Raw genomic sequence first — 57671 nt, 5'->3', positions numbered from 1 at the left:
GTCTGTCCGTAATACTTGCTGATGCCACGCGCTTCAATCAGATAATCCTGGGACTGCTGCGCACTCGCCGAAGCGTTTCGATTCATCTTGTCTCCTGACAGGCAAGCCTGCGCCCGCCCAATAAAACCTGTCGTTTTGCGCGGCACAGGCGCAACCGGGCAGGAGCCTCGGTTCGCCGCCATGCGCCTAGCGCACCAAAAAACGGCTCATGCGCAGCTCGGCCCAGCGGCCCAGGCGCTCGGTGACTCCGATAAGCAACAAATAACACACACATAGAATCAATGTCGTCTCGACATAGGAAAATTGCTCGGTACCGATTTGCGTCAGAACCGCGGTGAGCTCCGGTACCGTCACCACCGAGAGCACCGCGGTTTCCTTGCTGAGGATAATGATCAGATTGACCAGGGCCGGCGTGATGATGACCAGCATCTGCGGCAACTGCACGCGCCAGACTATGGCCAGCCTGGACATGCCCAGGCACTGCGCGGCCTCGATATGGCCGCGCGGCACAGACATGAAACCCGAGCGGAACGACTCGGCGAAATAGGCGCTGCCGTATATCGCCAGCCCGACAACGCCGGCCGCTATGGCCGACAGTTCGATCCCTATCGAAGGGCCGCCATAATAAAGAATGAACAGCTGGATCAGGAACGGCGTAGTGCGCAGCACTTCAATGTACACGCGCAGAATCGCCCGTACCCAGCGCCCGCCGAACAGCTGCAGCACGGCAATGACAAAGCCCAGTGCAATGCCCAGCAATACCGCCCCAATCCAGGTACCGAGCGTGACCAGAAATCCATTGATGATGTTCGGCCAATAATGGCTGATCAGAGTCATGTTGAATGTCATTGCGTCAGGACCTTCCGAAACGGCGCTCGGCCGCGTGACCGGCCAGCGACAAGGCGCCGTTGATCACCATGTAGACACAGCCGGCAGCCACATACGTCTCGAGGGGCAGGAAGGTGCTTGCCGCGATGTTTTGCGCGGTGCGCGTGATTTCCGCTACGCCCACGATGGAAATCAGCGACGATGCCTTCACCAGCATGATCATCTCGTTGATGAGCGAAGGCATGGTGAGCTTGAGCGCCTGCGGGATTTCAATTCTGAGAAGTGTGTCGAAACGCGAAAAACCCAGCAGTTGCGTCGCTTCGAGCTGCCCTCTGGGAATACCCAGAAAACCGCCGCGCAGTATCTCGCCCAGATAGGCGCCTTCGCACAGGGAAATGGCCAGGGCCGAGGCCACAATGGGTGAGACGTTGATCCCCACGAACGGCAAAAAATAGTATGCCATCATGAGCTGCACGATCAGCGGCACCCCCCGAAACACAAACACATAAACCGCCCCCGCGCGTTGCAGGGCGCGGCGCGGCGACAGACGCGCGCTGGAGACGCCGATGGCCAGCACATAGCCGGCGCACAAGCCAAGCACAGAGATGAATATCGTCATTTCCGCCGCCTTGATCAACAAGGGAAAGGAATCGATAATCGCGTGAAAATCAAACATGGGCGTATTGAATCGGTGCCGTATTGCGTATTGAAAAGGCCCCGAAACCTTTGTGTGCCGGGGCCCGGGAAGAAAATACTACACGTTGGGCACGAAAGGCCCCGTAGGCACATCCATTTCCACGCCAAACCATTTCTTCTGCAAGGCGGCCAGACGGCCGTCTTTATGCATGGCCAGGATGACTTTGTCGATGGCGTCGAGCAGGGGCTTGCTATCGGCGCCTTTCAGGCCCATGTAGGCGAAATACACTTTCTTGCCAAACGCCGGCTTGACCACCGTGAACATTTTGGGCCGCTGCTGCGCCACATAGGCGATATTGGTCAGCGAGTTGCCTACCGCCACGATACGCCCGGCGGCCAGGTCGGCATAGGCCTGATTGTTATCGATGTATTCCTTGATCTGCGGCTTGGGATTCAAGGTATCGGCAAACTCCTTCAACTGTTCGAGCTGCGCCGAGCCTTTGCCGCCGCCCACCGCTTTGCCAGCGATGTCCGCGGGCTTTTGCAATGCCTTGTCGCTGGTGCGCTTGAGCAGGGCCACGGTGCCGTCGGCAATCGGCAGGGTGAATGTGTAGCGTTCCATGCGCGCCTTGGTCACGTTCAAAGGCCCCGCCACCATGTCGAATTTCTTGGCGTCAAGGCCGGGCAGCACGCTGGGCCAGGGCAAGTCGATAAAACGGATTTTCACACCCAGCCCTTTTCCCACTTCGGCAAAGAGCTCTTTGTTGAAACCCTCTTGCTTGCCGTCCTTCAGGAAGTCGAAGGGCGCAAACTGCATTTCCGTGCCCAGAACCAGTTCGCCGGCCTTCTTGACCCTGGCCAACTGGTCGTCGGCGTGAGCCGGCATGGCGGCAACCGCCAGACACGCCGTGGCCAGACATAATTTCAAAGTTGAGAACACACGCATTTCCTTGCACTCCTCGCTATAGATGAAAAGCCTTTGTATCACACACAGGGATACTTTTTGCCGGCTTGCCGATCACTGGTTATTTTGCTTGCGCAGGGCTTTTATCACGCCCAATGAAAAGTATATACATAAGCTTTTGGGTGTCAACCGATTTCCGGCGGCATCCTGCCGAAGAGCCCGAAATTAGGGGTAAACACGCAGAAAAGGGCGGGCGGGAAATACCCGGCATCAGGTCCTTCTGGAGCGTTCCGGCGGCGCGGATACCGCCAGGCGCAGGGCTGGGCCTCGCAGCCGCGCCCACGGGCATTACGGCATTCGCGCGGAGGCAATGCACGCGGCATGCCTGTCCCTAATCTGTAATGATGCGATGCAATAATTCTCGCCGCACACACCACGCATCCATACAGGTCTTTGCATGAAAAAATGGTTCACTCTAAAAAACAGTTTCATCGGTATTCTGGCCGTCCTGCTGCTGTTTTCCCTATTGGCCTTCGGCGCCCTTGAAAACCTGACGCGGGCTATACAGCATTTAAAGCACATCGAAGATCAACGCTACCACGCCACCCATCTCGCGACTGAATTCAAGCTATATGCGCAGAACCAGACCCGCGACGCGATGGCTTTCGTGGCCAGCGGACAGCCTGAATTCGAAGAAAGCTACCGGCATCGTCTCGCCGTCATGGAAGGCTCAGCGCCCGATGCGCAAGGAAAGAAAACATCGCTCAGGGAAGAACTGGATCGTGCCGGCTTCTCTCCGGAAGAAACCGCCAAAATCGATTCCGCCTTCGCCCAATCGGCCAAGCTCGCCCAAACCCAGATCGAAGCCATCAGCACCGCCAGCGGACAATTCGACGACGGCCAAGGCGGCATCAAAGTCAAATTGCCCGATCCCATGCTGGCCAAGGTCATGGTATTCGGACAGCAGTACGCCAATGCCGCAAACGATATTTCAAAAACCATCGATGATTTCGATCGGCAGCAAGCCAACCGCTTTGCCACCGATGTCCTGGCCGCCGACCTGGCCAGCCGGACAGCCTATCGCATTGCGTCGTTCGCGCTGACTGCCCTGCTCCTGAGCAGCGCGCTGGCCCTGTTCTGTTTATATAGAGCCATCAAGCGGCCTCTGGACCAGGGGGTACGGGTCGCCCAGCGGATTGCCGCCGGCGATCTTACCGCCCAGGCCGAAGTTGAGCGCCGCGACGAGCTCGGCAGCCTGCTGCGCGCGCTCAATGGCATAGGCCAAAGCCTGCAGCATGTGGTCCGGGACGTACGCGACCGCAGCGTACAAATTGCCACGGCCTCGCGCCGCCTCTCCAGCGGCAATGTCGACCTGTCGCACCGCACCGCCGCTCAGGCCGCCAGCCTGCAGGAAACCGCTGCCTCCATGGAAGAATTGAGCGTCACGGTCAAGCAAAACGCCGACCACGCCCTGCAGGCCAACATGCTTGTCCAAACCGCCAGAACAAATGCCCTGCGCGGCAGTCAGGCCGTTCAAAAAGCGGTGACCACCATGCACGCCGTACGGGAAAGCTCGCGTCAAATCGTCACCATTATCGATGTCATCAACCGCATCGCCTTCCAGACCAATATCCTGTCGCTCAATGCCGCGGTCGAGGCCGCGCGTGCCGGCGAACAGGGCAAGGGATTTGCCGTCGTCGCATCCGAAGTTCGGAGCCTGGCCCAGCGCTCGGCCAGCGCAGCCAAGGAAATCGCATCCCTGATCGATCACTCGGTGACTCAAATCGACGCGGGCGGCAGCCTGGTCGACAGCGCCGGCGCCACGATGGAAGAGATCCTGCGGTCGGTACAGCAGGTCAGCGACATCATGAGCGAAATCACCGCCGCATCGGACGAGCAAGCCAGCGGTATCCATCAAGTTGCGTTGGCCGTAAGCCAGATGGACGGCATCACCCAGCACAATGCCAGCCTGGTGCAGGACTCGGCCCAAGCCACCCTGGCCCAACAGGAACAGGCAGATGGACTGGAGGCTGCGGTGTATCAGTTCAGGCTGGAGGAGCCTATTCAACATGCCGACATTGATGGCCCCGCCAACGCCGCCCCGGCCCCATCCGAGCGAAGCAAGCACCCCATCGCACTCGGCGCCGCGAACGCGGCCCTTGTGGGCGCACGCTGTTGACGCATAAAGTCAGGCATGGGCCATTTGTACATCGGCGACTATGGCCAGGAAATGTTCAAGATCGGGCGTCGCGGCGTCCGGTATCTTGGCCTTGTCATCCCAGCGCCTCAGGCGCAAGGCGTCCTGGGCAAAAGGACGCTGCAGGAAATTCTCGGCGTCCGCCGCATTGAAGACGCCGCCCTGCAACCGCAGACTCTGAACGGAAGCGGGCGACAGAGTCGAGTAATAGCCATTGTCAATGGCGCACAGGCAGCGCTTGGCGTCGACATGAAGCTTGATGGGATCGAGCACGGCGTCGGGCAATGTCGACTGCAGAAACGGCAGGGCATAAAACTGATGCAGATCGTCCGTTCCCAGCTTGGGCTGGGCGCTCGCAGCCTGCAGCAGGCACAAGATATGGCCCAGGTCATGCAACAACGATGCCGCTATCAAGGCCTTCGACGCGCCTTCTCGTTCAGCCAGGGACGCCGTCTGAAGCGCATGCTCCAATTGCGTCACCGCTTCGCCGCTATACAGCGAAGAACCATACTCCTGAAACAAGGAACGAATGTCGGCGAGGCTGAGGGCCATGGGGAGTCCTTATTTTTGTGGAACCCAAGAATATCGCCCCGATGTGACAGCACAGTGAAAAGGACCGCAGGAATATCGGAGCGCTGAGCCGCGATGCGCAAATAGGCTCGATTTGCCCGAGGACGCAACGAAAACTCGAGGCAGCGGCGCCGCTGCCCAGTCATTTCTTCAATGGAGGTCCCGAATCGCCGCGCGGCCAGCCAGGTAGCCCAGCCCCAGCGCAGCCAGCAAACCATTGCCGGACATATATCCAGCACCCCCACGAACGCCGCTGATCCCGCAGGCGGCACCCCCACCTGCGTACAAACCCGCAATGGGACATCCGTCGGGACGCAGAACGCGGGCATCGTCATCAACGCGCAGGCCTCCCTGTGTGTGGAACAAGGCCGGCCCAATGCGTGTCGCGGTGTAAGGCGCGCGCAGCGGACCCAAACCCCAATCCAGGCGGCCATGCGGGTCAGCCATCCGGCCTTGCGCCGCGCCAGCCGCCGCGTCCAGCGTACCAGCGAAAACCTGTTCGTCCATGCCCAGGCGCCGGGCAAGGGCTGCGGCGCTATCGGATACCAGCACGCCGTTATGACCGACGAGTCCGGCATACTCGCTTTGCCCCGCGGCAGTGGCGTCCCGTACCCGCGTATCGGCAATGACATAGAAAGGCCCATCGCGCCCCAATTCGAGCGCGGCGAAAGCCGAATAACCCATGCTCTCATCGCCAAGCCGGCGGCCATCGCGATCGACGACGACACCGCCTTTTTCAATCACGGTCCAGGTTACCAGCGACCCGTGCGGATCGGCCAGGCTTGCATGGGCTTGATACGCGGCCATATTGGCCAGCCCGGCCCCGAGTTCCTCGCCCCAGCGTATGGCTTCGCCTTCGCTGCCCATGGAGCCACCGTAGGGCGCCTGTGCAAGCTCCGGGCAATAGCGTGCCAGCAATGCCCGATTGTTGCCAAAGCCATTGGTCGCGAGTATTACGGCGCGAGCGCCCAGAACGGTACCGCTGCCGTCCTTGCCCCGGGTTATCGCGCCGCACACCGCTCCCTGGCCGGATAGGACAAGGTCGACGACACGATTGCCCATGGCCACGGGTATGCGGCGCGCCTCTGCGGTGCGCGCCAGGTCGTTGAGCAGATCTTCTCCGCGGCGCGATGGTGGCGAATGCAAGCGGTGTCGACGGTGGCCGATATGCTTGTACGTTTCCACGAGCGTCAGGCTGACGCCGGCATCATCGACCAGCCATTCCACCAGCTCGGCGGACACCCCGGCAAGCCGGCGCGCCAAAGCGTGCGCCTGATGGGGGCCCGCCACGCGCTCCAGATCATCCAGGAAATCCTGCGCGGTGTCGTGGACGCCGGCCAGGGCCTGGAACCGCGTGCCCGCCGCTGGAATCGAGCCACTGGAGAGCAATGTATTTCCCTGCAGGCGATCGGCTTTCTCCAGCACCGCGATGGAGGCATTCGGGTCGGCGCTGCTTGCGGCAAGCGCCGCGGTCAGGCCGCAACCGCCCGCCCCAACGACCAGTACATCCACCTCGGCGTCGAATTCGACTTCAGCCCTGCGCGCGACCATGAACGGCTTCCTTAATTGATCGATGCCCCGGAAATCTCCACGGCTTTCTTCCATTGCTCGATCTGCTTGGCCTGGAAATCGGCGGTTTGCTTGGGCGTTGTCGGCATCGGCTTGAGGCCCAGCTTGGCCATTCTTTCTTTCATATCGGCCTGATTCAAGACATCGGCCATGTCGGCGGAGATCTTTGCAACAATAGCGGGAGGCGTATTTTTTGGAGCAAAAATTCCCGAGAAAGGAGCGATGTCGTATTTCGGAAAACCCTGGCCGGCAATAGTGGGATAGTGATTACCGCTGTAGTCTTGCGCCGTGGTGAGGCCTATGACTTTGAGCCGCCCCCCCTGGATCATGGGTTGGGCCGAAGGCAGCCCGGTAATGCCCAATGGGATCGTGCCGCCCATCACGTCATTGAGCATGGGCGCACTGCCCTTGTAGGGCACATGGACCAGTTTGAATTTGCCTTGTTCCTTCAGCAGTTCCATGGACAAATGGCTGGCAGTGCCGTTACCGTCCGATCCATAGCTGTACTTGTTGGGATTTTTCTTCGCCAGGGCAATCAGCTCTTGCAGATTGTTGGCGGGAAAATTGGGGTTGGCGACGATGACATTGGAATAGATCACCGCCAGGCTGACCGGTTCGAAGTCTTTCTGCGGATCATAGGGGAGCGACTTGTAGAGCCATTTGTTGATCGCATGCGAGCCCGTCACACCCAGGATCAAGGTATAGCCGTCGGGCTGAGCGCGAGCAACCATGGTCGAGCCGATATTGCCACCCGCGCCGGGCCGATTCTCGACGATCACGGATTGCCCCCATTTCTTGGATAGCGCCGCGCCCAGCGACCGGCCTACGATATCGGTCGGGCCTCCCGGCGGGAACGGCACCACAATGGTGACCGGCCGCGAGGGAAAGCTGGCCGCGGACTCGGCCGAAGCCTGCGCCGTCATGCCAAGACCCAACAGCGTCGCCGACAGCCAGCATGCCTTGATAAATCCCCGGCGCATCCGGGAACCCATTATCGAATTATCTTGCCTGGTAGAACTTTTCATCGTTTTGTCTCCGATTTATGGAAAATAAAAAAAATGGAACACCGATACATATCGGCTTATGGCCTAGAGCGTAGCGATCTCGAGTGACGCGCCGCCGCAGATATACAAGGTTTGCCCGGTAATCGCCCCGGCATCGGGACCCAACAGGAATGCAATGGTCGCGGCAACCTCGTCGGGTCGGATCAGCCGGCCCAACGCCAGCGCCACTCGCGCCGGAGCCCCTCGGTCCGGGCCTGACAACATGGGCGTATCGACCGCCCCGGGAGCCACCGTATTCACGGTGATGCCACGAACTATCAATTCAGCCGCCCAACTGCGCGCCATGCCGATCTGCGCCGCCTTACTGGCCGCATAGGCGGCCCGCCCCGCACGCCCCAGCACGGCACGGCTCGACACCAGGACAACCCGGCCGTGAAGGTCGGGCAACTCATCAGCCAGGGCATGCATCAGCGTCATGGGTGCCGCGACATGGATCCTCCAAAGAAGATCGGCGGCCGCGCTATCGGTATCGCTTACGCCACCGGTGCGCATGATTCCCGCGCAATGCACGAACGCCGTAATGCCGCGTCCTCGCAAGGCCGCGGCGAATTCCCGGCATGCCGCCATATCGGCCAGGTCTACCTGGTGCCCGGTATAGCAGGGGTTTGCGCCGGAAGGGCCCGCCACGCGGTCCACCCCATCGACCTGCCAGCCTGCGGCCAGAAGCTTGTCGACCAGCGCCAGTCCTATACCGGATGCGGATCCCGTAACGAGGCAATGGTTCATGGCTGCAGCCTTGCTTTGCAAAGTCGCGCTCAAACGCCCAAAGGCTCAGGATCTAGGGTAGTAAGGCGCTTCTCAAGCTCGCGCATTTCCTCGTAGCCCATGAGCTTCATGATGTCTTCGATTCCCACCAGCAAATCGGGGCGGTCGATCGGCTGTCCGGTCCTGATTACTTCCTGCATGAGCCTCAGGGCCTGGGTCATGCCATGGATCGCGGCGGCCGGCAGCATGCGCGGCAAGCTGATGCGCTTGACTCCAATGGCTTTCAGCCGCGGAATGGGAATGATCGGTGTCGTGGGGCGGGAGCGGATGCCAAACCCCATGTTGACGCTGAGCGGGATCCCCGCGGCATCGACCAGACGCTTGATATCGTCTTCGGTGCGCACCGCATCGGGGAACAGCATATCGGCACCCGCGGCGGCATAGGCCTTGGCACGCTTGACGGCCCCGTCTATGCCTTCGACCGCGATGGAATCCGTGCGGGCGATAATGACGAAGTCATCGTCGCGCCTGGCCAGGCAGGCGGCTTCTATCTTCTTGACCATTTCGGCCAGGCTGACGACATCTTTGCCGGGCATGTGGCCGCAACGCTTGGGACTGACCTGGTCTTCCAGATTGATACCTGCGACGCCCGCTTCTTCGAATTGCCGCACAGTATGGAATACGTTCACCGGATTGCCATAGCCCGTGTCGGCATCGGCGGTCAGAGGAATGGATACCGAACGCGCAAGGTTGCGGCAGTGATTCACGTTTTCGGTCAAGCCCATGACACCAATATCGGCCACACCCAACATGGAATTGGATAAGGCGGCTCCACTGGTGGCGGCGGTTTTAAAGCCGGCGGCCTCGACCAGGCGAATGCTGTAGCCGTCATAGACGCCCGGCGAAACAATAAAGGCCTCGTTTTTCAGAAGCTCTCGAAATTTGCGGGGGTTAGTGCTCATGGACTGGTTCCTGAAGTGTAACTGGGGCTCATTCTGATATAAGAAAAAGAATGGGAATTCTGTTGAATCTGTTGAAAGCGCCCTGCTGTCGGCAGGGCTCCGGGGCGTGGCCTATTCGGCGCGCGCCCCGCTGGACTTGACCGCGCTCGTCCAGACCTGGCGTTCGTGCGCAAAGAATGCGTCGGCCTTTTCAGGCGGCAGCAAGGCCGGCAAAGTAGCCTGGTTCCTCAAGGCGGTCTGGTAGGCGGGCGTGGCCGCGGCCGCGGCGAATGCCTTGCGCAATTTGGCCAATACGGGCCCGGGCGTGCCTGGAGTTGCCATCAGCGCCCACCACGATGGGGCATCGAGCATGGGAAAGCCCGACTCCACCAAGGTAGGGGTATCTTTAAGCTGATCGATGCGTTGAGCCGTCGTGACGGCAAGCGCCAGCAGGGCACCTGTGTTGGCCAGCGACACGGCAAGAGTCGAGCCCGTGAAACAGAAGGCAATGCGGCCCGCACGCAAATCCGTCGCCATGGGCGCCGCGCCGCGATAAGGCACATGCAGGAACTTGACTCCCGCCGCGGCGGCAAAGACCTCGGCGGTCAAGTGCGACAAGGAGCCTATGCCGTTGGATCCGAAGGGAATCTTGCCGGGCTGAGCCTTGGCCAGGGCGATCAGTTCCGCCACATTGCGCGCGGGCAGGACCTTGGGATTGGACAGCAGGACATTGGCATTGTTGCCCAGCATGCCCACATAGGCAAAGGCTTGCGGATCGTACGAAATCTTGCTGTACAAGGCCTTGTTGATGGCCATGATGGCCTGCCCCGCAACCAGCAACGTATAGCCGTCGGCCGGACTGCGCGCCAGGTAGTCGGCGGCAATATTGCCTCCCGCCCCGCCGCGATTTTCGACAACGACGGACTGAGCCAATTGCGAGGACAAGGCGGCTGCGCCGATTCGGCTCAACGCGTCGGACGAACCGCCTGCGGGAAAGGGCACGATCATGTGCAGAGGACGCGACGGAAAATCGTCGGCGAAGGCGGTGCGGGAAGCCAGCGCCGCCACCGGCGCAGCCAATGCCGCGCGCATCAGGGAACGCCGCGATATGCCGTGGGCCGAAGCAGCCGTGGTCGACTCGGCTGAATCTGCCTCATTGGGCAGGCCCGGGAACTCATGCGGATTATTCATTTCCATCACTCCTAAAGGATCTTGCATACCCCGTCGCCGGAAACTCAGGCCCTTCGACCCGAAGCGAAATTCGATTCGACCAGATGTTCCGACAGGTGCTGCGCCGCGCGCCCGATATGCGAGCGCATCAGCGATTCAGCCAGGTCGGCATCACGCACCTTGATCGCCCTGAGAATCTGCCAATGTTCTGCGTAGGCATCGTGCTTGCGCTCGAGCACGGTGCCCGAATGCCGTCGATAGATGCGCAATAAATGGTACAAATCGCCGCACAGGGCATTGATGATCCGTTGATTGCCGCTGGCATGAACAATGCGCTCATGAAAATCGAACACTCGCCGCATATTGGTTTGCTTGCCTTGTTCGTCCAGTTGAAGCTGCCGGTCTCGTTCAAGCTCCGACGACAAGGACGCAATTTCGGCATCGCTCATGCGCCGGGTCGCAAGATTGCAGGCAACCCCTTCGAGCGCCATGCGCATCTGAAAGAGCTCGAGCGCCGATTGCCCCGACAAAGAAACCACCCGTGCTTTGACATAGGGCTCGCGTGTTACCAGTTGAATACCCTGCAGCCGGCGAACCGCTTCGCGCACCGGCCCGCGGCTGACACCGAACTCCTGCGCCAGCGTCACTTCATTGATGATGCTGCCCGGTAGCAGCCGGCCCTGATATATGGCATCCAGCATTTGCCCGAACACCCGCTCGGAAAGCGGTTCCTGGGAGTCGCCAGTGCGCAACAGAGTAGTTTGAGATTGAGTCATAGTGTTAACAGATTATCAGCCACGCCCGAATTCTGTCAACTTTTTAGACAAAATGGAAGCCAAAGAAAAAACCGATCCTCTAAGCAGCCCCATTCCTGCTTAAGGGAAAATACTTATACTTTATATGGCTATTTCGATGTTTCTATCACATATACTCATATTTATTCCACAAAAAACAAGCCAAAATCCTGCTGAAACAGCATCAGTATTTTAAACAGTTTTATTAAAGTGTTGACATTATTATGATGCGTCGCCAATAATCAAATCCAGGTATCCCATAAAGATCGAGTCTTCACTGTTTCCTGTCATCGAGTAGCCCGCCATGATTGCCACGCTTCCCATCCGCGATCGCACTCTGCGCTATGCCAGCATTGCCTCCGAGGCAGAAGCGGCAGGCCTGGACATCGCCGCCTTTCCTTATGTAATTCGAATACTGCTGGAAAATCTGTGCAGACACCGCGCATGGGGCGACCCTGTCGCCGACAGCGAAATCCAGGCCTTGCTGAATTGGCGCGGCAACACGGGGGTGGACCTGCCTTTGTATGTCACCCGCGTGATTCTGCCCGACTCCAGCGGCCTGCCCGTCTTGCAAGACCTTGCCGCCTTGCGCGATGCGGTCGCGGAACACCATGGCGACATAAAGGCCGTCGATACCCGCATCCCCGTGGATCTGATCGTCGACCATTCTTTGCAAGTCGACAATTGGGCAGGCCCCGATGCCGTGGCGCGCAACCTGCATCGTGAATTCGAACGCAACGAAGAACGCTACCGCTTCCTGAAATGGGCGCAGCAGGCTTTCAACGGAGTGCGCGTATTTCCTCCCGGCACGGGCATCATCCACCAAGTCAATCTCGAACATATCGCCCCGGTAATTTCGTGCACGGACCGCGCCGACGGCACGTGGGCCTATCCCGATTTCGTCATAGGCGGCGACTCCCACACTCCCATGATCAACGCCCTGGGCGTGCTGGGCTGGGGTGTCGGCGGCATTGACGCCGAGGCGGCTGTACTGGGCCACGCCTACACCTTTCCCATTCCGGAGGTAATAGGCGTCAGGCTCACGGGAGCAATACGCGCCCCAGCCCTGACCACCGATGCCGCCCTGCTGGTTACGCAAATGCTGCGCAAAGCAGGTGTGGCCGGCAATATGGTGGAATTTTTCGGCCCGGCCGTAGCCGATCTGAGTGTGCCGGAACGTGCCACGATCGCCAATATGGCGCCGGAATACGGCGCCACTTGCGGCTTTTTCCCGGTCGACGAACAAACCATCGATTATCTGCGCACGACCGGCCGCACAGCCGAACATATCGAATCGGTCCAGGCCTATTGCCGCGCCAATCACCTGTTTCGCCAAGCCGGCTCGGAACACGCCCATTACTCGCGCCTCGTCGAGATCGATCTGAGCCAGGCCGTGCCCAGCCTGGCGGGCCCCAGCAGGCCCCAGGATCGCCTGGCCATCGGCGACATACCGGCCGATTTCCGATCCAGGCTGCATGCCCCGCAGGGACAGGGCGGCTTCGCCGCCAAAGCGACAGCCTCCGCGCCGGCACTGCCGGAAACCTCATTGCGCCATGGTGCTGTCGTGCTGGCGGCGATCACATCGTGCACGAATACCTCCAACCCTTCCGTCATGCTGGCCGCCGGGCTGCTGGCGCAAAAAGCCCTGGCACGCGGACTAAAAGCGGCGCCGTGGGTCAAGACCTCGCTGGCACCCGGTTCGCGCGCCGTCACCCGCTATCTGGATCAGGCAGGATTGACACCGGCGCTGGAAGCCCTGGGCTTTCATACCATCGGCTATGGCTGTACGACTTGCGGCGGCAAATCCGGGCCCCTGGCCCCGGATGTCGCCCAGGAAATCGAAACGCAAAAACTGGTGGTCGCCGCCGTCTTGTCGGGCAACCGCAACTTCGAAGGCCGCATCCATAAGCTGATCCGCGCCAATTACATCGGCTCGCCGCCGCTGGTGGTCGCCTATGCCTTGGCGGGACGGATCGATATCGACTTCGAAAACGAAGCGCTCGCCCGCGACGCCAATGGCGATCCGGTCTATCTGCGCGACCTGTGGCCGTCGTCGTCCGAAATCGCCGCACTGCTGCCCTTCGCCCAGCAGCAGCAACTGTTCACCGCCACTTACGATCCCGCCAATTTCGACGCCGCGATGTGGCACGAGCTGCACGCGCCGACCGGCCAGCGCTTCCCATGGGATCCGTCCTCCCACTATCTGGTGGAGCCGCCGTTCTTTCAAGGCACGCCCGACGACAATGCGCTTGAGCGGCTTGCCGACGATCTGTGTGAAACCCGTGTACTGGCCGCGTTCGGCGATTCGCTCACCACCGATCATATTTCACCGGGGGGCGAAATTCCCAGCGAGACGCCAGCCGGGCTATATCTGCTGGCCGCCGGCATCCAGCCACGCGACTTCAACAGCTATGTGGGACGGCGCTGCAATTTCGAAGTCATGGCCCGCGCCACGTTCGCCAATATCCGCATCAAGAATGCCTTGATGCCCGAGACCGAAGGCGGCCTGACGCGCCATTTCCCCGATGATGTAGAAATGACCATATTCGATGCGGCCCAGGCCTATCGCCGCGAGGGCCGCGGCGTCATCGTGCTGGCAGGCAAGGAATACGGCACGGGCAGCAGCCGCGACTGGGCCGCGAAAGGATCGGCGCTGCTGGGCGTGCGGGCGGTCATTGCGGAATCGTTCGAACGGATCCACAGGGCGAATCTGGTCGGCATGGGTGTCCTGCCGCTGGCCTTTCTTCCAGGCCAGGGATGGCGCCAATTAGGGCTGACAGGAACTGAACGGTTCAGCTTCGAACATGTGGCGGAAGCCGTAAAGACCGGCAGGCCCGTGGAAGTGACCGCGCACAACGAATCGGGCGATGTGATCCGCTTCCAGGCTACAGCACAGGTCCTGACGACCGCCGAGCGCGGCTTGATGGCGGCCGGCGGCATACCCAAAAGCGTCCTGCGCTCCTTCATTCCCGCCGAGACTTCCCGCTCCGGCATTTCCACCACCCCCACAACATCCCATTGAGATATCGGCATGGCTCTAGACACTCTTATCACCAACGCCCGGTTGCTGCTCCCTCATAAAGGACTGACCGACGGCGTGCTTGGCATCAAGGACGGCCGCATCGCCGTCATCGCCGAACACGGAGCCGATCTGGCCGCGCGCGAAACCATCGACTGCCAGGGCCTGTGGCTGCTGCCCGGCATCATCGACCCCCATGTGCATTTCGGATTCGGCTCGCCCGAAACCGACTTCGAAACCGAGTCGCGCACCGCGGCACTGGGCGGCACGACATCCGCCCTGTCGTTTCACCGCTCCAAAGACATACGCGACTCTTTCGAAGCGGCGCGAACCTTGGCCGAACGGCAAAGCTGCATCGACATCGGCTTTCATTTCGGCATCACCAGCCATCTGCATGTTCAAACCCTGGAAGAAATCTCGACTCGCTTCGGCGTGTCCTCGTACAAGCTCTACATGATGTACAAGGGCGCGGCAGGCTTGGCGCAAGGCTTCACCGATATCGACGACGGCCTGCTCTATTCCGCATTGCGCGAGACAGCCCGGATCCCCGGGGCTGTGCTGGGCGTGCATTGCGAAAACGTGGAAGTCATCCCGGTGCTGCGAGACCCGCTGCGCGCCGCGGGAAGGGACGACCTGAAGGCCTGGAACGAACAGAGCCCGGATTTCCTTGAAGCCGAGAATGTCCACAGGGTTTGCTACTTCGCCTCCAGGACCCATACGCCCGTCAATATCGTGCACCTGAGCAGCCGTGAAGCGCTTGACGAGGTGCGCCGCCACCGCCAGCGCCGCAACGGCCCGCCTATCTACGTAGAAAGCTGCCCGCATTATCTTTTTTTGAATGACGAATCGCCCGCCGGCCCTTATGCGAAGGTCAATCCTCCGGTACGCGGCCAGGGCGATGTAGAGGCCATGTGGGAGGGAGTCCTGGATGGGTCGATCACAACTATCGGATCGGATCACGTTCCGCGCAAACGCGTCACGAAAGACAAGAATATCTGGGCGGCGAGCAATGGCTTCCCCGGTACCGGCATGATCCTGCCCATCATGCTGCACGAAGGGTATCACCGCCGCCATATTCCCCTTCCCAGGATCATCGAGCTCTGCTCGGCCAACTCGGCGCATATCTACAACATGCCAAGCAAAGGCAGCATCGAGATCGGCAAAGACGCGGACCTGCTGATAGTCGACCCCGACCTGGAAAAAATGGTCGATCCCGCAACGCTGGAATCCCACGCCGACTATTCACCCTACGAAGGCATGGCCATCAAGGGCTGGCCTGTGCGCACGCTGGTGCGCGGGCGCACCATCATGCAGGACGGGCGCATTACGGACGAAGCGCGTGCCCACCCCGGCGGCCGTTTCCTGCGCCGCCTCTGAGCCAATATTTATTCATTCAAACGGAAAAATCATGAGCGATACAAAACGAATCTGGGATGATTTCCTTACCGAACGCGACCAGGAAGTACTGAAAGTGGCTGGCTATGGAAAACGCGGCGGCTTTGGCAAGCGCCCGGCGCTGTTCATCATCGATGTTCAATACAATTTTTGCGGCGATACCCCACAGGAAATTCTCGACGGCCTCAAGCAATACCGCACGCACTGCGGCAAAGAAGCCTGGGATGCCGTCGCGCATATGGTGCCGCTCTTGAAGCTGGCGCGCGACAAGAACATTCCCGTGTTCTACACGGAAAGCGGCCGGCGCCCCGACCTGATGGACAGCGGCGTACAGGTGGGCAAGAATCATCGCGGCGGCGAAAAAACGGTCATCGCCCATACCCATGCCACCGAGACGGTGGAACCCTTGGCGCCGCGTCCGCAGGACATTCGCATCAGCAAGCAGAAACCCTCGTGCTTCTTCGGCACGATTTTCATGAGCCATCTGAACTTTCTTGACGTGGACACCCTGATCCTGGTGGGCTGCACTTCGTCCGGGTGCCTGCGCGCAACAGCTGTCGATGCCTACTCGTACAACTTCAAGGTCATCATTCCCGAAGAAGCCGCTTTCGACCGCTTCCAGGCCAGCCATGCGATCAATCTGTTCGACCTGAACTGCAAATACGCCGACGTCATTCCCTCGCGTGAAGTGGAGGAATACCTTGAAAACCTGCCCCTGCGGGAAGCCAGCTGACCCCTGGGCCTGTTTACCCTGAAAGATCCATCAATGTCGACAAACGATACGGCCGAAAAGCTGCCCGTCTATCTATTGACGGGATTTCTCGGCAGCGGCAAAACCACGCTGCTTGCGCAGTGGATACACCAGCCCTCCTTTGCCGATACCGCCGTCATAGTCAACGAATTCGGCGAGGTTGGCCTGGATCACGCGCTTCTGGAAAAATCCGACGACAGCGATATCATGCTGCTGGACTCCGGCTGCCTGTGCTGTGCGATGAACAACCCGCTGCAGGACTGCCTGGAAGACCTGTATTACAGGCGCCTGCGAACAGAGATTGCGCCGTTCGGACGCGTCGTCGTGGAAACCTCGGGCCTGGCCGACCCGGGCCCGCTCGTCAACACTTTGATGGCCGATCCGTCCGTTGCGGCCCACTATCGATTTGGCGGCGTGATTACCTGCGTGGATGCCGTTCACGGCCTGCATGCGCTGGCCTCGTTTCGCGAAGCCGCCACCCAGTTGGCCCTGGCCGACCGCATCATTCTCACCAAAATCGACCTGGCGCCACAAGCGGAGCTGGAAGCCATTCTCGCTGCCATTGCACGGCACAACCCCTTTGCAAGCCTTATACAGTCGCCGATGCCCGATACGCATGCGACCCAGGAAGTTCTGACGAATCTCCAGGCACACGATATCCGGCTCGAGTCCGATGATCAAGGCAATGGCAAGAGTGCGACTCAAAGTCCGGCCGGCCGGTTTTCCCATCTGTTCCGGTACGGGATATCGAGCCATGTGCTCCGTGTCGACGCGGCCGTGACCTGGCCACGCTATGCCGCCTGGGTAACCGCGATGCAGCGTGAACTGGGCGAGAAATTGCTGCGCGTAAAAGGAATCCTCTCCTTCGACGACGGGCATATATACGCCATCCATGGCGTGCACCATCTTTTCAGCCCGCCCCAGTCGCTGGCCGGAAATGTTCCGGACCATGCATTGGGAACCCTGGTGGTGATTGCGCAAGATACTTCGGAAAACGAACTTCTGCGCATTCTTCCTTTGCTGAACGAGCCCTCCGCTTAGCGCATTTTTTTGGTTCGAGTGTTTGCGGGATTCGATGGGTTGGTATTTGAAGACGCCGTCTATCGGGGCTTGGGGTCAGGACCGGCACGGCGTGCTTGATCCGGATCTACCTCGTCCAGGCGGGCGTCGGGCCAAACTCGCTACGCCGCTGGCGCGGCTACGCTCAAACATGGCCCGCCGAAAGCCCCCGCCTTCCCTACGGTAGCATCCGGCGCACGCCTTACGCCGGGCCTGACCCCAAGCCCCGATAGACGGCTCGCGTTGTGGCATGCCTGGAATGAGCTTGCCGGCCTCAACGTATACCTCGATGCATGACCTCACCGTTTCTCTCGGTGCATGACCCTAATGCCTTTTTCTATGCATTTCCTCAACGCAAGCCGCAGGGTGGGCGGTGCTGTGTAGTCCGGCGGTAGTCCAGCGCCGGGTGCTGACGAAGGGAAGGCGGGGGGTGTCGGCGGGCCCTGTTTGAACGCAGCCGCGCCAGCGGCGTAGTGAGTTGGCCCGACGCCCGCCTGGACGAGGCAGACCCGGGCAGTCGGGGTGCGCAGCACCACGACCGCTGGACGTGCCGGACTACACAGCACCGCCCACCCTGCGGCGTCTTTATAGAATTACCATCACGCCCACACAGACAACACAGCAACGCACAGTCCAAAGTCATCGATCAAGCCGGTATAGGCAGCTCAAAGCGAAAGCCACCAAAACACGTTCAACTCAGTAAACGCCAGAACCAAAAATCTTCTAGCCCTCCGCAATCCGTTGCGCAATGTGCGCCAACGCTTCCTCCACCTGATCGACCAGAACCAGGCACAATTCGCCAGCCTGCAATTCGCCCAACGCGGTATCGATAGCCAGGAACTCTCCGCGGATCTCCTGCACATCGGTGGTTCGCCGCGCGCTGACCAAGCCTTCCTGAAGCAAAGCAAGCACCTCGCCATCGGCACGGCCGCGCTGACACATGTCCTGATACAGGATTACCTCGTCGAAAGCATCGCCCAATATCTCCGTCTGGCGGCGGATGTCGACATCGCGCCGGTCGCCAGCCCCGCTGATCACCACTTTGCGTCGGGTAGCAGGCATCGTGGCCAGCGCCTGCACCAGAGCCTGGATGGCATCAGGATTGTGGCCGTAATCGGCAACCAGCGTCGCACCCCGATAGGAAAAAACATTGAAGCGGCCCGGCGCCGTCTGGGCATCGCTGACAAAAGAACCCACCCCTGTCCGCAGGCTTTCCCAATCCAGATCCAGCGCCCAGGCGGCGGCCAGGGCCGCCATGGCATTTTCGACCTGAAAGCCGATGGTGCCCTGGCGGGTAAGGGGAATGTCGGCCAGCGCAATGCGATGCTCGAAGCGGCCCTCGGCCAGGACAATATCGCCGCCATCGACATAGACCGCGCGCCGCCCTTGCGCGCGATGCGTCGCCAGCAGCGGATGACTCCGGTCGTGAGCAAAATAGATGACCGACCCCGGACAATTCTCGGCCATGGCCGCGACGATAGGGTCGGCCGCATTCAACACCGCCCATCCATCCGGGGCCACGTTTTCGACAATGACCCGCTTGACGATGGCCAGATCTTCCACCGTGCTGATAAAGCTCAGGCCCAGATGATCCCCTGTGCCCACATTGGTGACCACCGCGACATTGCAGCGATCGAAGCCCAGCCCCTCGCGCAGGATGCCGCCGCGCGCGGTTTCGAATACCGCCGCATCGACATCGGGATGCAGCAGCACATTGCGGGCGCTGCGAGGCCCGCTGCAATCGCCCGTGTCGATGCGCTGGGCACCGATATACACGCCGTCGGAATTGGTCATGCCCACACGCCGTCCGGTGCCGGCAAGCAAATGGGCAATCAGGCGCACGGTGGTCGTCTTGCCATTGGTGCCGGCAACCGCGACCACGGGGATGCGGCCGTTTTCATTTTCGGCGAACATATTGTCGATAATCGCGTCGCCCACGGCGCGCCCCTTGCCATACGACGGGCTCAGATGCATGCGCAGGCCTGGCGCGGCATTGACCTCGACAATACAACCGCCCTGTTTGTCCAGCGGTTCGTAGACGTTCTGGCTGACCAGATCGATACCGCAAATGTCCAGCCCGACCATCTGTGCCGCGGCAACGGCGCTGGCCGCCAGCTCCGGGTGGACATGGTCGGTCACATCCGTGGCGGTTCCTCCCGTGCTGAGGTTGGCATTATTGCGCAGCACAACCAGGACGCCTTTTTTCAGAATCGAATCGGCGCTATGGCCTTGCAAGGCCATGGTGGCCATGGCGGTATCGTCGAGCCGCACTTTAGTCAGGGAAGTGCCATGACCTTCGCCGCGCAAAGGGTCGGCATTGATCAGTTCCACCAGTTGCGCAATGCTGTGCCTGCCGTCTCCGATGACCTGCGGCGGATCGCGACGCGCCGCGGCAACCAGGGTGTCGCCCACCACCAGCAGGCGGAAATCGTGACCGGGAAAGTAACGCTCGACAATGACGTCGGAACTATTGGTGCTGGCCAGTTCATAGGCCGCCAGCACCCGGTCCCGCCCTTGCACATTGACAGACACCCCTTTGCCCTGGTTGCCGTCGCGCGGCTTGACGACCACCGGGCTGCCAATCTGCACGGCTGCCTGCCAAGCCTCTTCGGCACTGGCAACACAACGTCCATCCGGCACCGGCACGCCCGCCGCGGCAAGCAGCGACTTGGTCAGCTCTTTGTCTTGCGCAATCGACTCGGCAATCGCACTGCTGCGGTCGGTTTCGGCGGCCTGGATGCGCCGCTGCCTGCTGCCCCAGCCGAACTGCACCACGCTGCCCTGGGTCAGGCGGCGATAAGGAATACCGCGCTTCAATGCGGCCTGGACTATGGCTCCGGTGCTGGGCCCCAAACGCACATCCTCATTCAATTCGCGCAAACGCGCCAGCGCATCGGCCAGATCGAAAGGCGCGTCTTGCATGGCCGCGATACACAATTGCTCGGCCAACTCAAAGGCCAGGTGGCCGACGGACTCTTCGCTGTATTCGACAATGACTTGATACACGCCCGGTTCGACGGTGGGCGAAATCCTGCTGAACGTTACCGGGCAACCGGCCTGGGCCTGAAGCCCCAGGGCCGCATAGGCCAGGATGCGGGCCATTGAATTGGCCTGATCCTGGCCGGCGGGATTCAGAATATCGATATCGGGAAAACGCGCCCGCAACCGGGTTTCAAACACATCCATGTCGCCGATGACGCTTTCGGCCTCGGTGCAGGACACAATGGCTTGGATCGCCGTTTGCCGGCACCAGAGATTAGGGCCGCGCAGGGTCCGTACACGTGACACTTCCATTAATCGATTTCCCTTATCGCCACAATTGCCGCCGCGGGCTTTTTATTGATGTCATTCAAGAAGAACAGCCGGGCTTCAGCCCGATATTTCCAGCACAGGCGACGCATTTTCCAAGGCCGAATCGGTCGGCTCCGCACCAAAGGTTTCCACGCCCGCACGAATCAGATCCGGGGCAATGTCCAGGGCCCAGGCCGCCGCCACCGCAGCCAGAACATTGCGGATCTGGAAGACGATCTGGCCGCCCTCGGTCAGGGGAATCGAAGAGATTTCAGTCAGGCGCGTTTCAGTGCGGCCATCGGCCAGCACGACCCAGGCATCGCGCACGAATACGGCACGCCCACCGCCCGCCAGATGTTCGGCCATGGTTGATCCGGTATCGTCCATGCCGAAGAAGACAACGGCGCCATCGCACAGCGACGCCATATTGGCGAGCAGCGGGTCGTCGGCATTGAGTACAGCCGTGCCGCCGGGGAGCACTACATCGACTTGAGTGCGCAAGACAGTGGCGATCTGCTCCGGCTCATGCACATAGAATTCGGGCAGGATATCGGCCGGATCGAGATTGGTCACGATCCCGACCTGGCATCGATCGTAAGCAAGGCCCTCGCTCAGAATCGTGCGATTGCTGTTTTCGATAACCGCGGCCTGCACGGCCCGATTGATCAACACCCGGTGCCCCGCGGCCCAGTTGGCGCAATCCGTTTTCTCGACATGCCGTTTGGCGAAAAACAGCCCGCTGCTGCAGGCCAGCCCGGTGTATTGGCCGCTCAATTGCAGCAACCGTGCAACCAGACGCGCAACCGTTGTTTTCCCTTTGCTTCCACTGACCCCCACAATCGGGATACGGCCGCTGTCGCCTTCAGGGAACAAGTGGTCGACAATGGCTCGTCCGACCGGCCGGGGCTGGCCGGCAGCCGGCTTTAAATGCATGAGCAGGCCGGGGCCCGCATTGACTTCGACGATGGCGCCGCGCTGAGCCTCGAGCGGCCGCGAAATATCCTCGGCGACCAGATCGACGCCGGCAATATCCAGGCCGACTACGCGTGCCGCGAGCGCCACCGCGGCGGCGACACTGGGGTGCACGGCATCGGTGACATCGATGGACACATTGCCATTGCGCTGGATCAGCACCTGAACGCCCACCGCGGGGATGGAGTCATGAGCCAGGTTCTGGCGGGCGAGCTCAAGCCGGGCCGCCGAATCCAGCCGGATGAAATTGAGCGGGTGATCTTCATCGCGCCCGCGCCGCGGATCGGAATTCAGCTGGCTTTCAATCAATTGCTCGATGGTGGAGCTGCCATCGCCCACCACAACGGCCGCGTCACCGCGCGCCGCGGCCACCATGCGATCGCCCACCACCAGCAGGCGATGCTCATCGCCCCGGATAAAACGTTCAACCACGACGCCGCTGCCTTCATCGACCGCAATGCCATACGCCGTTTCTATTTCAGACTGCGTAGCCAGATTGGTAAAAACGCCGCGCCCGTGATTGCCGTCGCAAGGCTTGACAACCACCGGCAAGCCAATCGACTCGGCCGCCTCCCAGGCTTCTTGCGGGCTTTCAACCAGTTGCCCTTCGGGAACGGGCACGCCGCAGGCCTGCAACAGGCTTTTGGTCAGGTCTTTGTCGCGCGAAATGCCTTCGGCAATGGCACTGGTGCGATCGGTTTCCGCCGTCCAGATGCGGCGCTGACGCGCCCCATAACCCAGCTGAACCAGGTTCGCTTCGCTCAGGCGGGTCATGGGAATATCCCTGTCGTCGGCCGCATCGACGATGCAAGCGGTACTGGGGCCCAGCCGCAAGGAATCGGCCAGCGCGCGCAACTCGGCGATGGCCGCCGGCGCATCGAACGGCCGGTCTTCTATCGCCGCCATCACCAGGTCGCGCGCCGAATACAACGCGGCGCGCGTCAGCGGCTCGTGCCAGGCGCGCACTATGACTTTATAGACCCCGCGCACCGGGGTTTCGCGAGCCCGGCCCAGGCCGCCCGGCATGCCGGCCAGGCTCTGCAGTTCAAGGGTAACGTGCTCGAGAATATGCCCGGCCCAGGTGCCCTGGCGCACACGCTGCAGAAAGCCGCCGCGTTCGCCGACACTGCAGCGATGCTCGATCAGGGTAGGCAGCCACTCAACCAGGCGCTCGTAGAAACCGGGGATCGTGTTGGAGGGGTAATCCTCCAGTTCGCCGATATCGACCCAGGCTTCAATGACGGGCCGATAGGCCCAAATGCCCGGTCCACGCAAAAACAGCATATTGATGAACTCAATGTTTTTCTTTTTCATCTTTGAATGGTGGAGACGTGGCGAGCAGGATCGAAATAGGGAAATGGAAGGTATTTAACGCCAATTATTCAGCTAGGTGTTTGCTAAGCGTAGCTAAAGAGGAGAAAATTGTAACTTCAGACGTAAAAAAACCACATTAAAATCCTTGCCCCCATGCCACACAAGGCCCTCCAGTGTGGCAATAACGCACTATCATTCGAAGATTCCCTTTATATGGGGACAGATCTCGCGGGACCAATGAAAACTGAATTGAACGATGCCGGCGCCGCCGTCGGCGATTTGCCGGATGCCTGGCGCAAATCCCTGGAGTCCCGCCTGACCGGGCAGGAAACCGTCCTCGCCTGGCTAGAGACGGATCTGGACACTCGCCTGCATTTCGCCGCCGGCCTGATCGCAGTCACCGAGCGCCAACTGCTGGCCAGGGCTCCGGGCGAATCGGACTGGCAATCATGGCCATTCCAGGAAGGGCTGGTGCTGCGTCACCAGGATCACGGCGGCGTCGGTAGCCTGGAATTGCATGATGCGCACGCGCGCCTGGCAAACTGGCGTTACACACTAGGCCATAATCCGGCGGCCATGCGGCTGATTGCGCAGTTCGATCATCAGCGCGATGTCGCTCTGCACGGCAAGGCGGCCGCATCCAGGGCCGAAGCACACTTGAGCAGAACCCAGGAACTGCAGTCGCCGCCGTCGACCTGGGCCTTGCTGCGCCTATGGAGCTTTGCAAGGCCCTATCACATGCCCTTGCTGGTCGGCTTTCTGCTGACGCTTGCCTCGACGGCAGCGGCGCTGGTGCCACCCTACCTGACCATGCCGCTCATGGACAATGTGCTGATCCCATTCCAGAACGGCGCTCCGATCGACTACGGCCTGGTCCGGCTGTATCTGGGCGGGCTGCTGGCGTCGTCCCTGCTTGCCTGGCTGCTGGGCTGGGGACGTACCTATATCCTGGCGTGGGTCAGTGAACGCATCGGGGCCGATCTGCGCACCGCAACCTACCAGCATTTGCAAAAACTTTCCTTGCAATATTTTGGCGGCAAGCGCACCGGCGACCTGATCGCCCGGATCGGCTCCGAGTCCGACCGCATTTGCATATTTCTCTCGCTGCATCTGCTGGATTTCGCCACCGATGTGCTGATGATCGTCATGACCGCCGCGATCCTGCTTGCCATCAATCCCTGGCTGGCCCTGGCCACCCTGATTCCCTTGCCGTTCATTGCCTGGCTTATCCATCTGGTGCGCGACCGTCTGCGTCATGGCTTCGAAAAGGTCGACCGCATCTGGTCCGAGATTACCAATGTGCTGGCCGATACGATTCCCGGCATCCGGGTCGTCAAGGCGTTTGCGCAGGAACGACGGGAAGTGGCCCGTTTCCGGGAAGCCAATAACCGCAACCTGCTCGTCAACGATCGAGTCAACACGGTGTGGTCGCTGTTTACCCCAACGGTCACCCTGTTGACTGAAATCGGCCTGCTCGTCGTGTGGGCCTTCGGCATATGGCTGGTCTCGTACGAAGAGATCACCGTGGGGGTGCTCACCGCATTCCTGACCTACATCAGCCGCTTCTATATCCGGCTCGACTCCATGAGCCGCATCGTTTCGTTCACGCAAAAAGCGGCTGCCGGCGCCAAACGGATCTTCGACATACTGGACCATGTGTCCAGCGTTCCAGAACCGCTCAACCCGGTTCATATCGCCCACGTGGAAGGGCGCATCGAACTGCGCCGCATCGGCTTTCGCTACGGCAACCGCTCCGTCATCAAGGAAATCAACCTGGATATCGCGCCCGGCGAGATGATAGGCCTGGTGGGCCACAGCGGCTCGGGCAAGAGCACGCTCGTGAACCTGATCTGCCGCTTCTACGATGTCTCGCAAGGTGCAATATGCATCGACGGCGTCGATATCCGCTCGCTCCCCATTTCCGAATATCGACGCAATATCGGCCTGGTGCTGCAAGAGCCATTCCTGTTTTTCGGCACCATCGCCGAAAATATCGCCTATGGCAAACCCGAGGCCAGCCGACAGGAAATCATTGCGGCGGCGCGCGCCGCCAATGCCCATGAATTCATTCTGCGCCTGGCGCATGGCTACGATTCGCTGGTGGGGGAGCGCGGGCAAGCCTTGTCGGGCGGCGAGCGGCAGCGCATTTCCATTGCCCGCGCGCTGCTCATCAATCCGCGCATACTGATTCTCGACGAAGCCACTTCGTCGGTCGACACAGCAACCGAAAACGAAATCCAGAAAGCGCTCGACAACCTGGTGCGGGGCCGCACCACCATTTCGATTGCCCACCGCCTGAGCACGCTGCGCCAGGCCGATCGGCTGGTCGTACTCGATCACGGGAACATCGTTGAAGTGGGACGGCACGACGAGCTGCTCGCACAGAACGGCGCCTATTCCCGCCTATACCAGGCCCAGGCCCGCGGAGAAGAACCCATATCGAGCGACGGCGAATGGGCTGAAGACGACGAAAGCGAAATTGAATGAATACAACGGTGAAACGATGATCAGCCACGATTTCCGCCTCAATCGCGACCCGTTCGGGCGCCTGGTGCTCACTATCGACGGCCGCTTCTACAACGCCGTCGTGCCGGTGCGCAGTTTCCCCATTTCCGCGCCAGACCAAGGCATTGCCCTGATGGGACCGGACGGCGCCGAACTGGTCTGGATGGACTCCCTGGAAGAACTGCCCGGCGACGCGCGCGAATTGCTGACGCAAGAACTGGCCAGCCGCGAATTCATGCCCGAGGTGCGCCGTATCCGGCACGTCTCCAGCTTTGCCACGCCCAGCCGCTGGCAGGTGGAAACAGACCGCGGCGATGTCGAGCTGGTGCTCAAGGCCGAAGAGGATATCCGCCGGCTATCGGCGTCTACCCTGCTGATTGCCGACAACCACGGAGTCCAGTACCTGATTCGCGATGTCCCGGCGCTGGACAAGACCAGCCGCCGGCTGCTCGACCACTTCCTGTAATCGGCGCGCCGCAAAACCTCAGTCGGGCGGCGGCGGTGCGTTGCCGGGAAACACCATCGCGTTGGTTCCCGGGCACACGCAGCGTACGTATTCACGCGTGGCGTCCACGCATCCACCGTCCACATAGACTCCGGCCGGTTCGCGCAGGCGCATCATCTTTTCCAGAATCGCCGCCACTTCGGCCGGATCCCGCAAAGACTGCCGCACCCGCTCGTCGACGACATCTTCGTCGATCTGCAGCTTGCCGTCCTGGCCCCGATACACCCCATTGCGCCAGTGGAAGAGCTCCACGCATTTGCTGGTCAGGGTGTAGTGCTGGCCCGGCTTCCAGAAGTTCGTGAACAGCCCATCGCCCAGATAGAATACCCAGGAGCCTTCGTAGCCCTCGACATTCGAGGAATGCTCATCGGGGTTGCGAAACCATAGGCGGTCGCCCGGCACGTAATACTTGAACGGCAGCGGATCGCTCAAGGAACCATATTCGTGCAGGAATATATCGTGGAATTCTCCGGACATGATGGCCCGTATTCCCCATTGCTCCTGCAGCCGGCTCATGAGCGGCGGATTGCAATTTGCCAGTTCCCTGGCAATGCCCAGCAGCATGACGTATTCGGTGGCCCGATAACAGGAAAACGAATAAAGCTTGCCGGACGACCCCGGCTGCGTGGTCTTTTCCAGGGACGCAATCAGGGATTGGCCGGGCCGCAAGGTAAAGCCGCGCTGCTCGGAATATTCCCAGCATTCCTTGGGACGCTCCGCATGCTCCGTATCGAAGGCCAGCACTGTTTTGCGCCCCCCCTCGACAATATTTGCCCGTATCCGCACGCCCGATACCAGCTCTTCGTAGCTGGGAAAGGGAAACGCAATCGGGCCTGCCAACATGGCCAGCAGAATTTCGCGCTCCAGATCATCGGGTTTGCCTTGCGTATCCAGCCCCAGCTTCCGGCAAAGCTGCGTGGTGTCGAAATCGGGCGTCCAGTCGCGGGCGTACGATTCGTCCAGGCGGAAGCGAAGGTAGCGGCCACGCTCGCCGGCCTCACGGCCCACCTGTACATATCGGTCAAGGTCAAGGGCTTTGAGATACCGCAGAAAAGACTCCTGCAGCGTATCGAGTTCGTGCGGCGCGTCGCAATGAAGCTGAATTCCCCCAAGGCTAGGTGCAACGGGCTGGGTGGCTTCATTCATAGTTGGGTTCCTCTCCACAGAGGGGCAATGATCGATCGGCAATCTCGGGAAGCGCAATATTACCTCGAACCGAGGGCCGATAGCATGCGACGGCCTCTGTGCCGCCACCTTTGTATTAACCTTTGTATTAAGCGAACACTAATACGCTCTTTTCTAAAAACTAATTGCAGCTTGCGCCTTCACGGGGCACACTGAGGCGAGTAGCGACCCGCTGCGATGCCGATAATAAATCTATCGACCGAGCCCACTTAGTGGCGATTCACGTCAGAATGATTCCGGAGACAAAACCATGATTTTTGCCAAGAAAACGCTTTCCATCAGCCTGCTTGCCTTTGCGGCATGGGGGGCGTGCGCACAGGCCGCCGATCTCAAGATAGGCGCCCTGTTTCCCATGAGCGGCCCGAATGCCACGTATGGCGACATTTTCGGCACGGGCGCGAATCTGGCGGCCGAGCATATCAATGCCGACAAAATCCTGAAGGAAAAACTGACTATCCAGTACGAAGACAGCCAGGCCTTGCCGCAGCAGGGCGTCATAGGCATGAACAAGCTGGTCAATGTGACCAAGGTGCCCTATGTGCTTTCGGCGTTTACGGGTGTCTCGAAAGCCATTTCCACCACCGCGGCACGAACCAAGACCGTGGCCATCAATGGCGGCGGCGTCGGCCCCGACCTGGCGGACCTCGGCCCGTATTTCTGGAATATCATCCCTCTGGCCAACTTTGAAGTCAAAGCGATCATTCCGTACCTGATCAAGGAACGCAAGCTGAAGCGCTTCGTACTGGTCTACGTCGATGACCCGCTGGGTGCGTCCATACGCAAGGAAATGACCGACACGCTGCCCAAGGCGGGCGGCGAACTGGTCGAAGCGTTGTCGGTGCCTGCCTCATCGCAGCAATTCAGCGGCATCGCAGCACGCGTGCGCGCCGCCAAACCCGACGCCATCTATATCGCGTCCTATGGCTCGCAAGAAGCTCAAATCGTGAAGCAATTCCGCGATAACGGCCTGAAACAGCAGCTCGTCAGCTACAGCGCATTTTCCATCCCCGAAATCAACAAGCTTCCCGAAGCCGCGGGCGCGCTTTACACCACCCAGAACGTCGACTGGAACTCCACCGACCCGGTAACCAAGCGCTTTGTCGACGACTACAAAAAGAAATACAACAAGATGCCCACGGCCTACGTGGCCAACTACTACAACGCCGTTCGCCTGTTCGGCCTGCTGGCCCAGCAACTGGAAAAGCAGGGCAAACCCGTAACGGGCGAAAACCTGCTGGCCCAGCGCATCGAAACCAAGACTTTCGACCTGGTTGGCGGCAAGGCAACGTTTGCCAGCAACGGCACGGTGATCAGTGCCATGCAGGTCAATGAAGTCGACGGCAAGGGCGGCAAGGTAGTCTCTGTAGTTTCCCAGTAATACCGCAAGGACCCGCTCCATGCTGCTGCTACAGCTCCTGATCAACGGGATACAGGTGGGCGCGCTGTACGCGCTCATCGCGGTCGGCTTCTCGCTGATCTTCGGCTCGACCAGGGTGTTCCATTTTGCCCACGGAGCCACCTTCACCATCGCCGCCTACGTGTTTTATTACGTATATTCGGTGGCGCACCTGCACTGGCTCCTTGCCGTACTGGGCGCCGCCCTGGCGGCCGTCGTCTTCGGCGTCTTGCTGGATCGGTTCGTATACGCCCCCATCCAGCGCCATGAGGGCTCCTTCTTCACGGTATTCGTGGCCTCGCTGGGTATCGGAATCATCGTTCAAAACCTGATCGGCATGATCTTCGGCCGCGGCTTTGTCTCTGTTTCGACGCCTTTGTCGCGCAGCGCCGAACTGATACCCGGCCTGTACGTATCGCCTTTGTCGGGCATTGCCATTGTTTGCGCCATTGTTTTTTTTGGAGCCCTGCAGCTTTTCCTGATGCGCACCCATATAGGCATGGGCATGCGGGCCTTGTCCGAAAACCCCGAGCTTATCCGTGTCTATGGCCTTAGCCCGAGACGCCTGTCGACCATCGTATTCGCATTGGGGTCCCTGCTGGCCGTGCCGGCCGCGATACTCAGCGCAGCCAGTTCGGGGCTGAATCCGGCGGTTACTCATCACGTCATGCTGATCAGCCTGGCCGCAACCATCGTGGGCGGCGTGGGCAGCCTGCGCGGCGCCGCGTGCGCCGGCCTGCTTCTGGGCTTGAGCGAGAACCTGGCCTTGCTCTACCTGGAACCGCAATGGAGCGAAGCCGTCACCTTCATCGTACTGTTCCTGTTCATTCTGTTCCGGCCTTCCGGCTTCTTCGGCCGCGCCATTACTTCGTGAGGGCATGGAAAAAATGCTTGCCTACATCCTGAACCTCGCGACGCTGATGTGCATCAATGCGGTGTTGGCCATAACGCTTAATTTCATTATGGGCTACGCGGGCATTTTCTCCATTGCCCATGCCATTTTCTTTGGTGTGGGCGCCTACACGGCGGCTTACTTCGCGCTGCATGCCAGTGCATCGCTGTTTCTGGCCATACCGGTGTCCATGGTGGCCGCGGGCCTGCTCTCGCTGATTCTGGCCTTGCCGGCCCTGCGGGTGCGGGGCGAATATTTCGTCGCGGCATCGCTGGGCCTGCAGGTGCTGGGCGTCACGATTTTTTCCGAATGGAAATCATTCACCGGCGGCCTGGGCGGCGTTATCGGCATCCCCCCCGCAGACCTGTTCGGCCACGCCATCACCGATCCAGTCCAATTCCTGTTGCTGGCGGCGGGGTGCCTGGTGCTGGTCATCCTGGTCACCAACACATTGTTGCGTTCCAGCTTCGGCCGCAATCTTAAAGCGATACGCGACAGCGAATCGGCCGCTCATGCCTTCGGCAAGAATGTAGCCGTCATCAAAACGCTGTCGGTGATGATTTCGTCGGCGCTGGCCGCCATAGCGGGAGCCCTTTACGCGTTCTACCTGGGCTTCATCAATGTGGAAAGCTTTACGCTGGATACGTCCGTGCTGCTCATGGCCATGGTCATCATCGGCGGCACAGGCACTCTGCTCGGACCCATCGTGGGCACTGTATTGCTCATGCTGCTGCCCAGCCTGTTCAGCTACATGTGGTTCCTGCCGCAAACCGAAATCGGCGCCATCCAGCAGATCGCCTACGGCGCGGCCATGGTCCTGCTGATGATCTTCCGGCCAGGCGGCCTGGTGAGCGCCCGGAAAAATCAGGGGGAACCATGACCGATCCGGACAATCAAGTATTGCTGCGCATCAGCAATCTCAACAAGAATTTCGGCGGCCTGCAGGTTACCAACAATGTCTCGCTGGATATGCGCGCCGGTGTCATCACGACACTGGTCGGCCCCAACGGCGCCGGCAAGACCACCCTGTTCAACCTGATTACCGGCTATCTCGCGCCGACCGGCGGCGATATCCTGTGGAAAGGGGAATCCATCGTCGGCAGGCCGCACTGGAAGATCGCACGCCAGGGCATTGCCCGCAGCTTCCAGGACTTGCGCCTTTTCGATCAAATGACGGTCGAGGAAAACGTCCTGTGCGTCATGGAGCCAGTATCCTGGCTGTGGCAACCGGGCGGACGCGCCGGCCACACGGCACGCCGCGAGCGCGTCGCGGATATCCTTGCCCGAACCCACCTGAGCCACAAAGCCAAGGTGCGGGCCATCGATCTCGCCTATGCCGAGCGCAAGTTCCTGAGCATGGCGCGCATCATGGCCACCGATGCCCAGATGTGGCTGCTGGACGAACCCGCTTCGGGGCTCGACCGGGGATCCTACGAGCTGTTTCTCGAACTGCTGCGCAGTGAAGTGAAAAAGGGCGTCACCGTCTGCATCATCGAGCACAACCTGGATATCGTGATCGGCATTTCCGATCGGATTGCCTTCCTCGACCAGGGCAGGCTGCTGGCCGATGGCGACCCCGGCACCGTGCTGAACGACCCGCACCTGGCCGCCATCTACTTCGGGGAGCAACCGACATGAGCGACGCCGTGCTCAAAACGCAAGGCCTGGTGGTGGGTTATGGCGGCAGGCCCGTCCTGAACGATTTCAATTTCGAATTGCGCTCCAGCGAAGTCTTGTGCCTCATCGGGCACAACGGCGCGGGCAAATCGACGCTGCTGAAAGCCCTGTTCGGGCTGATTCCGCATCAGGGTGGGCGGATTTTCCTCGACGGCAAGCCATTGGATGCCATCGAGCCTCGCACCCTGACGGCGGCGGGGCTCTCCCTGGTCCCTGAAGGGCGGGGGATTTTCCCCGGGCTGACCGTGGCGGAAACCATGAAAATGGCCCTGTGGGCCGTGGGTATTCCGGTGCAGCAGCGTGCCGAACGGCTGGCATGGGTCATGTCGGTATTGCCGGCGCTGGGCGGCTTTTATCAGCAGCGGGCCGGCACGCTGTCGGGCGGACAGCAGCAAATCGTATCCATCGGGCGCGCGCTCCTCAGCCGGCCGCGATGCCTGCTGATGGACGAACCCTCCATCGGCCTGGCTCCCAAGCTGTTCCAGGACCTGCTGCTGCCCATCCGCGAATTGCAACGCAATACCGGCATGTCGATCCTCCTGGTCGAGCAGAACGTCAAAGAGGCGCTCAAGATTTCGGATCGCGTCGTGGTCATGAAGTCTGGCGCCATTATCCGCGAAGCCCTGCCTGCGGAGCTTTCCGATAACGCGAAACTTATGGAGCTTTACTGATATGCCGTTGTACCAGAGCATGCCGGAATTGCTGGCGCATCATGCCCGCACACATGCCAACGATGTCGCTTTTATCGACGGCGATCATGAAATCACCTATGGCGAATTCGCCGCCATGTGCCGCAAAACCGCCGTCTGGCTGCACGCACAGGGCATAGCGCCCGGCGACAAGGTGGCTGTGTGGCTGGTCAACCGCATAGAATGGCTCACCCTGTATTTCGGGCTGGCGCAGCTTGGCGCAACGCTGGTGGCCGTGAATACGCGCTACCGCTCGCACGAACTGAGCGACATCCTGGAAAGCTCCCAGGCGAAGCTGCTGGTGTTGGAGCTGAATTTCCGCAAGATCGATTTTCCTTCAGTGCTGGCCGATGTCAGCCCGGCCTCCGCGCGGGCACTGACACGCGTCGCCGTCGTCAATCGAGCCGGCGGCGACCTGCCCGGCACAGTACTCAACGCCCCCACCACGGCCCTCAATCTGGCCGACCTGCCCGATGGCGATGCGCCGACAGTCGGCAGCGCCGACTCGTTGAGCATACTGTTCGCCACCTCGGGTACGACCAGCGGCCCGAAGCTCGTCATGCATTTGCAGCGCACCATCGCCCTGCACTGCCAGCGCGTGGCGCAAGCCTTGGGCCTCGAAGACGATGGCGCATGCCTGCTGGCTATACTGCCCTTTTGCGGCGTATTCGGTTTCAACGCCACTGTCGCAGCATTCGCCGCGGGAAAGCCGGTCGTCATCATGGATACCTTCGACAGTGCCGACGCGGTACGCCTCATCAATCGGCACCGCGTCACGCATATGTTCGGCAGCGATGAAATGTATCGCCGCATTATCGACCATGCCGAAGGCAGCCCGCCATTCCCTTCGGCCCGCCTCTTCGGCTTTGCCTCTTTCCAGCCGGGCGCGGAAGAGCTTGCCCGCCAGGCGTGGCAGCGCCGGATTCCCATGCTGGGCCTGTACGGATCCAGTGAAGTGCAAGCCCTTTTTTCAGTGCAGCCCCCCGACGCGCCTCTATCTGAAAGACTGAAGGGCGGCGGCCTCCCCTGCAGCCGCGATGCGCAAATCCGCATACGCGATATCGACACGGGCGAGGTCCTGCCCACGGGTCAAAGCGGCATTATCCAGATTCGCGCGGCCACCAACTTCGCCGGCTACCTGAACAATCCCGAAGCAACCCGCAGGGCCATCGACGAAGAAGGCTTCTTCACGACCGGAGACGTCGGGTATCTGCGTGACGATGGCAGTTTTGTCTACCTGACGCGCCAGGGCGATGCCATGCGACTGGCGGGCTATCTGGTCAACCCGGTGGAAATCGAAGACGTGCTGAAACACCTGCCAGGCGTGGTCGACGCGCAAGTCGTAGGCGTCGACATCAAAGGCCAGGCCCGTTGCGCGGCTTTCGTGGTGCTGCGGCCCGGACACGCCCTGGATGAGCAACAACTGGCCGCCGGCGTGGCCGATTCCCTGGCCGCATTCAAGGTGCCGGCCCGCTTCTGGGCCATAAACGAATTCCCTACCACCCAAAGCTCCAACGGCATCAAAATACAGCGTACCAAACTGCGCGAGATGGCCATGCAAAAATTGGCGCAGGCAAGTTGAAGCCCGGGCCGCCCAGGTACTATGCCCCCACTCACGCTGAACAGGAATACCTCGCATGACTAGCTATTATCTGGAAGATTTTTCTGTCGGACAAACATTCGAAAGCGGCGGCAGAACGATTACGGAAACCGATTTGACCTTTTTCTCCATGCTGTCGGGCGACTGGAATCCCTTGCATGCCAACTCGGAATATGCACGGTCGACACGCTATGGCGAACGCGTCGTGCATGGCGTGCTCGGCATTGCCGTCAGCACCGGCATGCTGCACGAACTGGGCATATTCCACGACTCGATCATTGCGATGCTGGGCTTCCGGAACTGGAATTTCCTTGCGCCGCTGCTGGTCAACGACACCATCCATTTGCGGCTGACCATTACCTCTGTCGAGCCCGGCAAAAGCGGCAACAGCGGCAAGCTGGGACGGCGCTTCCAACTGATCAACCAAGCCGGCGCCGTGGTGCAGGAGGGCGAAAGCGATGCTCTGGTCCTGTCCCGGCAGGGCGCGGCAAAGAAGCAGGCCGACACGCCTCAAGGCGACGCCCCATCACATACTTAGATCGATAGGTTTCGCATGCCCCAAGTCACCTCGCTCAAAAGCAAACTCGCCTTGCCCGTTATCGGCTCGCCGATGTTCCTGGTATCCAACCCATCCATGGTCATCGCCCAGTGCTGCGCCGGCATCGTAGGCTCGTTCCCGGCCCTGAACGCGCGGCCGCAGGAAGAATTCGAGAAATGGCTCAATGACATTGAAGCAGGCCTGAGCCGCTACCGCGCTGAACATCCCGGCGAACAGCCCGCTCCATACGCCGTCAACCTGATCGTGCATCAAACCAACGAACGCCTGCAGCACGACATGGATGTCTGCGTACGGTACCGCGTACCTATTGTCATTACCTCGCTGCATTCGCCCGAGCACGTGGTCGAACGCGTGCACGGATACGGCGGCCTGGTCCTGCACGATGTCACCACCATGCGCCACGCAAAGAAGGCCATCGCGGCAGGCGTGGACGGCTTGATCCTGGTATGCGCGGGGGCTGGCGGCCATGCTGGCGCGCTAAGCCCCTTCGCCCTGGTGAACGAAGTCAGGGCCATCTACGACGGCCTGCTGGTCCTGGCCGGATCGATCACCAACGGCAGCGCCATTCTGGCGGCCCAGGCCATGGGTTGCGACCTGGCCTACATAGGCACGCGCTTCATTGCCTCCGACGAATCCGGCGCCGTATCCGCCTACAAGCAGATGATCGTCGACACCACGGCGGCCGATGTCCTCTATACGCCTTATTTTTCAGGCGTCAGCGGAAACTACCTGAAGCCCAGCATCGTGGCGGCCGGGCTCGATCCCGACAACCTGTCGGGCGGCGGCCTCGACAGCATGAACATCGGCAAACCCAAGAAATGGAAGGACATCTGGGGCAGCGGGCAAGGCGTGGGGAACATAGACTCCGTCTTGCCGGTAAAGCAGATTGTGGCGCGGCTGCGTGAAGAATACCGGCAGGCGCTGCGCCAATTGCAGGCCCTGGCACAAGACTGAGGCCCCGGGGATAATCGGCGCCTAAATCCGACGCCATTGCGCCGTGGCGGCACGGCAAGCAAGGGCGGGCTTTATGCGGTCTGCCCGGCAAGGCAGTCAAACGCTTTTGTGAAGAAATCCTCGCTGCCGAAATTGCCCGACTTCAGGGCAATATGAATGCCCTTGTTATCGGGAACACGGGTCTGTGCAAAACACCAGGGCACTCCCGGATCGATCTGGCGCCCAATCTGCATTTGCGAAATGCCCAGGGCCCGCACGCAAGCCCCCGATGTCTCTCCTCCCGCCACGATCAATTGCGCCACACCGTGCCGCACCAGGCCGCGAGCGATAGCGGCGAGGGTTTCTTCGATCAAGGCGCCCGCTTGCGCCACGCCCAATTTTTCCTGCACAGTCTTGACGGCCGCCGCGTCCGCCGTGGAATAGACAAGCACCGGCCCTTTTTCCAGCAAAGGAACCGCCTGCGCCAGAATGGCGCCCACCACGTCGGCTCCCGATGCGCCTTGCAATGGATCCAGGGCAAGGGCGGCGTGGCCCGAGGCCATGAATGCGGCCACCTGCGCATTGGTGGCCTCGGAACAGCTGCCCGACACGATGGCCCGCGCACCCGAGCCGGGTGGCAAGCTGGCCGCCTGGCCGGAAGGCGCCAGGCCGAAATTCTGCGGCAGGCCAATAGCCAGGCCCGATCCGGCGGTCACCAGCGGCAGATCCTTGAATGCCGCCCCCAGCGTCGCCAGATCATGATTGGACAGCGCATCGACCAGGGCAATGGCAACCCCGCTGGCCTGCAACTCACTTACGCGCTGTCGCACAGCATCAGCGCCTTTTTGCACAACGGTGTAGTCGATCAGCCCCACCTTGCGCGCGCACTGAGCCTGCATGACCCTGACCAGGTTCGAGTCGGTCATGGGTGTAAGTGGGTGATTCTGCATGCCGCTTTCGTTCAGCAGCACGTCGCCGACAAACAGGTAGCCTTTGAAAACCGTTCTTTTATTGTCCGGAAACGCTGGCGTGGCAATGGTGAAGCGGGTATCCAGGGCGTCCATCAGGGCTTCCGTGACCGGGCCGATATTGCCTTCTTTGGTACTGTCGAACGTCGAGCAATACTTGAAGTAAATCTGCGCGGCTCCCTGGGCTCGAAGCCACCGCAGCGCCGCCAGCGATTCCTTGACCGCATCCGCGGCGGGTATGGTTCGAGACTTGAGCGCAATAACCACCGCATCCACATCCGAGCGCAAAGGCTCGCCGGGCACATCCATGGCCTGCAGCACGCGCATTCCCGCCTGCACCAGATTGTTCGCAAGATCCGTTGCGCCGGTGAAATCGTCCGCAATACAGCCCAGCTTGATTGCCATGAATTGATTCCTTGATTATTTGCGCTTGAGAAGGGGCATAAACAGCAAACTTCAACAGGCGAGCATGACCACCCTTGTCGCGATCATCCTGTTATTGAAGAATATCGTAAAAGTCTCGTCCAGTGACTCGAGCTTTTCTAGTTTCTGATTGCATAATCCAGCGGCAGGGCTGTCGTATGTTTGACCACTTCCATCGCAAAGCTGGAACTGACGTCCAATAATTCCGCGACCTTGATCAGACGCTTGTAAACGCCGTCGTAGCCGGCGATGTCGGGGACCACCACTTTGAGCAGGTAATCGACTTCGCCCGACATCCGGTAGATCTCGACTATTTCCCGGATATCGCGCACCCCTTCGACAAAACGCGTCGTCCATGCATCGTTGTGCTGGCTGGCTCGAATGGCCACGAACGCCGTCAGCCCAAGATTGAGTTTTGCCGGGTCGCACAGGACCACCTGCTGCCGGATCGCCCCCTCTTCCCGCAGCTTCTGGACCCGACGCCAGCACGGAGTGGGCGAGAGGCTGACGGCTTTCGCAAGATCGTGCAGGCTGATTGAAGCGTCATTTTGCAATAGAGCCAATATTTGAGTATCTTTTTTATCCATATTTGCTATTTATGAGAATATTTTTCTCATTATATCGAATTATACGGCGATTTTTGGATGCCTTTTCTATCCGGGAAACGCCATAATGATTGCTATCCGCAGGGCAAAAATCACACGCGGCAACAGGCAGGCAATCGGGTGACCATTATGAGCAGGCTATTCCAGTTATTCAGGGCGCATCCCGCCTCGGTCGGGGAAAACTACTTCGAGCATATGGCGGCCTCGTTTTCATTTGGCTCGTCCATGCTGCTGGCATCGCTGGCCGCCCTGATCCACGGCATTTTTCCTTTTCTTTTCGTCAAGACCGGCAGCACCGCGATCTCGCGTCTGTACGACCGCATGGTGGCCAATCGCGTCCGCGCGGCATCTCGGCGTCCGTAGATACCGTCTTGGGAGGTCGATAGGCGGTGTACTGGGGGCGCCTTATGGCTGTCTTCGTCATCTGTGTTCTTAAGACGCGGGGGTGGCGGCCCAGGCGGGGTGGGCTCGCCTCGTCCGGTCCTGGCGTTGCCAGGACTGCCCGCGGCCGGCGCCTGGATCGGGCGGTCGCGGAACTCGCGTCGTCCACAGCCCCCCGGGCTGTGGACACCCTTGACGCTCAAACAGCCGCTCCCTTGCCTCCCGATCCAGGCGCCGGCCGCGGCGGACTCAAGCTCGCTCACCCCGCCTGGGCCGCCACCCCCGCTTGCATTAAGTTCTTTGGGCGATCATGACCAAAGCGAATGACTACAGCGACTATGAGGGGATTGTGTGGGCCGCTCGTGGGTCCGTGTAGGGGCGATGTGTCAACCGCGGGTGGCCACAAGGACCACCCTTACGGGTATTGCCGTCAGGCTTTCTTGGTGTAGGCGCTGCACCAGCCCTTTACAGAGACCTGCTTGCCGCCAAAGATCGGACAGGGGCCCCATTCATCACCGGCCTTGCCCTGGAAAAGCTGGCAATTGCCGCAATCCTCGCCGGCAGCGTACTTGGTCTGCTTGGCCTTGTCGACCAAACTTGCATCGTGCTTGTAGCCAAGCGCCTGCGCGGTGGGGTCGTTTTCATCGACCTTTGCCGCATCCGCAAACGCTTGGCCCGTCAATGCCAGCGACGAGGCGAGGCCTATGCCGGAGATTAAAAAAGTGCGTCGAGATGATTTCATATTGAGACTCCTTGATATCCCATCGCGTTCGTCAGGCGATGGGTGTTACGTGGTTTTAAATACAAATCCCGGAAGTTACCGGGAGCCCAAATGCCTTCAGGCCTGTCCTTTTTCCAGCGCCCTTATGCGGCGCAGGGCGCCAAGCCGGCTTCCCACCTTATTTATAGTAGGAGTCTGTCCACGGGAAAACAACCAGCCGTAAAGAAAAAACCCGCTCAATGGGCGTAGAATATTTTTCATTACGCTCCTTTCAAGGTCTCTCCCATGAATGCCCGTGTCCCCGGCAGCGCTTTGCCTCACTCACTGAATCCAGACTCATTGCAGGGCTTTGTCGACGAAAAATGGGACCAGGAGATTATCCCGGCCCTGACCGATTACATTGCCATCCCGGCAAAAAGCCCCGCTTTCGATGCCAACTGGGCCGAGAACGCCTACATCGAACGGGTGGTGCGCGACGCGGCGCAATGGATCGAGGCGCAAAAGGTTCGCGGCCTGACGCTGGAGGTCGTGCGTTTGCCGGGCCGCACTCCCATCATCTATTTCGATGTGCCGGCCACACGCCGCGATAACGGCGATACGGTGCTGTTGTACGGCCACCTCGACAAACAACCCGAATTCACGGGTTGGCGCTCCGGGCTGGGTCCGTGGACCCCCAAGTATGAAAACGGCAAGCTCTACGGCCGCGGCGGCGCCGACGACGGCTATGCAACCTACGCATCGCTGACGGCCATCCTGGCTCTGGACAAGCAAGGCATACCGCGGCCGCGCTGCGTGGGCCTGATCGAAACCTGCGAAGAATCCGGCAGCTACGATTTGCTGCCTTACGTCAATGCCTTGCGTGATCGGCTGGGCAACGTGGCGCTGGTGGTGTGCCTGGACTCCGGCGCGGGCAATTACGATCAGCTCTGGATGACGACCTCATTGCGCGGTCTGGTCGCCGGAACCCTGGAAGTACAGGTGCTCGACGAAGGTGTGCACTCCGGCGACTCGAGCGGCGTCGTGCCGTCGAGCTTTCGCATTTTGCGGCACTTGCTGGACCGCCTGGAAGACAGCGCCACGGGACGCTTGCTGCCGCAGAGCTTTCATTGCGAAATCCCCGCCGACCGCCTCGAACAGGTGCAGGCCACGGCACGCATCCTGGGCGATGAGGTTTGGCGCCGCTTCCCCTGGAGCTGCGGTGCGGACGGCGGATTCGTGCTGCCCATGACCACCGAGCCCCAGCAGGCCTTGTTGAACCGCACTTGGCGGCCAACGCTCTCCGTGACAGGTGCCGAAGGCCTGCCGCCCCTGACCAGCGCGGGCAATGTGCTGCGCCCCCGCAGCGCCTTCAAACTCTCCTTGCGCCTGCCGCCGCTGATCGATGCGGTCGCCGCCGTACAGGAACTGAAATCACTGCTGGAAGCCGACGCGCCCTACAACGCCAGGGTGCTGTTCAAACCCGACCAGGGAGCCGCCACAGGCTGGAATGCGCCGGAGTCGGCCGCCTGGCTGAGCGCAGCGCTTGACGCCGCCTCGCAGCAGTATTACGGCGCGCCTTGCGGCTACATCGGCCAGGGCGGCACCATCCCATTGATGAGCATGCTGCAGGCGGGTTTTCCGAAATCGCAGTTCATGGTGTGCGGGGTACTGGGGCCGCAATCCAATGCGCATGGCCCCAATGAATTCCTGCACGTGCCCTACGGTAAAAAACTTACGGCGGCTGTCGCGCAGACAATTGCCGCCTTGCCGCTGTAGCGGCGGCGCTCTTTTACACGATCATTCGATGAGGCAACCATGACACAGCCATTCGAGGCAATCAAACTTGGCCAGCTTGAAATCAAGTATCTGGTCGATGGGGCCGCCCAGGCGGGCATGGGCGTATTCGAGTTGACGGTCCCGGCGGGATCGAACGTCCCGCCGCCGCACAGCCATATGAACAACGATGAATGCGTTTACGTTCTGGAAGGGACCTTGCGTTATTCGGTCGATGACGTTACGCGCGATCTGCAGCCAGGCGACTGCATGTATTCACCCAGGGGGTCGGTGCATGGATTCAGCAATCCTCACCGCGACTGCGCCCGAGCCTTGATCGTGCAGACCCCCGACATCGGCCCCCAGTATTTCCGCGACGTCGCCAATGTCATCGGCGCCGGCGGTGCCCCAGACCGTGCGCAGCTCATGGCAGTCATGACGCGCTATGGCCTGGTTCCCGCCGCACCGCGGGCCTGATCAACTCATTGCGGCTGTATTCCCGCCGCACGAATGACCGTTCCCCATTTCTTCAGGTCTTTCTTGATTTCCTCATCCATCTGATGCGGCGAGGTCAATGCAATGGCATACCCCTGATCCCGCATTTTTTCCGCCATCCCCGGCAAGGTCACGGCACGCGCCAGGGCCTCATTCAGCTTGCGCACGATAGCGTCCGGCGTTTTTTTCGGCGCCATCAGCCCGTACCAGATCTGAACATCGTATCCGGGTACCGCCTCGCTGATTGAAGGCACATCTTTCAGTGCTTCCACCCGCTTGGGGTCGGCCACGGCAAGGCCCTGCAACTTCCCGGCGGCAATAAAGGGTTCCGCGGAGTTGATCGCAGCCGATACCAACGGGATGTGCCCGGCCAGCAAGTCCGACAGCGACTGGGCGGAACCCTTGTAAGGGATGTGGGTCATTTTGATTCCCGTCATATGCATAAGCAGTTCCACCGCCAGGTGCTGCGGCGTTCCTATGCCCGGCGTGCCATAACTGATCTTGCCCGGATGAGCGCGCGCGTAATCGATCATTCCGGCCAAGTTCTTAAATGGAGCCGATGAATTGGTAACCAGCACGATCGGAGAGTTTGCAATGATGCTCACGCCGCGCAGATCGTTCTCGATGTCGACAGCCATATGCTTGTAGATATACGGATTGATGGTCACGTTGTTGACGGCCAGCAATAAGGTATAGCCATCGGCGGGTGCGCGGGCCACGGCTTCGGTGGCAATGTTCCCGCCCGCACCCGGCTTGTTCTCCACCACAATGGGCTGGCCCAGTTCCTTCGCCATATAGGCTCCGGCAAGGCGGGCGATCATGTCCGTTCCGCCCCCGGCGCCATAGCCGACAATCAGTCGGATAGGATGAGTGGGATACTCTTGCGCCTGGCTGAACCGGACTGGGCCCAGCGTTGCAATTCCTGTGAAAATCACAGCACACCAGAAACCTCGCTTCATTGTGTTCTCCTGATTCAAATGACCGCCCGACCAACGCGCTTGTACGACGATTCCCACCTATGCAATTCAAGGGTGATTCAACAGCCCTTGAATTGCGGCTTTCGTTTCTCCAAAAATGCTCGCACCCCTTCCACATGGTCGTGGCTCATCAGCGCAGTGGACTGAGCCCAGGCTTCGGCGTCCAGAAAACTTTCCAGCGACGGGGTGGATATTTGCTTGAACATTTTCTTGCCTACGCCATATGCGTAGGTCGGGCCCGCGGCCAACTTTTCAGCCAGTGCCTTGGCTTCCTGTTCCAGCACCGCATCGGGCGAGACTCGAGCCACCAAACCAAGGCCGAGAGCCTCGCTTGCCGACAACTTCCGGCCCGAAAGCACCAGCTCTTTGGCTTTCAACACACCCAGGTTCTGCGCCAGGAAGTAAACCCCGCCGCCATCGGGCGCCAGGCCCACATTCTTGAAGACTTGCGAGAAATAGGCGGTATCCGATGCGTAGATCACATCGCAGGCCATGGCCAGGCTCCAGCCTATTCCGGCCACCGCGCCGCGAACAGCGACCACGACGGGCTTTTCCATGTTCGCCAACCCCAATATCATGCGATGGGCCCGCTTGATTCGATCACGCGCCGACGCGACGGTAAAGTTGCCCATCGTCGTAATGTCGCCGCTGGCGCAAAAAGCGGGCCCCGCCGCACAGAGCAGGACGGCTCGCACTGAATCGTCGCGCCCAAGCTGTTCAAACAATTCGCCAAGCCGGTCCTTCATGGGCTCGGACAGGGCGTTGAGCCGATCGGGCCTGTTCAGCCGCACCACAGCAAGCGGACCTTCCCGCAGGTATTCCACAAATTCTTCCGCGCCGCCGACAATTGCTCCGCTCTTTTGCGTCATTTGCCTACTCCCCATAATTCCGGCGGCTTTGCATTGCTTCAATACCCGCCCGTACCTCAGCCATTGAAAAACAAGCCCGGCAAAAACGAACTCGGCTTGAGCTTTGCCGCGGAGTATAGGTCTAATATAATTATTGGTCAAACAATTAAATTATTCGATATTTTATAAGTATTGATAAAGTCGAGTGGTGAGCGCAGTTCCACTGTTACAATAAATTCAATGTGAAAAATAGGCCCATGAGCATCCGGCGTAGCCGTTTCCAAACCAAATGAGCCTGGCGGTCTGCGCCGACACAAGAGTCTGTTTTTGGGCTGGCATACGAATCTCGGGCATGCATACAGGAGACTTCAAGATTCCCCAAACAACATCACCCTTGGCCCCGTTTCGACACGCCAGCTTTCGCGCGCTATGGACCGCAACGCTGGCGTCCAACCTTGGCGGCCTGGTCCAGGCGGTCGGGGCCGGATGGCTAATGACAACGATCTCGGATTCGGACGATATGGTGGCCCTGGTGCAGGCGGCCACCACCTTGCCGATCATGATTTTCTCGCTCGCCGCCGGAGCGCTTGCCGACAATTTCGACCGCCGCAATATCATGCTGACGGCGCAAACCGCGATGATGCTGGTTTCAGCCGTGCTTGCGGTCTTTGCCATAGCCGGGCTGCTTACGCCGTGGTTGCTGCTGACCTTCACTTTCTTTATCGGCTGCGGCACGGCGCTGCATAATCCATCGTGGCAGGCCTCGATGGGCGATCTTGTTCCGCGAGAGGATCTTCCTGGGGCGGTAACGCTAAACAGCATGAGCTACAACCTCATGCGTAGCGTGGGCCCCGCCGTCGGCGGCCTTATCGTCGCGGTCGCCGGCGCAGCGTTTGCATTTGCCTTGAATGCGGTCAGCTACATTGCCCTTATCGTGGCGCTTGCGCGCTGGAAGCCACAACACTCGCCGCGCAGCCTGCCGCGCGAGGCGTTCGGAAGCGCCATCGCAGCAGGCCTGCGTTACATCGCCATGTCGCCCAACCTGGTGAAGGTGATGTTCCGCGGGTTTGTCTTCGGGCTTGCCGCGGTCTCGATCCTCGCGCTGTTGCCGCTGGTCGCACGCGACCTGGTAAAGGGCGGCGCCCTGACCTACGGTATCTTGCTGGGTTGTTTCGGTGCCGGCGCCATCGGCGGAGCATTGCTCAACGCGTGGGTGCGTGAACGCTGGAACAATGAGACGATCGTGCGCGCAAGCTTCCTGGGCTTTGCACTGAGCGCCGCACTGCTCGCATTCAGCGACAAAATGTGGCTGAGCTGTATCGCGCTATTGCCTGCCGGAGCGTGCTGGGTACTGGCCTTGTCGCTCTTTAACGTAACGGTACAGCTCTCCACGCCACGCTGGGTCGTCGGGCGCGCGCTCGCACTCTATCAGACCGCTACCTTTGGCGGCATGGCGGCAGGCAGCTGGCTCTGGGGCATGACGGCCGATGCCCAGGGAGTGGCCACGGCACTTATTGCCTCCGGCGTCGCGCTGGTCCTGGGAGCCATGATGGGGCTGCGCTTTGCCTTGCCGGAGTTCGGCACGCTGAATCTCGACCCCCTGAATCGCTTCAATGAACCGGAATTGCAATTGGACTTGAAGCCGCGCAGCGGCCCCATTCTTATCATGCTGGAGTACGAGATCGCGCAGGGCGATGTTCCCGCCTTCCTCATCGCAATGGCTCTTCGCCGCCGCATTCGCATCCGGGACGGAGCACGCCATTGGGCGCTTCTGCGCGACCTTGAAAACCCCCGCATCTGGACGGAAAGCTATCATGTGCCCACCTGGGTGGAATATGTGCGCCACCATCAGCGGCGCACACAGGCGGATGCCGAGGTTTTCGACAGGCTCCTGGCGCTCCACCGCGGCGCGGAGCCGCCGCGCGTGCGCCGCATGATCGAGCGCCAGACCGTGCCGGTACGGGACGACACGCCGCTGAAGGAACATACCGAAATCCCCTGATCGCCAAATAGCCCATGCACCAGCCAACCGCTCTTTTCATCCTGGGCCACGCCGGAACCGGCAAATCGTTCCTGACCCAATATTTCGTTGCGCAGCAACGGGAAAAAGGCCGTGCCTGGGGCGCCCTGGACAAAGACGTAGTCAGCGAAAGCTGGTCGGGCCGTTTGCTGGAAGCGCTCGGGCAAGCCCCCAACGACCGGGATAGCCCGCTGTTCAAGGAAAAAGTACGCGACCTGGAATACCTGAGCACGCTGCGTATTGCCAGGGACCAGCTTGCGCTGGGACTGGATGTGGTTTTCCCCGGACCATGGAGCCGGGAGTTGGCTTCATTGGCGTTGTTTTCAACGCAGGAGCTGGGGTTTCCTGCCCAGACGCGCCTTCGCCATGTCTGGCTGGAACTATCCTTGGCTGTGCGCAAAGAACGCCTTATTGCCCGGGCCGACCCGCGCGACCAATGGAAACTTGATCATTGGGAGGCTTATGTCGACGCGCTGAAACGACCTGCCTCGGTTCAAAATGGCAGTATCCCCATCATTGATGCGAACCTGCCTCTTGGCGAGCAAATCGGGATATTGGATGAGCTGGTTCATTGAGGCGTATGGGTGGTGAGGCGGAGAACCACCCGCCCTCTGCCAACATCCCCGAAGCGACGGCCAGCTCGCGTCAAAGACACGCTGCGCTTCACCCCGCCTAATCCCGCTCAATACATAAATCTGCAGCGCCAGTACCAAAAAGCCCTGCCAGAACGATTATCTGGCAGGGCTTTTCATCACAAGCTAGAATCGATAATTTTCCGGGCGAACTAAAACGGAATATCATCATCCATATCGGCCAGATTGGCCGGAGCGGCCTGCGGCGCGGCGGGGCGTGCGCCCTGGGCGGGACGCGGAGCGCGCTGTTGCTGCTGTTGTTGTTGCGGAGCCGAGCTGCTGAAGCCACCACCACCGCCCGCCCCCATGCCTTCGCCTTCGCGGCCACCCAGCATTTGCATCTGGTCGGCGACGATGTCGGTACTGAAGCGGTCGGCGCCGGTGTCCTTGTCTTGCCACTTGCGGGTTTTAAGGCGGCCTTCAACATAGACCGAGCGGCCCTTCTTGAGGTATTCGCCGGCGATTTCAGCCAGGCGGTTGTAAAACACGACCCGATGCCACTCGGTTTCTTCGCGCTTTTCCCCCGACGCCTTGTCTTTCCACTGGGAAGTGGTCGCAATGGATACATTGCAGATTGCCGCGCCGTCGGGGCTGTAGCGGACTTCGGGATCGCGTCCCAGATTGCCTACGAGTATGACTTTATTGACCGATGCCATGGCGATATCTACCGTAAAAATTTCACATAAAGCCTATTATCGACGATTTGCAGTCAAACGTGTAGCGAGCGGGTATTCGCACGAAGATACTTTCATCCAGCCAAGGCCACAGAAACCGCTTCCACCTTGCCATCAGGCCCGCATTAGTCCTGTCGCCCGCCAGGAAAAGGCCCTAAGCCCGCCCCTGTCCGTAATAATCGATGGCGCTTTTCTTGGCCAGGCCTATGACTTCCTTCAGGAACGGCGAATCGTTTTTCTTCAACCAGCTCATCATGATGGGTGAGGTGAAATCGGGCGCATCCAGTGCCAGGTAATCGATATCGTCCCGGTGCAGGCGGTGCACCGAGCCGGGCACCAGGGTAATGCCCAATCCGGTCGCCACCAGGCCCACCGCCGTTTGCATTTCATTGGTTTCAATGGCGATTTTAAGCACATGGCCATGTTTCTCCAACAGGCCGACAACATGGTCGGCATAACTGGGCCTGGGCTTGGCGGGATACAGGATAAGGGGTTCGGACAAGATGTCCTCCAGCCGCACCCGGGCATGCCGCGACAACCTATGATTCCGGGGCACAACAACCATCAAGGGCTCGTCCACGAGAACCAGGCGCTCGATTTCCGGATCCTCCAGCAATATGCGCCCTACGCCTACGTCGATGTGCCCGGTCTTCAAGGCGTCGAACTGCTGTACGGTCGTCATCTCCGCCAGGCCGATTTCAAACTGATCGTCCAGCGCAATCACCTGCCGAACGAAGGCGGGGACAAAGCCGTACAAGGTCGAGGGCACAAAACCTATGCCGAACCACTTCTTGCGCTTTTCGGCAATCCGCCGGGTTGCCACCGCAATATCTTCCAGCCGCCGGGACACCTGGCTTACCTGATCCAGGAAAAACCTGCCGGCGTCCGTCAGCCGTATCGATCGCCCCAGGCGCTCGAACAGTTCCGCGCCCAGTTCCTGTTCCAGTTGACGGATCTGGCGGCTGAGCGGTGGCTGGGCCATATGCAGGCGCGCCGCCGCCTTGGTAAAGCTGAGCTCCTCGGCTACGCACTGGAAGTAGCGTATTTGTCTGAGTTCCATAACCCATACCTATAAAGTATTCATAGCAACTTATTTGATCTTGGACAAAACCCACCAAAGCCTTAAGAATACTAAGCTCCGGAAGATAGCTCAATGCTTCTTTAAATTCCATCGCCCATTTTCCACTACTTTAAAAGTATGAAACCAAGCACCACCCTGCTTTCCATCGAAGCGATCATTGTCGATCTGCCGACCATCCGGGCCCACAAACTGGCCATGGCCGTCATGAACCGCCAGACGCTGGTCATCGTCAGGATCAAGGCTTCGGACGATATTGAAGGCCTGGGGGAAGCCACCACGATAGGCGGCCTGAGCTACGGAGCGGAAAGCCCCGAGGGCATCAAGCTGTGCATCGACCAATACCTGGCGCCGGCCCTGATCGGCAAGGATGCGCAAAATATCCATGCCGCCATGCAAGGCCTGGAAACGATCGCTCAAGAAAATCGCTTCGCCAAATGCGCGATTGAAACGGCATTGCTCGATGCCCAAGGCAAGCGCCTGGGGGTACCGATATCGACCTTGCTGGGAGGTGCAGTGCGTGAGCGCCTGCCGGTGCTCTGGACCCTGGCCAGCGGCGATACCCAAACAGACATAGCCGAAGCGCAGAGCCTGCTGGCCTCACGCCGGCACAATACCTTCAAACTGAAGGTGGGACGCCGCGGCATCCGGGAAGACGTGGCGCATGTAACCACCATCAAACAAGCCTTGGGCGACGATGTCCGCATAACCGTGGACGTGAACCAGGCCTGGAGCGAAGCGGATGCCGCCAAAGCCATCTCGCAACTGGAGGCTGCCGGCATAGACCTGGTCGAGCAGCCCATCGCCCGCGACAACATCGATGGCCTGGCGCGGCTTGCAAGCCGCTTTATCGTACCCATCATGGCCGACGAGGCCATCCACACGCCGGCCGACGCCCTGGCCATTGCCAAGAGGGGCGCGGCCGATGTCCTGGCGTTGAAAATCGCCAAGGCAGGCGGGCTCTACAACACAATCAGGACCGCCGCCGTCGGCGACGCCGCCGGCATGGCTTTGTACGCGGGCACCATGCTCGAGGGCAGCATCGGCTCGATAGCCGCCGCCCACGTATTCAGTACCCTGCCGCGCCTGGGCTGGGGCTCCGAACTGTTCGGCCCCCTGCTGCTCAAGGACGATATTGTCGTCGAGCGGCCCGAGTACGCCGATTTTTCACTGAAGGTCCCCACTGGCCCCGGCCTGGGAATCGCACTGGATGAAGACAAGCTGATGCATTACAGGCGTAAAGGCTAGGAGCCAGGAGACCCGGCTTTTGATTCGCCCTTTCAGAAAGTTTGAAACCACACCACACGTATTTGATATCTGGAGATAAGCATGAAATTCAACAACGCCAAAAGAAAACTTCTGGTCCTGGCCGCCGCCGCGACACTGCCATGGGCCCTGGGCCTGCCGGCCCAGGCCGCCGACTACCCGACACGCACTATTACCTGGGTGGTGCCGTTCCCTCCCAGCGGCGCCATGGACGTGATTGCCCGCACGCTGGGCGAGCAAATGAGCAAGGAACTGGGCCAGGCGGTTGTCATCGAAAACCGCCCTGGCGCGGGCGGCAATATTGGCGCATCGCACGTTGCCCACTCGAAGCCCGACGGCTACACCATCATGATCGCGGCCAATGGCATGGCCGTAAATCCGTCTCTGTACAAGAGCCTGAACTACGATCCCATCAAGGATTTCGAGCCCGTCTCCCTGCTGGCGTATGTGCCCAACATACTGGTCACGCAGGCAAGCCGGAAAGACGTCAACACGGTTGCCGATGTACTGGCTCTGGCCAAGGCCAACCCGGACAAATACACATTCGCCTCGGCCGGGGTGGGAACCTCTATACATTTGGCTGGAGAATTGTTCAATAGCCTGGGGCACATCAAGATGATGCATGTCCCCTACAAAGGCAGCGGCCCCGCCATGACCGATTTGCTGGGCGGCCAAGTGGATTTCATGTTCGACAGCATCACCTCGGCCAAGCCGCACATCCAGTCGGGCAAACTCAAAGCCATAGCGGTCACCACCAGCAAACGGTCGGCCACCTTGCCGGATGTTCCCACCGTTGCGGAAAGCGGCCTGCCGGGCTACGATCTAACACCCTGGTTCGCTACATTCGTGCCGGCCGGCACGCCGCCCGACATCGTTGCCAGGCTGAACAAGTCCATGCTCGATGCCATGAAAACGCCCAAGGTCCAGGCTACATTCAGTACCATAGGCGCCGAGGCGGTAGGGAGCTCGCCGGCCGAATTGAAGACGTACCTGGCTTCCGAAGAAAGCAAATGGAGCCGAATCATCAAGGAAGCCGGCATCCAGGCCAACTAACCGCACCCAGGAGAAGCGCCATGCTGTTCAAAGTTCAAATGACGGTGAACATACCCTTCGACATGCCGGCCGATACGGCCAATGCCATCAAGCTCGAAGAAAAGCAGTACTCACAGGCCCTGCAAAAATCAGGCAAATGGCTGCACATCTGGCGCGTCGTCGGCAAATATGAAAACGTCAGCATCTTCGATGTACAAGACAACGACGAACTGCACCAGATCCTGAGCGGCCTGCCCTTGTTTCCCTATATGGAAATGGAAGTCACGGCGCTTTGCAGGCATCCCTCGTCGATATAAGGCCATGCCTGGGAAGGCATGTCATCGGCCGGGGAGCCTTCGATTAAGGCCTTTGTGTTATCCGCCCTGATGGCTGCTCTTCCGAACGGGCGCCGGCATTTCGCAGGACGCGGGTAGGGGCGGCCATGGCGGCTGCCCTTCTGGTCAAGCCTGAAGCGCAATCAAAAATACCGGATCGGCTCAGCCATGCCCCTTGAAGCCGCGGGCAATCAGGAACCAGACAAAAGTCAGGGCGGAAGCCACCAGGAACACCTTGGAAGCGTCGCCGTACGAGGCCAGCAGGCCGCCCACCACCGCGCCCATGAATACGCCCAGGGCCTGGGCCGTATTGTAGAAACCCAGGGCCAGGCCCTTGAACTCGGGCGGAGCCACTCGCGACACCAGGGAAGGCTGCAGGGCTTCCAGAATATTGAAGGCAACAAAGAAACCCACAAACGTTGCCACCAGCGCCAGGAAAGCATGGCTGGCCAAGGGCATGAGCGCCAGCACCACGACCAGGCCCGCCACTGAAACCTCCAGCGCGACTTTATGCGCGTGGCGTGTTTCAGCGTAGAACACGGCCGGCACCATCAGCACGAACGAGAGCAGAATCACCGGCAGATAGACTTCCCACAAATGCGCCGAGTCGTAGCCGCCCAGGCGGGCCAGCAGGCCGGGCGCCACGATGAAAATCGACATCAGCACAAAATGCAGGCAGAACACCCCGAAGTTCAGGCGCAGCAGGTCGGCGTGAGCCAGGACGTCGCGCGGCTTGACCTGCACGATAGGGGCTTTGGCCAAGGGCACGACCGGCACGACAAAGGTGGCGATCAGCAGGCACACGAAGCCCAGCAGGCTGATGGCCCAAAACAGGCCCGACAGGCCAAACTCACCGACCAGCAAAGGCGACAGCACCAGCGATGCGGCAAAGGAAATGCCGATCGAACCGCCCACCATGGCCATGGCGCGAGTGCGAACTTCAGGCCGGGTTGCATCGGCCAGCCAGGCCGTGATGGCGGCGGAAATGGCGCCCAGGCCCTGAACCACACGGCCGGCAATAATCCAGTTGATATCGTTGGCCAGGGCGCAAATCACCCCGCCGGCGATGAACAGCAACAAGCCGAATACGATGACGGGGCGGCGACCGTAACGATCGGACGCCATGCCCAAGGGAATTTGCATCAGGGCCTGCGTCAGGCCGTAGGCGCCCAGCGCCAGCCCGACCTTGGCGGCATCGTTGCCCCCGGGTATGGTGTGCGCCGCCACGGCAAAAACAGGGGTCAGCAAAAATAGTCCCAGCATGCGACAGGCAAACAATAGGGCCAGCATGGTGCTGGCGCGCCGTTCGGTGGGGGTCAGCTTTAGCCTGAGACGCTCGGATTTGCCCGGATGAGGGGTATGGTGGGTCATGAAAACTCTTCTTTGAAAAACAGGGTCCTGCGCACTGCCTGAAGTGCCCGAACCCATGCGCCCTGCGCAAAGATCGGGACTGCGCGCTATAGTAGCAAGTTAGCCTTTGAAATACCTGAAAGAACCAGATGGACGCGATTCGCATCCGGGGCGCCCGTACGCACAACCTGAAAAACATCTCCATCGACCTGCCGCGGCGCAAGTTGGTAGTGGTAACAGGGCTATCCGGATCCGGAAAATCGTCGCTGGCGTTCGACACGCTATACGCCGAAGGGCAGCGCCGCTACGTGGAAAGCCTGTCGGCCTATGCCCGGCAATTCCTGCAGCTAATGGACAAGCCCGATGTAGACTTGATCGAAGGCCTGTCGCCGGCGATTTCGATCGAACAGAAGTCGGCGGGCCACAATCCGCGATCCACCGTAGGCACGATTACCGAAATCCACGATTATCTGCGCCTATTGTACGCGCGGGTCGGCACCCCTTATTGCCCCGATCACGGCCTGCCGCTGCAAGCTCAAAGCGTGAGCCAGATGGTCGACAAAGTCATGACCTGGGCCGCAGATACCCGTCTGGCTATCCTCGCCCCCCTGGCACGCTCACGCAAAGGCAGTTTCGAAGATGAATGCGCCAGCTTGCAGGCGCAGGGCTTCGTGCGGCTGCGGGTGAACGGCGAGATGATCGAAATCGATCAACTCACCCCGCTTAAAAAAACCGAGAAGCACGATGTGGACGTCGTCATAGACCGGCTGCGCATCAAGCCCGAAAGCCAGCAACGCCTGGCCGAAAGCTTTGAAACAGCCTTGAATCTCGCGGAAGGCCGGGTGCTTGCCCTGAATATGGATACCGGCGAAGAACAGGCTTTTTCCAGCCGCTACGCGTGTCCGGTTTGCCATCACAGCCTGACCGAGCTGGAACCGCGCCTGTTCAGTTTCAATAATCCCGTGGGCGCCTGCCCCGCCTGCGACGGCCTGGGCCATGTTGATTTTTTCGACCCGAAGCGCGTCGTCGCCTTTCCCGAACTCAGCCTGGCAAGCGGCGCGGTGCATGGCTGGGATCGCCGCAATGCCTTTACCCATACACTGCTGACCAGCCTGGCCGCGCATTACGGCTTCGATATCGACACGCCTTTCGAGGAGCTCGGCGCCGAAGTGCGGCAATGTGTGCTGTACGGTTCGGGCGCGGAAGAAATCCCGTTTTTGTACTTGAACGAAAAAGGCCGCTCGACCGTCAAGAAACATGCTTTCGAAGGCATTATTCCCAATCTTGAGCGGCGCTGGCGCGAAACCGACTCGAACGCCGTACGCGAAGACCTCGGCAAGCTGCGGCACACCAAAACCTGCCCCGACTGCGGCGGCTCGCGCCTGCGCACCGAAGCGCGCCATGTGCTGATCGGCCACGAGGTGGGTACGGCCCAACGGCGTGGCCGCGCCATTTTCGAAGTCGAAGCAATGCCGCTGTCGGCGTGCCTGGCCTGGTTCCAGGCGCTCGAGCTGACGGGCGCCAAAAAGGAAATCGCCGAGCGCATTGTGCGTGAAATCGAAGCCCGCCTGCAGTTCCTGAATAATGTCGGACTCAATTATCTGTCGCTGGACCGCAGCGCCGACACGATTTCGGGCGGCGAGGCGCAGCGTATACGCCTGGCCAGCCAGATCGGCTCGGGCCTGACCGGCGTCATGTATGTGCTGGACGAGCCCTCGATCGGGCTGCACCAGCGCGACAATGACCGCCTGATCGAAACCCTGCAGCATTTGCGCGACCTGGGCAACAGCGTGATCGTGGTCGAACACGACGAAGACATGATACGTTCGGCCGATTTCGTGATCGACATGGGCCCCGGGGCCGGCGAACACGGCGGCCGGATCGTGGCGTCCGGCACGCCGCAAACCCTGACCGAAAATCCCGATTCCCTGACCGGCCAGTACCTGAGCGGAGCGCGGCGCATCGAAATACCGCTCCGGCGGCCGGTCAACGACGGGCTCGACTGGCTGTATCTCAAAGGCTGTACCGGCAACAACCTCAAGGCGGTCGATCTGGCGCTCCCGGCCGGGCGCCTGGTCTGCATTACAGGCGTTTCAGGCTCGGGCAAGTCCACCCTGATCAACGATACGCTGGCCACCGCCGTCGCCCAGCAACTGCATCGGGCCCAGACCGAATCCGCGCCTTACGAATCGCTGGACGGCCTGTCGCATTTCGACAAGATCATCAATGTCGATCAGAGTCCTATCGGGCGCACGCCGCGCAGCAATCCGGCCACCTATACCGGCATGTTCACGCCAATACGCGAGCTCTTTTCCAGTGTTCCGGAGTCGCGCACACGCGGCTACGACCCGGGGCGCTTTTCCTTCAACGTCAAGGGCGGGCGCTGCGAAGCCTGCCAGGGCGATGGCGTCGTCAAAGTCGAAATGCATTTCCTGCCCGATATGTATGTGCCTTGCGATGTGTGCGGCGGCAAGCGCTACAACCGCGAAACCCTCGAGATCCGCTACCGCGGCCGCACCATCAGCGAAGTGCTGGACCTGACCGTCGAGCAGGCGCTGCTGTATTTCGAGGCCGTGCCCACGGTGGCGCGCAAGCTGAACACGCTCATGGATGTAGGCCTGTCGTACGTGCGCCTGGGGCAAAGCGCCACGACGCTGTCGGGCGGTGAGGCGCAGCGCGTCAAATTATCGCTCGAGCTGTCCAAGCGCAGCACCGGCCGCACCCTTTATATCCTGGACGAACCCACCACCGGCCTGCATTTCCAGGATATTTCGCTGCTGCTGGAAGTACTGCGTCAACTGGTCGATGCCGGCAATACCGTAGTCATTATCGAGCACAATCTGGATGTCATAAAAACGGCAGACTGGGTGATCGACATGGGTCCGGAAGGCGGCGACGGGGGCGGGCGCATCGTCGCGCAAGGCACTCCTGAAACCATCGCCGCCACACCGGCCAGCCACACCGGGCGCTACCTGAAGCCACTGTTGGGCGCCCACCTGCCGGCCTGAACGGACAGGCCCAAGGGCGGCCCCTACCACAGCATGGAATCGTCGCCCAAGGCGGCGCCCATGGCGAGCGCCGCCTTCTTCAGGGTCGGTACCGAGTTCAGCAGGAATTCCAGTGAAATTCGCGCACTGGGGCCGTGGCACGCTACGGCCGCTATGACTTTCTTCTGGGCGTCCAGCACCGGCACCGCGACCGCCACCATGCCCAGTACGAACTCCTCGCGATCAATGCCCAGGCCGCGCTGACGGATGTCCGCAAGTTCCGCTTCGAGCGCAGCCCGGTCGGTCAAGGTGCGCGGCGTAAAACTGCCCAGCTTGATCCGCCCCAGGATCTGCGCGCAATGGGCGGGCTCCAGCGAGGCCAGCATCAGCTTGCCGCTTGCCGTGCAGTGCAAGGGAACGTGAGTGCCCACCTCCAGTTGCAGGCGCAGCAGATGATGCGTTTCCACACGCTCCAGATAGCGTATCTCGTCGCCGTCCAGTGTCGTCAGATTGCAGGTTTCGCCCAGCACCTCGACGAGCTGGCCCAGAATCGCCCGCGACGATCTGGAAAAGCTCGGCGTGCGCAGGGTAGCCAGGGCCAGGCGAGTCGCGCGCGGCCCCAGCACATAGCCCCGTTCATTGGGTGTCTGGACAACCAGGCCGGACTCGACCAGGGAGCGCAGCATGCGCATCAGCGTCGTCTTGGGCAGATCCAGGCGCTGCGCCAACTGCGCCAGCGTTTGCGGGTGCTGGGTGCGGGCCAGTTGCTCCAGCAGGCTGGGAACACGCAAATAACGAGAAGACTCATTGGACATGCAATTTGCCTTGCAGCAGAGACAGCACCCGGTTCAATACTGAAACACCAGCGGAATATATTGTTTCAGCAGCGGAATAGGGCTTGATTCTATCTTGCGGCGCACACGCAAATCAATAAGTATTGAAATATGGTGTTCCATTAAACGATTTTCAATACGCACACCCAGATAAGCAAATTCCAATAAATACTTTTCGCCAATCTCCATTTTTCGATAGATTGAGCAATAGAACCGGAGACAACATGCCACACACCGTAGACTACATCGTCGTAGGCGCGGGATCAGCAGGCTGCGTGCTGGCCAACAGACTGAGCGAAAACGGCAAATATTCCGTATGTCTGCTCGAGGCCGGACCGCCGGATCGCAATCCCTGGATCCATATCCCTATCGGCTACGGCAAAACCATGTTTCACAAAAAGCTGAATTGGGGCTTCTATACCGACCCGGACGCCAACATGATGGGGCGCAAAATCTATTGGCCGCGCGGCAAAACACTGGGCGGATCGAGCTCCATCAATGGGCTCATCTACATACGCGGCCAGAAGCAGGATTACGACCGCTGGGTGCGACAGGGCAATCCCGGCTGGGGCTGGGAAGATTGCCTGCCCTATTTTCGCAAGCTGGAAAACAATGACCTGGGGGCGGGCCCCACCCGGGGCACCGCCGGCCCGCTCAATGCCACATCCATCAAGACCCGGCATCCGCTCGTCGAGGCCTTGATCCAGTCCGGAGCCTCAATGGGTTTGCGAAAACTTCGCGACTTCAATACCGGCGACCAGGAAGGAGTCGGCTATTACCAGCTCACCACACGCAAAGGCAGGCGCTGCTCGACGGCTGTCGCCTATCTGAACCCTGCCCGCGGGCGGCCCAATCTGCGCATCGAAACCAATGCGCAGGCCATGGCCGTGCTGATGCAGGGCACGCGGGCCTGCGGCATACGCTATAAAAAGAACGGCACCGAACACACTTTGTCGGCCAATCGGGAAGTCATACTCTCGGCCGGCGCCATTCAGTCGCCTCAGTTGCTGCAGTTGTCGGGCATAGGCCCCTCGGGATTATTGGGCAAATTCGGCATCCCCGTCGTCAAGGACCTGGACGGCGTCGGCAAGAACCTGCAAGACCATTTGCAGATCCGCTTGATCTACGAGGTCACCCAGCCCATTACCACCAACGACCAGCTGCGCACGCTCTGGGGCAAAAGCAAGATCGGCCTGCAGTGGCTGCTTTTCAGAGGCGGGCCGCTGGCCATCGGCATCAACCAGGGCGCACTTTTCTGCCGCGCCTTGCCGCAGGAAAGCGCCACGCCCGACATCCAGTTCCATTTCGGCACGCTGTCAGCCGACATGGCCGGTGGCGCGGTGCATGATTTTTCGGGCTGCACGTATTCGATCTGCCAATTGCGGCCCGAATCGCGCGGTGAAATCAACATCAAGTCGGCCGATCCATTCGAAGCGCCTTCGATGCAGCCGAATTATCTATCGACCGATCTGGATCGGCGCACCGCCGTGGCGGGCGTGAAATATGCCCGGCGCCTGGCGGCCGCCGCCCCCATGAACCGCCTGATGAAAAGAGAGTTTCGCCCGGGAACGGCCGTGCAGACAGACGATGAAATCCTGCAATTCTGCCGCGAAAACGGCGCGACCATCTTCCATCCCTCGGGTACCGCAAAAATGGGGCCGGCCGGCGACCCCGGCTCGGTGGTCGACGGCAGATTAAAGGTACACGGCATCCAGGGCTTGCGAGTCGTCGATGCATCGATCATGCCGACACTGGTTTCAGGCAATACCAATGTGCCGGTCGTCATGATTGCCGAGCGTGCGGCCGATTTCATTCTGGAAGACGCCCGACATCCGGCACATTAGTTACGAAAACCGGCGCCCTGCCGAGGCAGGCAGGGCGTCTTGCGCAGCAAGCGGCACCCAGCACTACAAAAAGAAAGCATCATGCCCCGGCAATATTTGCCGCAGGCGCCCCTTTTTCAAGGAGACAACATGTCCAGTCCAGATAAAAAAGCAATCAGGAAGGTAGTCACCGCCTCGCTCATCGGGGCAACCATCGAATGGTACGACTTTTTCCTATACGGAGTCATCGCCGGCCTGGTATTCAACAAGCTGTATTTTCCCAGCCATGATCCCGTGGTCGGGACGCTGCTGGCTTATGCCACATTCGCGGTGGGCTTTATTGCACGGCCTTTTGGCGGGGTTATTTTCGGCCACTTCGGCGACAAGATCGGCCGCAAAAGCATGCTCATCTTCACCTTGATGATCATGGGCCTGGCGACATTCCTGATTGCGTTCATCCCCACCTACGACTCAATCGGCATCTGGGCTCCCATCCTGCTGCTTTTGTGCCGCATTGTCCAGGGCCTGGGGCTGGGCGGAGAATGGGGTGGCGCAGTCCTCATGACTTACGAATATGCGCCAAAGAACAAACGCGGATTTTACGCATCGCTGCCGCAGATAGGCCTGTCGATCGGGTTGTGCCTGGCCTCGGGCATAGTGGCCCTGCTGTCGGGCACATTGTCGAACGAGGCGTTCCTGGACTGGGGTTGGCGAGTCGCATTCATGCTCTCGGCCCTGCTGGTTTTCGTCGGGCTCTATATCCGTTTGACAGTACAGGAAACCCCTGAATTCTCAAAGGTCAAAGAAGCCAACGCCGAATCGAAGGTGCCCTTCTACGACATGATGAAACGCTACCCGGGCAACATCCTGAAAGGGATGGGCGCGCGTTATATCGATGGCGTCTTCTTCAACGTTTTTGCGGTTTTCGCAATCAGCTACCTGACCAACACGGTCAAGATCAATCGTACCGAAGCCCTGACCGGAGTGATGGCCGCCGCCATCGTCATGTGTTTCTTCATTCCGTACTTCGGCGCCGTGTCCGACAAGTACGGCCGCACCCGCACCTATTTCTGGGGTTCGCTGATCACGGCCTTTTCGGCTCTGCCCGCCTTCTGGTTCATGACCAATTATTCCGATCACGTCATGGTGGTCTGGCTATCGATCATCATTCCTTTCGGCATTTTCTACGCCTCCATCTACGGACCTGAGGCGGCGCTGTTTTGCGAACTGTTCGACACCAAGGTGCGCTATACCGGGATTTCGTTTGTCTATCAGTTCTCGGGCATATTCGCGTCGGGCATCACGCCCCTGATTGCAACGGCATTGCTCAAGACCAATGACGGGCGGCCAT

Annotated in this window: 50 protein-coding genes (2 of these 50 cut by a window edge); 26 read left to right on the top strand and 24 right to left on the bottom strand. The window is 60.2% G+C overall.

Features of this window, described 5'->3' with window-relative positions; all coding sequences use genetic code 11:
• From LSG25_RS17005 to LSG25_RS16990, 4 genes are all read right to left on the bottom strand, one after another.
• A protein-coding gene (locus tag LSG25_RS17005; protein WP_305072050.1) for an amino acid ABC transporter ATP-binding protein crosses the window boundary here: on the bottom strand, positions 1–86 show its beginning. It extends 775 nt beyond the left edge of the window; only the first 86 of its 861 coding nucleotides appear in the window; it begins with the start codon at positions 84–86; its stop codon lies beyond the left edge, outside the window.
• A gap of 100 nt (positions 87–186) precedes the next feature.
• On the bottom strand, positions 187–837 hold the full coding sequence (locus tag LSG25_RS17000; RefSeq protein ID WP_232742070.1) for an amino acid ABC transporter permease: 651 nt from the start codon (positions 835–837) through the stop codon (positions 187–189).
• Between the two features lie 16 nt (positions 838–853).
• Positions 854–1504 carry an amino acid ABC transporter permease gene (locus tag LSG25_RS16995; RefSeq protein WP_232742069.1) on the bottom strand — a complete coding sequence of 217 codons (651 nt, stop codon included), beginning with the start codon at positions 1502–1504 and terminating at the stop codon, positions 854–856.
• Positions 1505–1582: 78 nt separating this feature from the next.
• Positions 1583–2410, bottom strand: a complete 828-nt coding sequence (locus LSG25_RS16990) for a transporter substrate-binding domain-containing protein (protein ID WP_370635901.1) — start codon at positions 2408–2410, stop codon at positions 1583–1585.
• 415 nt (positions 2411–2825) lie between these two features.
• On the opposite strand from LSG25_RS16990, the gene LSG25_RS16985 reads away from it, so the two are divergent.
• Positions 2826–4547 carry a methyl-accepting chemotaxis protein gene (locus tag LSG25_RS16985; RefSeq protein ID WP_232742068.1) on the top strand — a complete coding sequence of 574 codons (1722 nt, stop codon included), beginning with the start codon at positions 2826–2828 and terminating at the stop codon, positions 4545–4547.
• A gap of 9 nt (positions 4548–4556) precedes the next feature.
• On the opposite strand, the gene LSG25_RS16980 is transcribed toward LSG25_RS16985, so the two are convergent.
• From LSG25_RS16980 to LSG25_RS16950, 7 genes are all read right to left on the bottom strand, one after another.
• A complete protein-coding gene (locus LSG25_RS16980) occupies positions 4557–5117 on the bottom strand; it encodes a phosphonate degradation HD-domain oxygenase (RefSeq protein ID WP_232742067.1) in 561 nt (186 codons plus the stop codon).
• A 168-nt stretch (positions 5118–5285) separates the two neighbouring features.
• Positions 5286–6740 carry an FAD-binding protein gene (locus LSG25_RS16975; RefSeq protein WP_232742066.1) on the bottom strand — a complete coding sequence of 485 codons (1455 nt, stop codon included), beginning with the start codon at positions 6738–6740 and terminating at the stop codon, positions 5286–5288.
• The gene (locus LSG25_RS16970; protein ID WP_232742065.1) at positions 6698–7729 is read right to left on the bottom strand and encodes a tripartite tricarboxylate transporter substrate binding protein; all 1032 of its coding nucleotides are present in this window, start codon (positions 7727–7729) and stop codon (positions 6698–6700) included. Before LSG25_RS16970 ends, LSG25_RS16975 begins: the two co-directional genes overlap by 43 nt.
• A gap of 63 nt (positions 7730–7792) precedes the next feature.
• Complete coding sequence (locus LSG25_RS16965; RefSeq protein ID WP_232742064.1) at positions 7793–8494, bottom strand: SDR family NAD(P)-dependent oxidoreductase; 702 nt, start codon at positions 8492–8494, stop codon at positions 7793–7795.
• 29 nt (positions 8495–8523) lie between these two features.
• Positions 8524–9435 (bottom strand): oxaloacetate decarboxylase, encoded by a 912-nt coding sequence (locus tag LSG25_RS16960; protein ID WP_232742063.1) that lies wholly within the window; start codon positions 9433–9435, stop codon positions 8524–8526.
• A 111-nt stretch (positions 9436–9546) separates the two neighbouring features.
• Entirely contained in the window at positions 9547–10605 is a 1059-nt protein-coding gene (locus tag LSG25_RS16955; RefSeq protein WP_232742062.1) for a tripartite tricarboxylate transporter substrate binding protein, read from the bottom strand.
• Between the two features lie 44 nt (positions 10606–10649).
• Positions 10650–11360 (bottom strand): GntR family transcriptional regulator, encoded by a 711-nt coding sequence (locus LSG25_RS16950; RefSeq protein ID WP_232742061.1) that lies wholly within the window; start codon positions 11358–11360, stop codon positions 10650–10652.
• A 322-nt stretch (positions 11361–11682) separates the two neighbouring features.
• Here LSG25_RS16950 and acnA point away from each other — a divergent pair, with 322 nt between their 5' ends.
• From acnA to LSG25_RS16930, 4 genes are read left to right on the top strand one after another with little or no spacing between them, the layout of a single operon-like run.
• Positions 11683–14400, top strand: a complete 2718-nt coding sequence (gene acnA / locus LSG25_RS16945) for an aconitate hydratase AcnA (RefSeq protein ID WP_232742060.1) — start codon at positions 11683–11685, stop codon at positions 14398–14400.
• A gap of 3 nt (positions 14401–14403) precedes the next feature.
• Complete coding sequence (locus LSG25_RS16940) at positions 14404–15774, top strand: dihydroorotase family protein (protein ID WP_370636015.1); 1371 nt, start codon at positions 14404–14406, stop codon at positions 15772–15774.
• A 31-nt stretch (positions 15775–15805) separates the two neighbouring features.
• Positions 15806–16525 carry an isochorismatase family protein gene (locus tag LSG25_RS16935; RefSeq protein WP_232742058.1) on the top strand — a complete coding sequence of 240 codons (720 nt, stop codon included), beginning with the start codon at positions 15806–15808 and terminating at the stop codon, positions 16523–16525.
• A gap of 33 nt (positions 16526–16558) precedes the next feature.
• Entirely contained in the window at positions 16559–17584 is a 1026-nt protein-coding gene (locus LSG25_RS16930) for a GTP-binding protein (protein WP_232742057.1), read from the top strand.
• A gap of 741 nt (positions 17585–18325) precedes the next feature.
• Here LSG25_RS16930 and cphA (LSG25_RS16925) read toward each other — a convergent pair.
• A complete protein-coding gene (gene cphA, locus LSG25_RS16925) occupies positions 18326–20896 on the bottom strand; it encodes a cyanophycin synthetase (protein WP_232742056.1) in 2571 nt (856 codons plus the stop codon).
• Positions 20897–20971: 75 nt separating this feature from the next.
• Positions 20972–23179, bottom strand: coding sequence for a cyanophycin synthetase (gene cphA, locus LSG25_RS16920; RefSeq protein WP_232742055.1), 2208 nt, complete (start codon positions 23177–23179; stop codon positions 20972–20974).
• A gap of 237 nt (positions 23180–23416) precedes the next feature.
• Here cphA (LSG25_RS16920) and LSG25_RS16915 point away from each other — a divergent pair, with 237 nt between their 5' ends.
• Together LSG25_RS16915 and LSG25_RS16910 are read left to right on the top strand one after the other, a co-directional pair.
• Positions 23417–25666, top strand: coding sequence for an ABC transporter ATP-binding protein (locus tag LSG25_RS16915; RefSeq protein ID WP_232742054.1), 2250 nt, complete (start codon positions 23417–23419; stop codon positions 25664–25666).
• A gap of 16 nt (positions 25667–25682) precedes the next feature.
• Positions 25683–26150 carry a DUF1854 domain-containing protein gene (locus LSG25_RS16910; RefSeq protein ID WP_232744739.1) on the top strand — a complete coding sequence of 156 codons (468 nt, stop codon included), beginning with the start codon at positions 25683–25685 and terminating at the stop codon, positions 26148–26150.
• A gap of 18 nt (positions 26151–26168) precedes the next feature.
• Here LSG25_RS16910 and LSG25_RS16905 read toward each other — a convergent pair whose 3' ends face one another.
• A complete protein-coding gene (locus LSG25_RS16905; protein WP_232742053.1) occupies positions 26169–27335 on the bottom strand; it encodes a hypothetical protein in 1167 nt (388 codons plus the stop codon).
• Positions 27336–27624: 289 nt separating this feature from the next.
• Here LSG25_RS16905 and LSG25_RS16900 point away from each other — a divergent pair, with 289 nt between their 5' ends.
• Genes LSG25_RS16900 through LSG25_RS16865 form a run of 8 tightly spaced genes read left to right on the top strand, consistent with a single transcriptional unit; the run spans position 27625 to position 35141 of the window.
• Positions 27625–28752, top strand: a complete 1128-nt coding sequence (locus LSG25_RS16900; RefSeq protein WP_232742052.1) for an ABC transporter substrate-binding protein — start codon at positions 27625–27627, stop codon at positions 28750–28752.
• 19 nt (positions 28753–28771) lie between these two features.
• Entirely contained in the window at positions 28772–29644 is an 873-nt protein-coding gene (locus LSG25_RS16895; protein ID WP_232742051.1) for a branched-chain amino acid ABC transporter permease, read from the top strand.
• Positions 29645–29648: 4 nt separating this feature from the next.
• Positions 29649–30542, top strand: a complete 894-nt coding sequence (locus LSG25_RS16890; protein WP_232742050.1) for a branched-chain amino acid ABC transporter permease — start codon at positions 29649–29651, stop codon at positions 30540–30542.
• A complete protein-coding gene (locus LSG25_RS16885) occupies positions 30539–31300 on the top strand; it encodes an ABC transporter ATP-binding protein (RefSeq protein WP_232742049.1) in 762 nt (253 codons plus the stop codon). Before LSG25_RS16890 ends, LSG25_RS16885 begins: the two co-directional genes overlap by 4 nt.
• The gene (locus LSG25_RS16880) at positions 31297–32010 is read left to right on the top strand and encodes an ABC transporter ATP-binding protein (protein ID WP_232742048.1); all 714 of its coding nucleotides are present in this window, start codon (positions 31297–31299) and stop codon (positions 32008–32010) included. The genes LSG25_RS16885 and LSG25_RS16880 overlap by 4 nt, the downstream gene beginning before the upstream one ends.
• A gap of 1 nt (position 32011) precedes the next feature.
• Positions 32012–33610 carry an AMP-binding protein gene (locus LSG25_RS16875; RefSeq protein ID WP_232742047.1) on the top strand — a complete coding sequence of 533 codons (1599 nt, stop codon included), beginning with the start codon at positions 32012–32014 and terminating at the stop codon, positions 33608–33610.
• A gap of 55 nt (positions 33611–33665) precedes the next feature.
• A complete protein-coding gene (locus LSG25_RS16870) occupies positions 33666–34166 on the top strand; it encodes a MaoC/PaaZ C-terminal domain-containing protein (RefSeq protein WP_232742046.1) in 501 nt (166 codons plus the stop codon).
• A gap of 15 nt (positions 34167–34181) precedes the next feature.
• Positions 34182–35141, top strand: coding sequence for a nitronate monooxygenase family protein (locus tag LSG25_RS16865; protein ID WP_232742045.1), 960 nt, complete (start codon positions 34182–34184; stop codon positions 35139–35141).
• Positions 35142–35212: 71 nt separating this feature from the next.
• Here the strand turns inward: LSG25_RS16865 and otnK are convergent, their stop codons facing one another.
• Together otnK and LSG25_RS16855 are read right to left on the bottom strand one after the other, a co-directional pair.
• Complete coding sequence (gene otnK / locus LSG25_RS16860) at positions 35213–36493, bottom strand: 3-oxo-tetronate kinase (protein WP_232742044.1); 1281 nt, start codon at positions 36491–36493, stop codon at positions 35213–35215.
• Between the two features lie 137 nt (positions 36494–36630).
• Positions 36631–37098, bottom strand: coding sequence for an Lrp/AsnC family transcriptional regulator (locus tag LSG25_RS16855; RefSeq protein WP_232742043.1), 468 nt, complete (start codon positions 37096–37098; stop codon positions 36631–36633).
• 147 nt (positions 37099–37245) lie between these two features.
• On the opposite strand from LSG25_RS16855, the gene LSG25_RS16850 reads away from it, so the two are divergent.
• Positions 37246–37479 (top strand): DUF6356 family protein, encoded by a 234-nt coding sequence (locus LSG25_RS16850; protein WP_232742042.1) that lies wholly within the window; start codon positions 37246–37248, stop codon positions 37477–37479.
• A 448-nt stretch (positions 37480–37927) separates the two neighbouring features.
• On the opposite strand, the gene LSG25_RS16845 is transcribed toward LSG25_RS16850, so the two are convergent.
• Positions 37928–38239 carry a high-potential iron-sulfur protein gene (locus LSG25_RS16845; protein WP_232742041.1) on the bottom strand — a complete coding sequence of 104 codons (312 nt, stop codon included), beginning with the start codon at positions 38237–38239 and terminating at the stop codon, positions 37928–37930.
• A gap of 264 nt (positions 38240–38503) precedes the next feature.
• Between LSG25_RS16845 and LSG25_RS16840 the strand changes: the two genes are divergently transcribed.
• Together LSG25_RS16840 and LSG25_RS16835 are read left to right on the top strand one after the other, a co-directional pair.
• Positions 38504–39973 (top strand): M20 family metallopeptidase, encoded by a 1470-nt coding sequence (locus LSG25_RS16840; protein ID WP_232742040.1) that lies wholly within the window; start codon positions 38504–38506, stop codon positions 39971–39973.
• A 39-nt stretch (positions 39974–40012) separates the two neighbouring features.
• Positions 40013–40447 carry a cupin domain-containing protein gene (locus LSG25_RS16835; RefSeq protein WP_232742039.1) on the top strand — a complete coding sequence of 145 codons (435 nt, stop codon included), beginning with the start codon at positions 40013–40015 and terminating at the stop codon, positions 40445–40447.
• Positions 40448–40452: 5 nt separating this feature from the next.
• On the opposite strand, the gene LSG25_RS16830 is transcribed toward LSG25_RS16835, so the two are convergent.
• A complete protein-coding gene (locus tag LSG25_RS16830; RefSeq protein ID WP_232742038.1) occupies positions 40453–41424 on the bottom strand; it encodes a tripartite tricarboxylate transporter substrate binding protein in 972 nt (323 codons plus the stop codon).
• Positions 41425–41501: 77 nt separating this feature from the next.
• Positions 41502–42311: an enoyl-CoA hydratase/isomerase family protein gene (locus LSG25_RS16825; protein ID WP_232742037.1), complete on the bottom strand. Its 810-nt coding sequence runs from the start codon at positions 42309–42311 to the stop codon at positions 41502–41504.
• 331 nt (positions 42312–42642) lie between these two features.
• On the opposite strand from LSG25_RS16825, the gene LSG25_RS16820 reads away from it, so the two are divergent.
• Positions 42643–44292: an MFS transporter gene (locus LSG25_RS16820; protein ID WP_232742036.1), complete on the top strand. Its 1650-nt coding sequence runs from the start codon at positions 42643–42645 to the stop codon at positions 44290–44292.
• Positions 44293–44306: 14 nt separating this feature from the next.
• Positions 44307–44885 (top strand): AAA family ATPase, encoded by a 579-nt coding sequence (locus LSG25_RS16815; protein ID WP_232742035.1) that lies wholly within the window; start codon positions 44307–44309, stop codon positions 44883–44885.
• A gap of 209 nt (positions 44886–45094) precedes the next feature.
• On the opposite strand, the gene ssb is transcribed toward LSG25_RS16815, so the two are convergent.
• Together ssb and LSG25_RS16805 are read right to left on the bottom strand one after the other, a co-directional pair.
• The gene (gene ssb, locus LSG25_RS16810; RefSeq protein ID WP_232742034.1) at positions 45095–45598 is read right to left on the bottom strand and encodes a single-stranded DNA-binding protein; all 504 of its coding nucleotides are present in this window, start codon (positions 45596–45598) and stop codon (positions 45095–45097) included.
• A gap of 172 nt (positions 45599–45770) precedes the next feature.
• On the bottom strand, positions 45771–46676 hold the full coding sequence (locus LSG25_RS16805) for a LysR family transcriptional regulator (protein ID WP_232742033.1): 906 nt from the start codon (positions 46674–46676) through the stop codon (positions 45771–45773).
• A gap of 138 nt (positions 46677–46814) precedes the next feature.
• Between LSG25_RS16805 and LSG25_RS16800 the strand changes: the two genes are divergently transcribed.
• From LSG25_RS16800 to catC, 3 genes are all read left to right on the top strand, one after another.
• Complete coding sequence (locus LSG25_RS16800; protein WP_232742032.1) at positions 46815–47942, top strand: muconate/chloromuconate family cycloisomerase; 1128 nt, start codon at positions 46815–46817, stop codon at positions 47940–47942.
• A gap of 81 nt (positions 47943–48023) precedes the next feature.
• On the top strand, positions 48024–49013 hold the full coding sequence (locus LSG25_RS16795) for a tripartite tricarboxylate transporter substrate binding protein (RefSeq protein WP_232742031.1): 990 nt from the start codon (positions 48024–48026) through the stop codon (positions 49011–49013).
• 20 nt (positions 49014–49033) lie between these two features.
• A complete protein-coding gene (gene catC / locus LSG25_RS16790) occupies positions 49034–49309 on the top strand; it encodes a muconolactone Delta-isomerase (RefSeq protein WP_232742030.1) in 276 nt (91 codons plus the stop codon).
• Positions 49310–49489: 180 nt separating this feature from the next.
• Here catC and LSG25_RS16785 read toward each other — a convergent pair whose 3' ends face one another.
• The gene (locus tag LSG25_RS16785) at positions 49490–50698 is read right to left on the bottom strand and encodes an MFS transporter (protein ID WP_232742029.1); all 1209 of its coding nucleotides are present in this window, start codon (positions 50696–50698) and stop codon (positions 49490–49492) included.
• 128 nt (positions 50699–50826) lie between these two features.
• On the opposite strand from LSG25_RS16785, the gene uvrA reads away from it, so the two are divergent.
• Positions 50827–53685 carry an excinuclease ABC subunit UvrA gene (uvrA, locus tag LSG25_RS16780; protein ID WP_232742028.1) on the top strand — a complete coding sequence of 953 codons (2859 nt, stop codon included), beginning with the start codon at positions 50827–50829 and terminating at the stop codon, positions 53683–53685.
• A 23-nt stretch (positions 53686–53708) separates the two neighbouring features.
• Here the strand turns inward: uvrA and LSG25_RS16775 are convergent, their stop codons facing one another.
• The gene (locus tag LSG25_RS16775; RefSeq protein WP_232742027.1) at positions 53709–54479 is read right to left on the bottom strand and encodes an IclR family transcriptional regulator; all 771 of its coding nucleotides are present in this window, start codon (positions 54477–54479) and stop codon (positions 53709–53711) included.
• A 33-nt stretch (positions 54480–54512) separates the two neighbouring features.
• Positions 54513–54686 carry a hypothetical protein gene (locus LSG25_RS16770; protein WP_232742026.1) on the bottom strand — a complete coding sequence of 58 codons (174 nt, stop codon included), beginning with the start codon at positions 54684–54686 and terminating at the stop codon, positions 54513–54515.
• Positions 54687–54721: 35 nt separating this feature from the next.
• On the opposite strand from LSG25_RS16770, the gene LSG25_RS16765 reads away from it, so the two are divergent.
• Positions 54722–56341, top strand: coding sequence for a GMC family oxidoreductase (locus tag LSG25_RS16765; RefSeq protein ID WP_232742025.1), 1620 nt, complete (start codon positions 54722–54724; stop codon positions 56339–56341).
• Between the two features lie 129 nt (positions 56342–56470).
• Positions 56471–57671, top strand: the 5' portion of a protein-coding gene (locus LSG25_RS16760) for an MFS transporter (RefSeq protein ID WP_232742024.1). Its footprint extends 170 nt past the window's final position; the window shows 1201 of its 1371 coding nt (coding positions 1–1201); it begins with the start codon at positions 56471–56473; its stop codon lies off the right edge, out of view.

The organism is Paralcaligenes sp. KSB-10 (assembly GCF_021266465.1).
Classification (GTDB): Bacteria; Pseudomonadota; Gammaproteobacteria; order Burkholderiales; family Burkholderiaceae_B.
The sequence above is the reverse complement of the archived record's forward strand: the minus strand, read 5'-3'. Positions and strand labels throughout refer to the sequence as shown.

Excerpts from the sequence above, each read along its gene's own strand:
- LSG25_RS16830 (WP_232742038.1), bottom strand. The coding sequence starts at position 41,424 with ATGAAGCGAGGTTTCTGGTGTGCTGTGATTTTCACAGGAATTGCAACG.
- otnK (WP_232742044.1), bottom strand. The coding sequence starts at position 36,493 with ATGGCAATCAAGCTGGGCTGTATTGCGGACGATTTCACCGGCGCAACG.
- cphA (WP_232742056.1), bottom strand. The coding sequence starts at position 20,896 with ATGGAAGTGTCACGTGTACGGACCCTGCGCGGCCCTAATCTCTGGTGC.
- LSG25_RS16915 (WP_232742054.1), top strand. The coding sequence starts at position 23,417 with ATGAAAACTGAATTGAACGATGCCGGCGCCGCCGTCGGCGATTTGCCG.
- LSG25_RS16840 (WP_232742040.1), top strand. The coding sequence starts at position 38,504 with ATGAATGCCCGTGTCCCCGGCAGCGCTTTGCCTCACTCACTGAATCCA.
- LSG25_RS16980 (WP_232742067.1), bottom strand. The coding sequence starts at position 5,117 with ATGGCCCTCAGCCTCGCCGACATTCGTTCCTTGTTTCAGGAGTATGGT.
- LSG25_RS16895 (WP_232742051.1), top strand. The coding sequence starts at position 28,772 with ATGCTGCTGCTACAGCTCCTGATCAACGGGATACAGGTGGGCGCGCTG.
- LSG25_RS16855 (WP_232742043.1), bottom strand. The coding sequence starts at position 37,098 with ATGGATAAAAAAGATACTCAAATATTGGCTCTATTGCAAAATGACGCT.
- LSG25_RS16950 (WP_232742061.1), bottom strand. The coding sequence starts at position 11,360 with ATGACTCAATCTCAAACTACTCTGTTGCGCACTGGCGACTCCCAGGAA.
- LSG25_RS16815 (WP_232742035.1), top strand. The coding sequence starts at position 44,307 with ATGCACCAGCCAACCGCTCTTTTCATCCTGGGCCACGCCGGAACCGGC.
- LSG25_RS16825 (WP_232742037.1), bottom strand. The coding sequence starts at position 42,311 with ATGACGCAAAAGAGCGGAGCAATTGTCGGCGGCGCGGAAGAATTTGTG.
- LSG25_RS16900 (WP_232742052.1), top strand. The coding sequence starts at position 27,625 with ATGATTTTTGCCAAGAAAACGCTTTCCATCAGCCTGCTTGCCTTTGCG.
- LSG25_RS16880 (WP_232742048.1), top strand. The coding sequence starts at position 31,297 with ATGAGCGACGCCGTGCTCAAAACGCAAGGCCTGGTGGTGGGTTATGGC.
- LSG25_RS16845 (WP_232742041.1), bottom strand. The coding sequence starts at position 38,239 with ATGAAATCATCTCGACGCACTTTTTTAATCTCCGGCATAGGCCTCGCC.
- LSG25_RS16820 (WP_232742036.1), top strand. The coding sequence starts at position 42,643 with ATGCATACAGGAGACTTCAAGATTCCCCAAACAACATCACCCTTGGCC.
- uvrA (WP_232742028.1), top strand. The coding sequence starts at position 50,827 with ATGGACGCGATTCGCATCCGGGGCGCCCGTACGCACAACCTGAAAAAC.
- LSG25_RS16785 (WP_232742029.1), bottom strand. The coding sequence starts at position 50,698 with ATGACCCACCATACCCCTCATCCGGGCAAATCCGAGCGTCTCAGGCTA.
- ssb (WP_232742034.1), bottom strand. The coding sequence starts at position 45,598 with ATGGCATCGGTCAATAAAGTCATACTCGTAGGCAATCTGGGACGCGAT.
- LSG25_RS16890 (WP_232742050.1), top strand. The coding sequence starts at position 29,649 with ATGGAAAAAATGCTTGCCTACATCCTGAACCTCGCGACGCTGATGTGC.
- LSG25_RS16865 (WP_232742045.1), top strand. The coding sequence starts at position 34,182 with ATGCCCCAAGTCACCTCGCTCAAAAGCAAACTCGCCTTGCCCGTTATC.
- LSG25_RS16765 (WP_232742025.1), top strand. The coding sequence starts at position 54,722 with ATGCCACACACCGTAGACTACATCGTCGTAGGCGCGGGATCAGCAGGC.
- LSG25_RS16870 (WP_232742046.1), top strand. The coding sequence starts at position 33,666 with ATGACTAGCTATTATCTGGAAGATTTTTCTGTCGGACAAACATTCGAA.
- LSG25_RS16875 (WP_232742047.1), top strand. The coding sequence starts at position 32,012 with ATGCCGTTGTACCAGAGCATGCCGGAATTGCTGGCGCATCATGCCCGC.
- LSG25_RS16800 (WP_232742032.1), top strand. The coding sequence starts at position 46,815 with ATGAAACCAAGCACCACCCTGCTTTCCATCGAAGCGATCATTGTCGAT.
- LSG25_RS16970 (WP_232742065.1), bottom strand. The coding sequence starts at position 7,729 with ATGAAAAGTTCTACCAGGCAAGATAATTCGATAATGGGTTCCCGGATG.
- LSG25_RS16960 (WP_232742063.1), bottom strand. The coding sequence starts at position 9,435 with ATGAGCACTAACCCCCGCAAATTTCGAGAGCTTCTGAAAAACGAGGCC.
- LSG25_RS16995 (WP_232742069.1), bottom strand. The coding sequence starts at position 1,504 with ATGTTTGATTTTCACGCGATTATCGATTCCTTTCCCTTGTTGATCAAG.
- acnA (WP_232742060.1), top strand. The coding sequence starts at position 11,683 with ATGATTGCCACGCTTCCCATCCGCGATCGCACTCTGCGCTATGCCAGC.
- LSG25_RS16965 (WP_232742064.1), bottom strand. The coding sequence starts at position 8,494 with ATGAACCATTGCCTCGTTACGGGATCCGCATCCGGTATAGGACTGGCG.
- LSG25_RS16775 (WP_232742027.1), bottom strand. The coding sequence starts at position 54,479 with ATGTCCAATGAGTCTTCTCGTTATTTGCGTGTTCCCAGCCTGCTGGAG.
- LSG25_RS17000 (WP_232742070.1), bottom strand. The coding sequence starts at position 837 with ATGACTCTGATCAGCCATTATTGGCCGAACATCATCAATGGATTTCTG.
- LSG25_RS16805 (WP_232742033.1), bottom strand. The coding sequence starts at position 46,676 with ATGGAACTCAGACAAATACGCTACTTCCAGTGCGTAGCCGAGGAGCTC.
- LSG25_RS16770 (WP_232742026.1), bottom strand. The coding sequence starts at position 54,686 with ATGGAGATTGGCGAAAAGTATTTATTGGAATTTGCTTATCTGGGTGTG.
- LSG25_RS16985 (WP_232742068.1), top strand. The coding sequence starts at position 2,826 with ATGAAAAAATGGTTCACTCTAAAAAACAGTTTCATCGGTATTCTGGCC.
- LSG25_RS16910 (WP_232744739.1), top strand. The coding sequence starts at position 25,683 with ATGATCAGCCACGATTTCCGCCTCAATCGCGACCCGTTCGGGCGCCTG.
- LSG25_RS16955 (WP_232742062.1), bottom strand. The coding sequence starts at position 10,605 with ATGAATAATCCGCATGAGTTCCCGGGCCTGCCCAATGAGGCAGATTCA.
- LSG25_RS16930 (WP_232742057.1), top strand. The coding sequence starts at position 16,559 with ATGTCGACAAACGATACGGCCGAAAAGCTGCCCGTCTATCTATTGACG.
- LSG25_RS16935 (WP_232742058.1), top strand. The coding sequence starts at position 15,806 with ATGAGCGATACAAAACGAATCTGGGATGATTTCCTTACCGAACGCGAC.
- cphA (WP_232742055.1), bottom strand. The coding sequence starts at position 23,179 with ATGAAAAAGAAAAACATTGAGTTCATCAATATGCTGTTTTTGCGTGGA.
- LSG25_RS16975 (WP_232742066.1), bottom strand. The coding sequence starts at position 6,740 with ATGGAAGAAAGCCGTGGAGATTTCCGGGGCATCGATCAATTAAGGAAG.
- LSG25_RS16835 (WP_232742039.1), top strand. The coding sequence starts at position 40,013 with ATGACACAGCCATTCGAGGCAATCAAACTTGGCCAGCTTGAAATCAAG.
- LSG25_RS16850 (WP_232742042.1), top strand. The coding sequence starts at position 37,246 with ATGAGCAGGCTATTCCAGTTATTCAGGGCGCATCCCGCCTCGGTCGGG.
- LSG25_RS16795 (WP_232742031.1), top strand. The coding sequence starts at position 48,024 with ATGAAATTCAACAACGCCAAAAGAAAACTTCTGGTCCTGGCCGCCGCC.
- LSG25_RS16905 (WP_232742053.1), bottom strand. The coding sequence starts at position 27,335 with ATGAATGAAGCCACCCAGCCCGTTGCACCTAGCCTTGGGGGAATTCAG.
- LSG25_RS16885 (WP_232742049.1), top strand. The coding sequence starts at position 30,539 with ATGACCGATCCGGACAATCAAGTATTGCTGCGCATCAGCAATCTCAAC.
- LSG25_RS16990 (WP_370635901.1), bottom strand. The coding sequence starts at position 2,410 with ATGCGTGTGTTCTCAACTTTGAAATTATGTCTGGCCACGGCGTGTCTG.
- catC (WP_232742030.1), top strand. The coding sequence starts at position 49,034 with ATGCTGTTCAAAGTTCAAATGACGGTGAACATACCCTTCGACATGCCG.